Here is a 57671-nt window from a genome sequence, read left to right on the forward strand (position 1 = left end):
TGTGCCGTTGTGCCGTTGTGCCGTTGTGCCGTTGTGCCGTTGTGCCGTTGTGCCGTTGTGCCGTTGTGCCGTTGTGCCGTTGTGCCGTTGTGCCGTTGTGCCGTTGTGCCGTTGTGCCGTTGTGCCGCTGCCTGCCGCAGTGCGCTATGCCGCTGTGGCGCTGTGCGCAATGCCGCTGCGCCCCTGCTCCGCTGCGTTCTGCCGCGAACGTCGCGGCAGAGTTCCCAGGGCGCCCGAACGGGCCCCCACTGCGCGCACCCGCGCCGCTCTTCTCCCGCGCTTTGCGCGTCTCTCCCGCGCCACCAGGCCACGCATCCGTGGCGCTGTCACCAAAAATTCATTTAATTCATCCGATCATATGCCGTTAATTTCAACGTCTTCGCCCGTTCCGGCCTGTTCATGTCCGCTCCCGCGCCATTCCTGCAAGCCACACCCGGCGTCGGGGCACTGATCGCCCAGCGCCAGTTGCGCGCCGTTTTCCAACCCATCGTCGACTTCGGGGGTGGCGCGATCCTCGGCTATGAAGGGCTCATCCGTGGGCCAGCCGGCTCGCCGCTCGAAACGCCCGCCGCCCTCTTCGCACGCGCCGGCGAAGAGCAATGCACCGCCGCACTCGAACGCGCGGCCGCCAGCATCTGCATCGAGACGTTCGCCGGGCTCGACTGCCCCGGCAAGCTGTTCCTCAATTTCAGCGCCGACGCGCTGCGCCAGCTCACCGCCGCAGACGACGCCGCGGGCGCGCTCTTCGACGGCCCGATCGACCCCACGCGCGTGGTGATCGAGCTCACCGAGCAAAGCGCCATCCATGACCTGCGCAACTTCGCCCCCGTCGTCGAGGCCTTGCGCGCCTCGGGGGCCCAGTTCGCGCTCGACGACTACGGCACGGCCAACGCGAGCCTCGGTCTTTGGGTCCAGCTGCAGCCCGATGTCGTGAAGATCGACCGCTTCTTCGTTCACGACATCGCCAACGACGCCCTCAAGTTCGAGGCCGTGCGCGCCATGCAGCATTTCGCGCAGGCGAGCGGCACGCGCCTCGTGGCCGAAGGCATCGAGAACGCCGCAGACCTCATCGTGCTGCGGGACATGGGCATCGACTGCGGCCAGGGCTTTTTCTTCGGCCGCCCGAATGTGGAGCCGCTGCGCGTGCTAGCGCCCGAGGCGCGCGAGGCGATCCGCGCGGACCACATCGCCGTGTTCCCCGAAGCCACGCGCAGCGCGGGCGCCGCGCAACCCGCGGGCGGCGGCGCGCCCGCAGGCAAGATGCTGGTGCGCGCCCCCGCGCTGCCGCGCCACGCGACCAACAACGACGTCCTCGAACTGTTCAACGGCCTGCCCGACCTGCACGCCGTGGCCGTGGTGGAAAACGAAGCGCCCATCGCGCTCATCAACCGCCGTGCGTTCATGGACCGCTATGCGCTGCCGTATCACCGCGAACTGTTCGGCAAGAAGCCCTGCCTGCACTTCGCCAACGCCCAGCCGGTGCTCATCGAGCAGTCGATGACCGTCGAGCAGATGGCGACGCTCCTCGCGAGCGACGACCAGCGCTACCTCGCCGACGGCTTCGTCATCACCGACAACGGCCGTTACGCCGGGCTCGGCACGGGCGAAAGCCTCGTGCGCGCCGTGACGGAAGTGCGCATCCAGGCTGCGCGCTACGCGAATCCGCTCACGTTCCTGCCGGGCAACATCCCCATCAGCTCGCACATCGAGCGTCTGCTCTCGAACGATGCGGGCTTTCATGCGTGCTACGTCGACCTGAACCAGTTCAAGCCCTTCAACGATCAGTACGGCTACTGGCAAGGCGACGAAGTGCTGAAGTTCGCGGCGACGGTGCTCGCCGACACGTGCGACCCCACGCGCGACTTCCTCGGCCACGTGGGCGGCGACGACTTCCTGATCCTGTTCCAGAGCGAGAACTGGCACGCGCGCGCGTGCCGGGCCATCGAAACGTTCAACCAAGGCGCGCAGCGCTTCTATGCGCCGGAGGACCGGCTCGGGGGCGGCATCCACGGCGAGGATCGCCACGGCAACGCGACCTTCTTCAGCTTCGTGACGATGGCGATAGGTTGTGTGCACATCGCGGCGGGCGAAGGCGCGCGGCACAGCAGCGACGCGATCGCCTCGCTCGCGGCCCTTGCCAAGCGCCGCGCGAAACAGGAGGCGACGGGGCTCGTCGTGATCGACGGCAGCACGAGCGCCGATCTGCTCCCCACGCCCGGCCTCGCCGGCGAAGCCGCCCGCGCGTCGTAGCGACTGACCTCCCGCCCTCCCCCGGCAGCCCGGCAAAAACATGGGCCAGCCGCACGGCCCGTGCCGCGCGGCCGGCCCGTCGCGCTTTCGCGTTCGCGTTGCTTTCGGGATGCTGCTGCGACGAAAGCGTGTCGTCGCTAGATCGTGCCCATCAACACCAGGACGAGGACGATGATCAGGACGATGCCGATCGTTCCCGACGGCGCGTAGCCCCACGAGCGGCTGTACGGCCAGGCGGGGAACGCGCCAACGAGCACCAGGATGAGAATGACCAGAAGCAGGGTGCCGAGCATGATGCCTCCGTAAGTCGAATGTCAGTGTTCTCGTTTCCGCAACCACCGTGCCCGCACGTGTTTAGTAACATTTACTAAACAAAGAAAATTGCGTTTATCTCCACATTTACGGGTATTTACCGGGGGAATACAGCGTTGACTTCGGTTTTGTTCGCGGATTTTTACTATACAATCGCCGCACACCCGGCCACTCCGGGAAAACGCTTCGCGCCATCGCAAGCCAGGAATCATGGGGACAACCATTCGTGACGTCGCGCAGGCGGCCAACGTGTCGATCGGCACGGTGTCGCGCGCGCTGAAAAACCAGCCGGGCCTTTCCGAAGCCACGCGCGAGCGCATCGTCGAAGTCGCGCGCACGCTCGGCTACGACTGCGCGCAGCTGCGCCCGCGCATCCGCCGGCTCACGTTCCTGCTGCACCGCCAGCACAACAATTTCGCCGCGAGCCCGTTCTTCTCGCACGTGCTGCACGGCGTGGAAGACGCCTGCCGCGAGCACGGCATCGTGCCCGCGCTCCTCACCGCCGGTCCCGCCGACGACACCGTCCAGCAGTTGCGCCTGCACGCGCCCGACGCCATCGCCGTGGCGGGCTTCGTCGAGCCGGAAATGCTCGCTGCGCTCGTCGCGCTGCAACGGCCGCTCGTGCTGATCGACCTGTGGGCGCCGGGCCTGCGCTCGGTGAACATCGACAACGCGGCGGGCGCGGCGCTCGCCATGCAGCATCTGTTCGAGCTGGGGCGGCGGCGCATCGCGTTCATCGGCGGCTCGCTCGCGCACTACAGCATCGCGCAGCGTGCGCTCGGCTATCGCCGCGCGTTCTTCGAGGCGGGGCTCCTGTTCGACCCGTCGCTCGAAACGACGATAGACGGCGGGCTCGATCCCGACACGGGCGCGTCGCTAGCCATGCAGCGCCTGATCGACACCGCGCGCGCGGCGTCGCGCCCGCTGCCCGACGCGCTCTTTGCCTACAACGACGCCGCCGCGCTCGCGGCCATGCGCGTGTGCTTTGCCAATGGCCTGCGCGTGCCGGAGGACATCGCCATCATCGGTTTCGACGATATCGCGGGCGCGACGCACGCCTCGCCGCCGCTCTCGACGATCGCCGTCGACAAGGAAGCGCTCGGGCGGCGCGGCGTCGAACTGCTGCTCGAAGAGACGCCCGCCGCCAGCGAGATCCGTTTGCCCGTGCAGCTCGTCGCACGTGCAAGCACATTGGGTGCGGCGTCACCGGATTTCGTCGCCGCGTACGCGATCCGCCCCACTGCAGGCACGCCGCAGAGCGCCTGAAGCGCCCCGCGAATTTGCGGTGGAGTTGCGTTTGAAATTGCGTTGGAGTTGCGCTGACAACAGACTGAAAACGCGTTGAAACCTCGCTGAAGCCACGTCCAAGCCAGAAGAGAAAGCCATGACGATGACCGCCGACACCGCCTCCCCCGCCTCTCCCGCCTTCGCACAAGCCGGCTCCGTGCCGGGCGTCGCGAGCTTTCGCGACCGCGGCTTCCTGCTCGGCCACGTGCAGGACACGCTGCGCTTCTACGCGCCGAATGTGCTCGACGCCTCGGGCGGCTTCTTCCACTACTTCCGCGACGACGGCTCGATCTACAACGCCCACTCGCGGCACCTCGTGAGCAGCTGCCGCTTCGTCTTCAACTATGCGATGGCGTATCGCGAGTTCGGCGATCCGCAGCATCTGGAATACGCGCGCCACGGCCTGCAGTTTCTGCGCGACGGCCACTGGGACCCGCAATTGCAGGGCTACGACTGGGAGATCGACTGGCGCGACGGCAAGAAGCGCGTGCTCGACGCCACGCGCCACTGCTATGGCCTCGCGTTCGTGCTGCTCGCTTACGCGCATGCGGCGATGGCCGGCATCGAAGAAGCGCGGCCGATGATCGGCGCGACCTTCGAGCTCATGGAGCACCGTTTCTGGGACGGCGCGGCGGGCCTCTACGCCGACGAGGCGAGCGCGGACTGGATCGTCACCGGATATCGCGGCCAGAACGCCAACATGCACACGACCGAGGCGCTGCTAGCGGCCTACGAGGCGACGGGCCATCTCGTCTATCTCGACCGTGCGGAGCGCGTCGCGTCGAACATCACGCTGCGCCAGGCCAAGCTCTCGCAGGGCCTCGTGTGGGAGCACTTTCACGCGGACTGGTCCGTCGACTGGCATTACAACGAGGAAGACAGCTCGAACATCTTCCGCCCGTGGGGCTTCCAGCCGGGCCATCAAACCGAGTGGGCGAAGCTCCTCTTGCTGCTCGAACGGCACCGGCCGCTGCCCTGGCTGCTGCCGCGCGCGATCGAACTCTTCGACGCCGCCATGGCGCACGCGTGGGACAACGATCACGGCGGCCTCTACTACGGCTTCGGCCCCGACGGCACCGTATGCGATCACGACAAGTACTTCTGGGTGCAGGCCGAAACCTTCGCCACGGCGGCGCTGCTCGGCAAGCGCACCGGCAACGAGCGCTTCTGGGACTGGTACGACGAGATCTGGCGCTACAGCTGGGCGCATTTCGTCGATCATCGCTATGGTGCGTGGTATCGCATCCTGACCTGCGACAACCGCAAGTACAGCGACGAAAAGAGCCCAGCCGGCAAGACCGACTATCACACCATGGGCGCGTGCTACGAAGCGTTGAACGCGCTGCCCGGACGCGGCATGGCGCCGGTCGTGGGTCGCGAGGAAGTCGCGACCTCCGGCGTCACGACCAGCCAGACCCCAGCCGAGGACTAAGACGATGAGCACCTGCAGCACTGGCCCGGACTTCTCGTCCGGCTTCCCGGCCTTCATCTCGGCCGGCGACATCCTCACCGATCTCGTGCGCGTGCCCGCGCCCGAAGGCGCGCCGCACGGCACCCAGCCTGGCGCCGATTCGCACTGGCGCGCCCACCCCGGCGGCGCGGGATGGAACGTCGCGCGCGCGGTCGCGCGTCTCGGGCTGCCCACGGCGTGCGTGGGGTCGCTCGGCGTCGACAACTTCTCGGACGAACTGTGGAACGCGAGCGTGGCCGCGGGCCTCGACATGCGCTTCATGCAACGCGTGGAGCGCCCGCCGCTGCTCGCGATCGTGCATCAGACGCATCCGCCCGCGTACTACTTCATCGGCGAGAACAGCGCCGATCTCGCCTTCGATCCCGCGAAGCTGCCCGAAGGCTGGCGCGCGCACGCGAAGTGGGCGCACTTCGGCTGCATCAGCCTCGTGCGCCAGCCGCTCGGCGAAACGCTCGCCACGCTCGCCGCCGAACTGCGCGCGGCCGGCGTGAAGATCAGCTTCGATCCGAACTACCGCAACCTGATGGCGCACGGCTACGAGCCGATCCTGCGCCGCATGGCCGCGCTCGCCGACCTCATCAAGGTCTCCGACGAAGACCTGCGCATGCTGTTTCCCGGCACGAGCGAGGCCGAGGCCATCGAAGCCGTGCGCGCGCTCAATCCGGCCGCCACGCTGCTGGTCACGCGCGGTGCACAGGCGGCCGCGCTCTACGTCGGCGACGAAATGATCGAGGCGGCGCCGCCGCGCGTCGAGGTGGCCGACACCGTGGGCGCGGGCGATGCTTCCATCGGCGGGCTGCTGTTCAGCCTGATGAGCGCACCGCAACGCGACTGGCGTCAGCATCTCGCTTTTGCGCTCGCCGCGGGCGCGGCCGCGTGCCGCCGGCCCGGCGCGCATTCGCCGACGCTCGACGAAGTCGTCGCGCTGCTCGCCGATTAAGGAAGGCGGCGGCCCGCGGCACATCGCCTCTTCGGGCGACGCGGCGCTGACACGAAAGCGCCGCGCCGCCGTCATATGCGTGCCCCGCAGCCGCGCGGGCAACGTGCTAGCATGGAATTTCCCTCCTGTTGCGGGTGATGCGCGCAGCGCGCGGCCCGAGCTGCGCGGCCGTCACGCACGGCCCACGTCGAGGGTTTTCCTTCGCGAGGAGCACGTTATGGAAGACGTCACCTACACCAAGGGGATCTACACGGCCGTCGCCTCGGTGCGGCCCATGAACGCCGGCCAATATCAAGGCCTCGTCTCCCTGGCGCGCGACGACGGCGAGGAACTCGAAAACGCCGTGTATGAAGTCGAGGCCGCGTCGGGCACGCCGGAAGAGGCGCTCGAAGAAGCCAAGGCGTTGGCGCATCGTATTCTTGGCGAGCTCGAACTGTAGGTCGCCAACGCCCTTTCAGGGCATGTTGACAGCGCTGCATGGGACCGGGTGCTCTGCACGGAACCAAGCCCGTGCGGTCGACAGGAGGTGAAGCATGGCCGAACAGCTCTTCCTTTACGGCGTCTACGCCATCCACGTGCATCCGCTCGAACTCCAGGGCGCTCGCTGGGACGCCGAATATCAGATCACGCATCGCGACAAGGCCGTACAGCCGTGGGTCACGGTAGGCGGCAACGCGGGCTACGAAGCGCCCACACAAGCCGTCGATGCCGCACGCCGCCAGGCGATCGCCGATATCGAGCACGGCGCGGGCATACCGAAGCCGCACGGGTTTCCGTAAGCCCGCCGTGCAGTGCAGCCGCGAATCTCTTGCACTTGCGCTCGCGTTCGCCGCAGCGCCAGCGGCGCGGCGGCGCGTCCTGCCGCTAGCGTCCGCTGGCGGCCTTCCCGCTTTGGCCTGCACTTTGGCTCGCGTGTTACCGGACTGCCGCGCACGGTTTCGGTGTCCTTTTCAACCTCCGGCTTGTCCCGTCCCTCCGGCGTTGCTACGCTTTCCCTTCTCGATTCAGACCCGCAGGGACCATCATGACGCCCGAAACGCCGGAGCGCGTCGCAAACCAGGAAGCCGCCCAGCAGGCCGAGTCCGCGCCCAATGATTCGCCGGGCGTGGACATGGACGCCTGCAAGGCCGAAACCCCGAGCGGAGCAAAGCGAGGCGCGCGGCGCGGCACGCCGCGCAAGCTGCATATCGGCGGGCGCGACGTGCTCGTCTACGGCATGCCCCAAACCTGGGGCGACTTCTATCATTCGGCGCTCACCATGCGCTGGCCCGCGTTCTTCGCCTTGCTCGCGGGACTCTTCCTGCTCCTCAACGGCGTGTTCGCCTGCCTTTACCAGCTTGGCGCCAGGCCCATCGCCAACCAGTACCCCGACGGCTTTCTCGGCGCTTTCTTCTTCAGCGTGGAGACCCTCGCGACGGTCGGCTACGGCGACATGCATCCGCAAACGCTCTACGCGCACATCGTCGCGACGCTCGAAATCTTCGTCGGCATGTCGGGCATCGCGTTGGCCACCGGGCTCGTCTTCGCACGCTTCTCGCGCCCCCGCGCGAAGATCATGTTCGCCCGCCAGGTCGTGGTGCATCCCATCGAAGGCCGCATGACGCTCATGGCGCGCGCGGCCAATGCCCGCCAGAACGTCATTACCGAAGCGCAGGCGAAGCTGCGGCTCATCCGCGTCGAGACCTCGTCGGACGGCTATCGCCTGCGGCGCATCCACGACCTCAAGCTCGTGCGCGAACAGCATCCGCTCTTCACGCTGGGCTGGAATCTCATGCACGTGATCGACGAGGCGAGCCCGCTCCATGGCATGACGCCCGAGATGCTCGCCGACCAGCAAGCCACGCTGCACGTCGTGATCGAGGGCTCCGACGAGTCGACCGCGCAGACCATGCAGGCGCGCTACAGCTGGTCGGACGAGCAGATCCGCTGGCACTACCGCTACGTGGACCTCATGAGCGACGTGGGGGAGGTGAGCACGATGGACTACGCCCACTTTCACGATGTCGTCCCGTTCGATGGCGCGAAGCCTTATGCGCCTCGTACGATCTGACGGGCGCACGAAAGCCGATGCGCAGGGGCGCGCGACGGCACAGGGAAGATCTCTCTCCAAATCCCGCTGACGTGGGCAGGCTCTCGCGCAATTGACCGGCGGCACCGGAGAGTTAGCAAAAAATTTCCGGCATCGGCGAGAAAAAATAGAGTCTCTTTTGCCGCTCTCCACGGAGGGCGTACGACAGCAAGCCCGGCATGGGATCGCAGTAGGCGCTACTGCATTCGACAGCCCTGCATGGGATCGCACCAGGTGCTCTGCACTGAGTGCGTTCGATAAACACGGAGACTCCCCACATGACCGCGCGCCCCGCGTTCGGCGACACGCCCTCGCCGCTTGATACGCCGCCCCTCGCCGACTACAAGCTCACCGACAACCTCACCGCCACGCGCGGCCGCATCTTCCTGACCGGCACCCAGGCGCTGATCCGCCTCGCGCTGATGCAGCGCGCACTCGACCGCGCGCACGGCCTGAACACCGCGGGCTTCATCAGCGGCTATCGCGGCTCGCCGCTCGGCATGGTCGACCAGCAGGCGTGGAAGGCGAAGAAGCTGCTCGAAGCCGCCGACGTGCGCTTTTTGCCCGCCATCAACGAGGAACTGGGCGGCACGGCCGTGCTCGGCACGCAGCGCGTGGAAGCGGACGCCGAGCGCACCGTCGAAGGCGTCTTCGCCATGTGGTACGGCAAAGGCCCGGGCGTGGACCGCGCCGGCGACGCGCTCAAGCACGGCAACGCCTACGGCTCGTCGCCTCACGGCGGCGTGCTCGTGGTGGCCGGCGACGATCACGGCTGTGTGTCGTCGTCGATGCCGCATCAGAGCGACTTCGCGATGATGGCGTGGCACATGCCCATCGTGAATCCGTCGAACGTGGCCGACATGCTCGAATTCGGCCTGTATGGCTGGGCGCTCTCGCGCTACTCGGGCGCGTGGGTGGGCTTCAAGGCAATTTCGGAAACGGTGGAGTCGGGCTCGACCGTCGATCTCGATGCGTTGAAAACGGACTGGCAAGCGCCCGAAGGATTTACGCCGCCGCCTGGCGGCCTGCACAACCGCTGGCCCGATCTGCCGAGTCTCGCGATCGAGCAGCGTCTCGCCGCCAAGCTCGATGCCGTGCGCCACTTCGCGCGCATGAACAGCATCGACAAGTGGATCGCGCCGAGCCCGCACGCGAACGTGGGCATCGTGACTTGCGGCAAGGCGCACCTCGACCTGATGGAGGCGCTGCGCCGTCTCGATCTCTCGGTGGAAGACCTCGACCGCGCAGGCGTGCGCATCTACAAGGTGGGCCTGTCGTTCCCGCTGGAGATGTCGCGCATCGACGCCTTCGTCGCGGGCCTCACCGACGTGCTCGTGATCGAGGAAAAGGGCCCCGTGATCGAGCAGCAGATCAAGGACTATCTCTACAACCGCAAGGAAGGCGCGCGCCCGACCGTGATCGGCAAGCACGCCGAAGACGGCACGCTGCTGCTCTCCGAGCTTGGCGAGCTGCGCCCCTCGCGCATCCTGCCGGTGTTCGCCGCGTGGCTCGCGAAGCACCGGCCCGCGCTCGACCGCCGCGAGCGCGTGGTCGATCTCGTCGCGCCGCAAATCCTCTCGAACGCCGCCGACGCCGTGCGCCGCACGCCCTACTTCTGCTCGGGCTGCCCGCACAACACGTCGACGAAGGTGCCCGAGGGCTCGATCGCGCAGGCCGGCATTGGCTGCCACTTCATGGCCTCGTGGATGGAGCGCGACACCACCGGTCTCATCCAGATGGGCGGCGAAGGCGTGGACTGGGCCGCGCACTCGATGTTCACGAAGATGCCGCACGTGTTCCAGAACCTCGGCGACGGTACGTACTTTCATTCAGGCATCCTTGCGATTCGCCAGGCCGTGGCGGCGAAGACCAACATCACGTACAAGATCCTCTACAACGACGCCGTGGCGATGACAGGCGGCCAGCCCGTGGACGGCAGCATCTCGGTGCCGCAGATCGCGCGCCAGGTGGAGGCCGAGGGCGTCTCGCGCTTCGTCGTGGTGAGCGACGAGCCCGAGAAGTACGACGGCCATCACGGCCTCTTTCCGAAGGGCACGACGTTCCATCACCGCAGCGAGCTCGACACCGTGCAGCGCGAGCTGCGCGAAACGCCGGGCGTGACCGTGCTGATCTACGACCAGACCTGCGCCGCCGAAAAGCGCCGCCGCCGCAAGAAGGGCGAGTTCCCCGATCCCGACAAACGCCTCTTCATCAACGAGGAAGTGTGCGAAGGCTGCGGCGATTGCGGCGTGCAGTCGAATTGCCTATCGGTCGAGCCCGTGGAAACGGAGCTGGGCCGCAAGCGCCGCATCGATCAATCTTCGTGCAACAAGGACTATTCGTGCGTGAACGGCTTTTGCCCGAGCTTCGTGACCATCGAAGGCGGCAAGCTCAAGAAGGCCGCGGGCGCCGCATTCGATCCACAGGCGCTCGCTGCCCGCGTGAAGGCGTTGCCCGTTCCGGCCACGCATCTCGACAACGCGCCTTATGACATCCTCGTTACCGGCGTGGGCGGCACCGGCGTGGTGACCGTGGGCGCGCTCATCAGCATGGCTGCGCACCTGGAAGGCAAGAGCGCTTCGGTGCTCGACTTCATGGGCTTCGCGCAAAAGGGCGGCTCGGTGCTGTCGTTCGTGCGCTTCGCCGCGACGGACGCGCTGCTCAACCAGGTGCGCATCGACACGCAGCAGGCCGATCTGCTGCTCGCCTGCGACATGGTGGTGGGCGCGAGCGCCGACGCGCTGCAGACCGTGCGCCATGACCGCACGCGCATCGTCGTGAATACGCATGAGATTCCGAATGCGTCGTTCGTGCAGAACCCCGATGCGAACCTGCACGCCGATGCGCTGCTCGCGAAGATGCGTCACGCGGCGACCAACGGGGCAACGCCGGCGCAAGATCCGCTCGCCGCTTGCGATGCCCAGGCACTCGCGCAGCGTTACCTTGGCGACACCATCGGCGCGAACATCGTGATGCTCGGTTTCGCGTGGCAGCTAGGCCTCGTGCCGGTTTCGCTCGCGGCGCTCACGCGCGCGATCGAACTGAACAACGTGGCCGTGCAGGCGAATCTGTTCGCGTTCTCGATCGGCCGCATGGCCGCCGCCGATCCCGCTGCGCTCGAAGCGCTCGACACCCGCCAGGCAGCAGCGGCCAAGGCCACGGCGCGCAAGCTCACGCAAACGCTCGACGAACTGATTGCCGATCGCGAAGCGCGTCTGCTCGCGTATGGCGGCGCGAGCTACGTGAAGCGGTATCGCGCCCTGGTTGATGCGGCTCGCAGTGCGGACAGGAGTGCGGAACAAACGCTCGCGCGCGCCGTTGCCACGACGTTCTATCGTCTGCTTGCCGTGAAGGACGAGTACGAAGTCGCACGACTGCACACCGACCCGGCATTCCGCGCCGCGCTCGAAGCGCAGTTCGAAGGCACGGCGGGCAGCGACTTCACCGTGAAGTTCAATCTCGCGCCGCCGCTCATCGCACGCGGGAAGGACGGCCAGCATCCGCGCAAGATGCAGTTCGGCCAGTGGCTCTGGAGCGCCTTCGGGTTGCTGAAGAAGGGCCGCAGCGTGCGCGGCACGTGGCTCGATCCGTTCGGCAAGACGCTGGAGCGCCGCATGGAGCGCGCGCTCGCCGGCGACTACGAGGCGACGCTGCGCGGCGCGTTCGCGCGCCTCACCGCCGACAACGCCGACGACGTCGCGAAGCTCGCCAGTCTGCATCAGCGCGTGCGCGGCTACGGCCACGTGAAGCTCGCGAACGTCGCGGCGGTCAAGCGCAGCGAACGCGAACTGGCGGCGCGCCTTGGCATCGACGTGAAGACGAGCGCTGCTGTGGAAGAGGCACTCGCCTCGTTCAAGGGCGCGGGCGCGCTGCGCGGCATTCCGGTGGTGGTCGCGAAGTGACGCCGGTCTGACGGATGTAATGCGATGTGATGGGAAGCGCGAAGCGCGCGCCGTTCGTCTGGACGGCGCGCGCTTTTTTCATGGTTCACGCATCGAGCAAGGCTTCGCAGACGCGCGGCTACTCGAACCAGTCGATATCGCCGCACAGCACGCAAAGGCGCCCACCCACCTGCACCGCGATCGAAAGCGTCACGCACGGCAACGCCTCGTTGATCGACAGATACGGCCCGGTCACGTGCACGCGCCCCGGCGTGACGAGCGCCGCGCGGAAGTACGGCCTGCGCAGCCAGCTCGCGCCTTGCGCGTCTTCCAGCGGCAAAAAGCGCGCGTCGCGCTCCGCTCGGTCGACGCGCAACACCACGTTGCGGCCCGCCTGCCTGCCGTCCGCATCGAGCAGATAGCAGCGCACCGCGTGATCGAGCGCGAGGAAGTTCCAGCACACTTCCTCCATCGGCTCGCCGTCCGAGAGCCGTTCGGCGGCGCGCTCGAACGCGCGCTGGTACGGTGCGAGCCGGCTCGTCTCGCCTCGCTCGCGTGTTTCGGTCTGCTGACGAAAACGCTCCGTCGCCTCGGCGATTACGCCTTGCACATGCGCGGCATCGGTGAGCCCGGGAGCGGGCCGCGCGAAGAAGAAGCCCTGCACGAAGTCCGCGTTGCAGGCGAGCGCGAGCTGCGCCTCGTGCTCCGTTTCCACGCCTTCGATCAGCACGAGCTTGCCCGCGTCGTGCAGGAGCGCGACGAGCGCGGGCAGCGTCGCGGCCATGTCGGCGCGGTGCTGGGCGTGCATGAGCATGATGCGGTCGAGCTTCACGATGTCGGGATTGAGCTGCCACACGCGGCCGATGTCGACGTTGCCCGCGCCGAAGTCATCCAGCGCCACGAGAAAGCCGCGCTCGCGAAACGACGCCACGGCCTGCGCGAGCGCCTCCAGATCGGTGCCCTCGTCTTCGAGCACCTCGAGCACGACGCGCCGCGGCGCGATGTTCAGGCGCCGCAGGTTCGCCAGCAGCGCCGCGGTGTGATACGACTCGATCAGCGTGCCGGGATGCACGTTCAGAAAGAGCCATTCGCGCTCCGCGCCGAGCAGCGCGAAGTTTTCCAGGTGCAGCCCCTGGGCGAGCCGGTCCACCAGCAGCGCATCGCCGACGCGCGCGGCGTCGCCGAACACGTCGAGCGGAGACACCGGGCGATCGAGCGCATCGTGCGCGCGCAGCAACCCTTCATAGCCCACCGCACGCATGTGCGAGAGGCTGAACACCGGCTGGAACACGCTCGTGAGCGTGAGGTCGCCGTGATGGGCGCTGTAGCGCTGCAGCCCCGAAGTGACGCTGAGATCGAAACCGTGGGGGGCCACGGCCGTTTTGTCCTGCTGCTCTGTGATCATGCCATCCTCTAGCGCTTAGGAAGACGCTGCGTTCCGCACGGCCCTCGCAGGGCCCGCGCGGTCGCCCATAGCCTTGGTTCCGTTGCGTCACGGTGAGATCAAGCAAGGTCCGTGCTCGCTCGCACCGCGATCTGGCACGCATCGAATCGTGCGCTGGCCCCGATCGCGTGCGCCGCGAAAGGGCGCGCCGTGCACCGCGCGAGATCTCACGTGGTGCACCGATATCGTGCGCCTTTCTCCGCGCGTTTGCTTTGGTGATTGCGCGCCCAAGGCGATCGATTGTCGCCAGCCCGGCGGCCGCCGTCGACCAATGGGGGCCGGGTCCGCAGCGCTTCCTGCGCGAAGCCTTGCGCGCTTCGGCGCGGCATGCGGGCTCATCGGGCTAAACTGTCCCGCGATCGGCGACACCCAAATACGCGCCAGAACGCAGTGCCGCAACACGCGCGAAGCGCATCCCGGCATCGCTCTCCCGTGCTTCCTCGCTTCGCCCCTGCCACGTCGCTTTCCGCTTCTCCGCTTTCGGCTTCCCGATGGACATCCTTTTCACCGTTCTCATTCTGCTGCTTGCCGTCGCCGTGTCGGGCATCGTCACGCGCATCATGCCCGTCAAGCTGCCGTTGCCGCTCGTGCAGATCGGCATTGGTGCGCTGCTCACCTTTCCGCTGGTGAACCCGCACGTCACGTTCGATCCCGATATCTTCATGGCGTTGTTCATTCCGCCGCTGCTGTTCGCGGACGGCTGGCGCATGCCCAAGCGCGAGTTCTTCATGCAGCGCCGCGCGATCCTCATGCTCGCGCTGGGCCTCGTGCTGCTGACCGTGGTCGCCGTGGGCTACTTCGTGCACTGGCTCGTGCCGCAGATCTCGCTGCCCGTGGCCTTCGCGCTCGCAGCCGTGCTCTCGCCCACCGACGCCGTGGCGCTCTCGGCCATCGCCGGCAAGGACAGGATTCCCGCGCAACTCATGCACATCCTCGAAGGCGAAGCGCTGATGAACGACGCCTCCGGCCTCGTCGCGCTGAAGTTCGCCGTGGCCGCGGCGCTCACCGGCTACTTCTCGCTGCGCGAGGCGGCGATCAGCTTCGTGCTCATCGCGGCGGGCGGACTCGCCCTGGGGGCGGCGATCGGGTGGATCTTCAGCTTCGTCTCCGAGCGCTTTCTCAACGTCACCGACGACGGCGACCCCGCGCCCGGCGTCGTGCTCACCTTGCTGATTCCGTTCGCGGCGTATCTCTTTGCGGAGCACCTCGAAGTCTCCGGCGTGCTTGCAGCCGTGTCGGCCGGCATGACGATGAACTACACGAGCGTCGCGCACAAAGGGCCGGTGTCGACGCGGGTGCGCGCGTCGAGCACCTGGTCGATGATCGAGTTCGTCTTCAACGGCATGGTGTTCACGCTGCTCGGCCTGCAATTCCCCGGCATTCTCGGCAAGGCGCTGCTCGACGCCCACCACACCAGCAACGCGCAGATGCTGCGGCTGCTCGGCTATATCGCCGCGGTGCTGGCCGCGCTCTATGCGATGCGCTTCGGCTGGGTGTGGCTGCTGCGCTGGATCGCGAGCCGCAATGCGGCGCGCCACGGCGTGGCGAACGCGGTGCCGGGCCTGCGCACGGTGGCGATCACGACCGTGGCGGGCGTGCGCGGCGCGGTGACGCTCGCGGGCGTGCTCTCGCTGCCGATCGCGCTGGCCAACGGCACGCCGCTGCCGGGACGTGACAGCGCCATCTTCATCGCGACGGGCGTGATCCTCGCCTCGCTGCTGGTGGCGATCGTGGGCCTGCCGCTGTTGCTGCGCGGCGTGCGCCGCGCCGCACAGGGGCCGCACGCCGCCGAGGAGCGCGCCGCGCGCATCCAGGCGGCGCAGGCGGCGATCCGCGCCGTGGACGCGGTGCACGAGAAGGTGAGCCAGGAACTCGAGGAAGCGCAGGCCGCCCATGCCGCCGACACGACCGCGCGCGTGATGGACATCTACCGCCGGCGCCTCGCCTCGCTCGACGCCGACCGCGACCGCAGCGCGAACGCGCGACGCTCCGACGCGCTGGAGCTGGAGATGCGGCTCGCCGCGATGCGCGCCGAACGCGCGACGCTGCTCGCCCTGCGCAACGGCATGCAGATCAACGACGAAACGTTGGCGAAGCTGATGCGCGAAGTCGATCTCTCGGAAACGGCGCTGACGACGCGCGGACGCAATCGCGGATGAGCGTTGGCCTCACGCACGCGCCCGGATCGGGAATCGGAAGAGAAAGCGCGGCGCCGGAACCGGCGCCGCGCGAGCGGAAAGCCTAGACCGCCGCTTCCTGCGCCGGCTTGCGGCGCAGCAGGGCATAGAGAATGATCGCGCCGAACGTGGCGGTGCCGATGCCGCCCAGACCGAATCCGCCGAGCTTGAGCGAGAAGTCGCCCGCGCCGAGCACGAGCGTGACGGCGGCGACGATGAGATTGCGGTTGTCCGAGAAGTCGACTTTGTTGACGACCCAGATGCGTGCGCCCGTCACGGCGATGAGACCGAACACGACGATCGAGACGCCGCCCAGCACCGGGCCCGGAATGGTCTGGATCACGGCGCCGAACTTCGGCGAGAAGCCGAGCACGATGGCAATGAGCGCGGCGATCACGAACACGAGCGTCGAATAGATCTTCGTCACCGCCATCACGCCGATGTTTTCCGCGTAGGTGGTGACGCCGGTGCCGCCCGCGAAGCCCGAGACGACCGTGGCGAGGCCGTCGCCGATGAACGCGCGGCCCACATAGCGATCGAGGTTGTAGCCCGTCATCGCCGAGACGGCCTTGATGTGGCCGAGATTCTCCGCCACGAGGATCACGGCGACGGGCACGAGCAGCGTCATGGCGTGCGGATCGAACACGGGCGCGGTGAACTTCGGCATGCCGAACCAGGCGGCGTTCGCGACAATCGAGAAGTCGATGGGCTTGCCCATACCCATGCCGTTCGTGACGATCGCGTAGATCACGTAAGCGATCAGCAGGCCGACGAGAATCAGCAGGCGCTGGAGCATGCCGCGCGTGAACACGGCCACGGCGCCCACGCAGAGCACGGTGACGATGGCCATCCACGAGTCGAAGGTCGAACCGCTCACGCCCCTCACGGCGATGGGCGCGAGATTCAGGCCGATCACGCAGACGATCGCGCCGGTCACGACCGGCGGCATGAGCGTCTCGATCCACCGGGTGCCGATGGCCGAGACGAGCACGCCGATCAGCGTGTAGGCCACGCCGCACGCGATGATGCCGCCGAGCGCGATGGGGATGTTGGGATTGACGCCATGCCCGTCATAGCCCGTCACGGCGATCACGAGACCGATGAACGAGAAGCTCGAACCGAGATAGCTGGGCACGCGCCCGCCGACCACCACGAAGAACAGCAACGTGCCGACACCCGACATGAAGATGCACAGGTTCGGGTCGAAGCCCATCAGCAGCGGCGCGAGCACCGTCGAGCCGAACATGGCGACGACGTGCTGCACGCCCATGGCGAACATCTGCGGCCAGGGCAGGCGCTCGTCGGGGGCCACGACGCCACGGGCGCCACCCGTCTGCGCGCGCCAGCGGGGGAAATAGGAGTCGGACATGGGTTCCTCTTGTCGGCGTGATGTTGCGGTTTGGTTCTGGTTGTTTTCTGGTTGTTGGCGCGCGCACAACGATGCATTGGCCGCCCTTGATGCAGATCAGGCGGGAGTGTACGGAGCCGCAATCCGCGTGGCAAGCCGCAGGTAAGGCGTCCGAAAACCTGTGCGTTTCAGGGTTGGAATCGCCGTCCGGCCGCAGCCAGTGCTGAGTCTCGAGCAAAGGCCGAACCGAGTTTAAGACTTCTCCTATGTTGGGCGCGGGAAGCCAGCCCTACACTGGTGTTGCTGCGTGACTCATGACATCTCATGCAGAGGTTGTAAGTTGTAAGTTTTAAACTCTCCGATTTCTCCGCTCGTGCCCCCTGCTCGAGCGGTTTTTTTTTGCCCGCATGATCGGCTTGCTGACATTGCCCGTCACTCGAATGCAGCGTCCGCCAGTTCTCGCGCATAGTCGCGCACGTCCTGAGGCCACGCGGCGTTCGCGGCTTCGAAGCGCCCGCGCTCGCTCGCGTAAAGCGCGCGCAACGCCTCCTCGTAATTGGGCAGATTCCCGGCCAGCGCGGTCATGAAGCGATACGCGGCTTCCTGAGCCGCACGCACGCGTTCACGCGCCTCGCCTGCGTGGCGCGCCGCGTCCACGAGGCGGCGCAGCACCACCGAGGCGCCGCCTTGCTGCGCGCCGAGCCAATCCCAGTGGCGCGGCAGCAGCGTCACTTCGCGCGCCACCACGCCGAGCTTCGGGCGGCCGCGGCCGCGCGGAGCGTCATCCGGCGTCGCTTCGGGCGCGTCGTCCGACGCCGCTGCGCTCCGCTCGCGGCTCGCCTGCGCCGCGAGGCGCGCCTCGATGTCGCTTTCCGTGCCGCGCAGGTCGAATTCCACCGGACGCGCGTCGCGATCGTCGAAAACCAGCACCGCGCCGGCGCTTTCATTCGCTTCTCGCGCAAGCTCCGCCTTGACCGCCAGCGCTACCTCGAGCGGCGCACCTCGCGCGATCAAGCGCATGCCCGCAAATGCCGTGCAACCGTTCGCCGCCACCATGGCCTGCTCCTGTGTTCTATCCAATGATGGCTCGAATATTACCCGGGTAAATTAATTCGTGCAATATCATCCGGGTAATATTAAAGGGCTGTCAGCCCGAGCGACGTTCGACCTTTGCGCCGGGGACGTCATCGTTGGCGGTGGGCAGCCATGCCGCCACGCGGTTACCGCCTGAGCGCTTGGCGGTGTAGAGCGCCGCGTCGGCGGCGTCGGTCAGCGCGCGCCAGCCGCCAAATGCCCGCTGTGTCGTGCAGGCTACGCCCACGCTCACGGTCACCACGCCGTTCGGGCTCCCGGCGTGCGGCCGCGCCAGCGCCTCGATGGCCGCGCGCACCTTTTCTCCCAGCGCGAGCGCCTGCGCTTCGCCCGTGTCCGGCAACAGCAACACGAACTCCTCGCCGCCGTAGCGCGCCGCGCAGTCCGCCGCCCGGCGGGCGTGCGCGCCGAGCGCTTGAGCCACGGCGGCGAGCGCGTCGTCGCCGGCCAGGTGGCCGTAGTGGTCGTTGTAGAGCTTGAAGCGGTCGACGTCGATCAGCGCGAGCGAGAGCGGGCTGCCCGAGCGGCGCGCGCGTGCCCATTCGTGGTCAGCGCGCGATTCGAAGGCGCGCCGGTTCGCGAGCGACGTGAGCGCATCGGTGCCCGCCTGCATCCGCAGCTCGGCCTCGATCGCGCGGCGCCGGCGCAGCTGGCGCATGAACATGACGGCGAGCAGGATCAGCGAGGCGTCGAGCAACGCCGTGAGCGTGCCGATGATCCAGGCGCGCACGCGCCATTCGCGGTAGATGTCCTCCGCCGCGACGGCCACGCTGAACACGAGCGGATAGCCGCGCACGCGCCGCAGCGCGTACCAGCGCCGCACGCCATCCACGGGGCCGACATTGAAGAAGCCGTCCGCCTGCGCGTGCGCGAAGTTTCGGAAGAGCGAGGATCCGGCGATGTTCCTGCCGATCAGCGCCGGGTCGTAGGGACGCCGCATGAGCAGCGTGCCGTCGGCAAGCGCGAGCAGCACCGCGCCGTTCGTGCCGATGTCGACGCCGCTGAAGAGTTGCTGGAAATAATCGAGGCGCATCGTGCCGACCACGACGCCCGCGAACGAGCCATCGGGGTTCGAGAGGCGGCGGCTCAGGCCGATGGTCGCGTTCTGTGGACCGTCGCGCGGGATAAACGGCCGGCCCAGAAAGAGGCCCGCGTTCGGCGAGTCGCGCTGTGCGATGAAGAAATCGCGGTCGGCAAGATTGAGCGCGCGCGGCGGCACGGAGCGCGAATCGAACACCACGTCGCCCGCCGCGTTCGTCACGAAGATCGCGCCGAGATGCTTCGCCGTGGCCGAGCGGTCGAACAGCACGTTCTCTCGGATGTCGGCGGGCAGCGACGCGATGCGCGGGTCGTCGAAGGCATCGACGATCGCCTGCAGCGAGAGCGCGTAGACGTCGAAATTGCGGGCCGTGTCGCGCTCGAAGAGCAGCGCCATGTTGGACGCGGAAGCGCGGGCGCTCGCGAGCGCGTCATGCCGCATCTGCGCCATGACCCACGCGGCGACGAGCGTCAGCACTGCGGCGAGCGCAATGCCGATCGCAAGCACGGTGTTGGGTCGGCGGGTCGTCATGTCGGGCCTTCGGGAGCTGGCCTTGCGCTGGCGCCGGAGCGGAGTTCCTCGGCGGACGCTTGCCGCGCACGGCCGCGCACGATGTCCGGCGCTGCGCGCGCCGCGATGCATCGAGCGCAAATCGGCAAGCGGGCGCACGCTGTGCCTGGGCATTCATCGTCGCATGACGCGGGGAGCGTGGCTATGCGGGCAAGTCCGGTCACCAGCAGCGAGGGGACTATTTTTGCGGGCTATTCTCCTGAATAAATCGCTATCAGATTGGCCCGGCTTTCCGGTTAGTTTGGATTCCTCTGCTTTATCACGAGTACTCAGTCACTGCGCACGCCGACGATTGTGCCCGCCTCGATCCACGTGCGCCACTGGCCGGCGAAGTCGAAGGCCGGGTCGATGTCGAACGCTTGCGTGAGCGCGGCGTCGAGTGTTGCGCCATCGTTCAGCGCGACGAAGGCTGCGTGCGCGGCGCACGTCTGTGCGAGGACCGTGGGACGCCATTGCGGACGCACCACGAGCGCCCACGACGGCACCTCCACACGGGCCGGCCACGCGCCGCCCGCTTGATGCGCCCGCCAGATCGCGCCGGCGTCGAAGCGCAAGGAGAGCGCCACGCACGCGGGATGCACGGCCAGACGCGCCTGCGCAAGGCGCTCGGCGCCGAGCGCCTGCCATTGCTGCGCGTCGAGGGGCGCGACGTCGACGGGATGATCGGCCGCGTACGCAGCGCGATGCAATGCCCATTCGAGCCGCGCGACGTCGCCGAAATACGCGTAGCGCACGTCGGTTTCATAGCGCTCGATGAATTCGGGCAGTTGCGCGCCGAAGCGGTTCAGATCCGCATCGCGCGAGAGATGCGCACGCGAGTAGGCGAGCGCCATCGCATCGAAGTACGCCTCGCCTGTCAGCGCGGCGAGCACCGGATAGGCGTTCGCAAGCGCAAGGCGACGCGTGGCGCGCACGTTGCCGCGGTAGAGACCAAGGCGCTCGTGCAGCAACGCGGCCTCGTCCGGGAACAGCTGGCCGGCTAGCGCCGCATCGACGGTGGGATCTTCGAGTGCGGCGGCGAAGGCTTGTTGCCTCGTCTCCAGTGTGTGGCGCGCGGTCATGAGCGTAGCCCCGCCGCGTCTTGCATCTGCGTGTGGCTGGCCAGGCATTCGCGCGCAAGGACGGCTTCGTCGAGCAGCACGTCGAGCGTGGGCAGCGCGGTGTCCCATTCGATGAGCGTGGGGATCGTGCCGAATCGCGCGAGCGCAGCCTCATACAACGACCAGACCGCCGGTGCGACGCGTGAGCCGTGATCGTCGATCACGGCGACTGGCGTAGCCCGATGCCCCGCGAGATGGATCTCGCCCACGATCCCCGGCGGCAATGCGGCCAACGCTGCTAGCGCGTCCTCGCCGTGGTTGCACTGGTTCACGTACAGATTGTTCACGTCGAGCAACACCCCGCAGCCCGTGCACTGCGCGAGCGCCGCGAGGAATTCGGCCTCACTGTACGCATCGCCGCGAAACCGTACGTAGGCCGAAACATTTTCGATCAGCACGGCGCGGCCCAGTGCATCCTGCATCTGCGAGACGCGCGCGCTCAAATGATCGAGCGAGGCGTGCGTGAGCGGCATCGGCAGCAGATCATGCAGCGCACCGTGCGCACTCGCGCCCCAGCATAGATGCTCGGAAACCACGGCCGGCTCGATACGCGCCACGAGCCGCGCGAGACTCGCGAGATGCGCCGCATCGAGCGGCGCGGCGGAGCCGAGGCCAAGCCCCACGCCGTGCAGGCTCACCGGCAAATCACGGCGCACGGTTTCGAGCACGTGCAGGTCGTAGCCGCCGTCGCCGAAGTAGTTCTCGCTGTGGACCTCGACCCAGTCGACATCAGGCGGTCCAGCCATGAAGGCCTCGTAATGCGCGTGACGCAGGCCAATGCCCACGCCACGCGGCGCGGCCGGCGCGCTCATCTCGCGCGATCCGTTACGCCTGGCACCTCAACCACGAAGCTCATCATTCGGGCGTGCCGCCCAGCTTCTCGCAGGTGCCCTTCGGCATGGTCTTGAAGTCGCCCTTGTCGTGATCGACCTTCGCCTGGCCCGCGCAGTCGTGCACGCCGGTCTTGCTCGCGCAGTCGTTCTGCCCGGCCTTGGCGACGCCATAGCAATTCACGGCGTCGTCTGCCTGGGCGACGCCCGCGCCGGCCGTCGCAAGCCCCGCCAGCGCAGCCGCAATCAGCGCCTGACGGCCCAGTGAATTCTTCATGGCGTTTCTCCTTGACCGTCGAAATGGGATTTGAAATGAACGATAGGACAGCGCGGCCGGCGCGCGGCCTTACGCGGGCTATTTTGCCTCACGGTGCTGGAGGGCGACCGGAGAGACTGGCCGCAGTAGTCGGCAATTATTGCAGTTCTGGTAAGGATGTTTGCTCGTTTGCCGTGTTTTTCTTTGGGGCGCGGTGCAATAAAGTCTCATCAACGGTTCGGACAACGAGATTGTTACCGACCGACAACATAATCTTTGGAGGTTGTTACCATGAAGAATCTGATCGCTGCTGCGCTCGCCGCTACTGTCCTCGCCGCTCCGGCCCTTTCGTTCGCGCAAGCGAGCCAGGCGCCCGTGACCCGCGCTCAAGTGCGTGCCGAGCTGGTTCAGCTGGAGAAGGCGGGCTACCGTCCGAGCCTCTCGAGCCCGTACTACCCCGAAGACCTGCAAGCTGCCCAGGCACGCGTCGCCCAGCAGAACGACACGGCTCAAGCCGCGGCCTACGGCGCATCGACGAACGGCAGCACGCAGGCCGGCGACCGCGCACCGAACATCAAGCCGACCTACTTCGGCCAGTAATATTGCGGCTCACGCGTAGTGCCTAAGCACTGCGTCGTTTCGCCCAGCGGGCCCGCTCTCCTCATTGAGAGAGAGCGGGCCCGCCGTTTTTTTGGCGCCGTGCGTGCAACGCGCACCGCAGCAAAGGTGGGCAACCCCACGAAAAGCCACCTCCGCCACCGGAAATCCGGTGGCTTTGCCCGGACTGCGGTCCGGGCCTTTTTCCCCTTTCTCCTTGCGTTGCGTGTGGCCCGCTTTTTTCAGCGCGTGCTACCCGCTCGCTGCGCTCAGAACCCGTGGGTCACGAGTGAAAGCACGGAAAGATCGGGGTGCGTGCCATCGATGATGCTGCGGCCCACGTGCACCGCTTCGTCGATGGCGTCCTGTTCGCTGCGCCATGTCTCGTCGCCGTCTGCGTGGTAGGCGACCGTGTGCCCCGGCTTCGCGGGATTCGCGCCGGGATGGCAGACATAGGCGGTGTAGGTGTAGCGGTTCGCTGCGTCGTCGGTTGGCGTCGCGCTGACGTGGATCTCGAAGCCTTCGTAGTCGACCTGATGCATCGCAAGCGGTTGAGCGCTCATGGTGACCTCCGGGTGCCGCGGATAGGCGGCTGCGGGCTGTGCCAGGCCGGGGATGAGCGGCCGGGCGTTCGGTATTGGGAAGTTTAGGCGATCGGTTTGAGCGGGTGGCCTACTATTGCATGGCGACACAAACCCGACCCACGTCTCTGGGAGCTTCGATATGACTTCGAACACCGTTCGCCTGCATCGCGTGCTGCGCGCGCCGCCCGAGCGCATCTATCGCGCCTTTCTCGACGCCAGCGCGGTCGCGAAATGGCTGCCGCCCAACGGCTTCACCTGCACGGTTCATGAACTCGACGCGAAAGTGGGCGGCCATTACCGGATGTCGTTCACGAATTTCACGACCGGTCACGGTCATTCGTTTGGCGGCGAATATCTCGAGCTCGTGCCGAACGAGCGGCTGCGTTATACCGGCGTGTTCGAGGATCAGCATCTGACTGGGACCATGCAGACGACTGTGGACCTGCGGGCCGTGTTTTTTGGCGCGGAAATGACTGTCGTGCAGGAAGGGATATCGGAGGTCATTCCGGTTGAGGCGTGTTATTTGGGGTGGCAGGAGTCGCTGGCGTTGCTTGCGAAGCTGGTGGAGGCGGAGGTGAGGCAGTGAGGGGGGAAGGCGTGAAGGCCACGAACCCTGTGAGTTCGTGGCCTTCTTCAAGTGGTGCGCGGTCTGGCCCGACGTGCGGATCAGTCTGGTGTGATCACTAGCCTTTTGTCTTCCACCGTGACTCTGACGCGCTGGCCTGCTTCAAAGCCTGCGAGTTCGAGCCACCGACCGGCTAGCTTGAGCCAAGGGTAAAGCGGCGGGTCAGTTTTTGTCCGCGAGCTGAGGCTGCGGTACCGCCAAGACTGCTGGATGGTTACGCGGCGCTCGGGATGAGCGTTCGATGCATTAAGATTGGCGTCAGCCATGGTCAACTCCTGCAATGAGTTGGTTATGGTCAGCGGGCTGTGAGTGCTGGTAACACTCATGGCCCGCGCTTCGTTTACTGCGTCAAAACTCCCTCTACTGCCGCGCCCTTATGAGCACGGTATCCAATATTCGCGAGAGAAACTGCTGTTTGGCCTTGGGTCAGCACCGTGTCGACTCCGCACCTAGCTTGCCAGGCACCTCTCATTCGGTACGAACCGGTTACCGTATAATGTACATTACTTCGTACAGAAGTGCAGCCTAAGGAGGCGACTATGGCAATCTCTTCGGGTGACGTGATTCCGCTGTCTCAAGCCAGGGCGAACCTCTCTGAGCTAGCCGACCAGGTGAAGGCCGGTGCCGAGAAAATCGTCACCAAAAACGGCGAGAGCTACGTTGCCATCATCGATGCCCAGCGACTCGATTATTACCACCAACTGGAACGCGAGCATATTCATTTATTGCTGATTGATGACGCAAGCAAGGGGTTGGCCGACGTAGCTGCCGGCAAGGTGAAAGACGCTCGCAACACCCTGGCTGCCATCAAGCGCCGCCGCACGCCGAAGGCTACGGGTTGACCGCCCCGCTCTTGCCGTGACAGCCCACCACACAGTCAAGCTCACGGCCAACTTCGAGCGCAACCTCGAGGAAGTTGACGTGTTCCTGTCGGAAGCCGAGACCCCTCAGACATTCGATGCGCTGCTGGGCGAGTTGGCCGAGACTGTCATCCCGAATCTGGAACGCTATCCAGGTATGGGACGTCTATTCCTCGAACGGCCCGCCCGGTCCGTGGAGGTTGCTAACGGCATTGACCGATTGACCAGGCAACTCTATTCCATCGACCAGGACGGCGAGGTGCGCGAGTACGTGATGACGCACTATCTGCTGCTGTACGCCAATATCGGGGGAACGGTGTATCTGCTCTCGATTCGGCACCAGCGACAACTGTCGTTTGACCTGGCAAGTCACTGGCCAGCCTGAGCGGAAAGCCCGGTGGTCAGAAAGGCCGTCAGTTCCCGGTCCTCGCCGACGTCGTCACCGAACACGGCAGGCCGAGTAACGGGGTGGGCTTGCTTCATCAGAACTGTGCGGTGACCTGAAAACCAACCGTCACGCGTGCCGTAGGAAACCCGGACGGCTTGTAGATCGGCGTTCCGGCAAACAGGTCGTAACCATAGGCGCCCAATCGAGTCGCGACACTGCCCTTCACGCCTATCACGGCGCCCGCTAGCTGCGTGCCGACGAGGGTGACGGGCTGCGGGCCCCACACGCGGCCGTAGTCGATGCCCGCGTATACCGCCTGCCCGGTTTGGCCGATCGGCGCCTGCAGTTCGTTGCTCCAATAGAAGCCGCGGGAGGCGGCCAGCATCGTCTCCCCGTCGAATCCACGTACGGTGTAACGACTGCCGATCGTCAGGTCGTCGATGTAGTACAGCGTGTTGCCCGTGTATTGTCCGTGGAACGTCGTCACATAGCGGAACGGCTGCTGCGCGATTGCGAACGGCACCGACAGATTCACATCGAGCACGGCCATCTTGTAGCGGTAGGTCGGGCCGCCGTCTGCCGCGAGGCTGTCGTCCTGCGCGCCGAACGCGCCGATACCCTGCCGGTAAGCGAGCGTCCCGTCGAACTGCGCATTGCCGAAATAATGGCGATCGGTCAGGCCGAACTCGACGAACGTGTTGTTGCGACGCTGCTGCGGAATTTCCGTGTCCTCGATGAAGCTTTGCCCGAACCGGCGCGACAAGCGAAACTGCGCACCGAACACGTCGTTCTGGCTACGCGACAGCACGCGGTTCAGCTTGAAATCTACTGTCTTCGAATTGCCGCTCGCGATGAACGTCTGGTTCACGCCAGCAATTTGCTGGTAGTACGTGTTGGTGTACGCCGATAGCGTGGCGGTCCAATAGCCCCACGGGATCGAGTAGAAGCCGTTCCAGCCATGCGAGCCGAGTTGCTTGTCGCCGAATTCCAGATCCTGGCTCACGCCAATGTTGAAGATATCGTTCAGGCCAAGGGGATTGTCGATACCGAGCGACAAATTGCCCTGAAGGCGGCCCGTCGCGCGCGTGCCCGAGTTGTCGATCGAAGCGACGACCGTCCAGGGTTTAGTGCGCTTTACGTCGAGCACCACGTCGCTTTCGCCGGGAACGTCGGCTGGGACGATCTGCATCGATACGTCCTGGCTCGTCACGCGCTTCATCTGTTCGAGGCCTTGTTCGAGGTCGCGCAGGTTCAGTAGTTCGCCGTCGCGAGTCGGAAAGGCGGTTTTCCACGTGCCGCGGAGCTTCTCGTCGGCAAAATGCACATGGCGGATTACGCCGGGGATCAGTGAAAACTTGAGGGTGCCAGTCGACAGATCCTGTTCGGGCAGCAGCACGCGCGTCGTCACATAACCGCGCGCCAGGATCGCTTGCGACAAGCCTTTGACGAGCAAATCGAGACCCTGTTTGCCAACGCACTCGCTCGTGTAGCGCCCAAGCCATTCACGCGCGAATGCGAAGCGATCCATCGGTAATGCCGATGCGCCTTGCAATTTCAGGGAAGCCGGCAGCGCATCGGGTACTTCGAGTACGAAACGCGCGATCCGAAAGCAAGGCGTTTCAGAAGGCAGCGTTGGATACTCAGCACTTCCCACCACTTCCGATCGCACCCCGGGCGCGGAGACGGTTCGTTCGCGCTCACGTGCCTCTTCCTGCTGTCGGGTTTGCTGGTCGTTGCCCGGAATGATGAGACGGGGGGCCTCTTGCGCCGACACTGCCATTGGTATCAGCCATGCGGCCGACGGCAGGACGGCCGGGGTACGGATTGTCATAGATGTGGTGTTGTTAGTTCGATCTTATGGCTTAGGTGCAAGGTGTCCCGGAATCCAAACCCATTCGGTGCCGCTCCATTTCCAAAAACCCATAACCCAGATCGTGCTCGACCAAGAGGGCAACACTGGTTCCATTTCAGGCTTTGGTGGAGGACGCGGGGGTGCGTCTGGTGGCACAGACTCACAAGCAGCAAGAAGCGCTAATATTACGAAGGGCAGGACTGTCAGCGCCGACCTACATCTCATTGTGACTCGCTCCTTGAATGTGACCACACATATTCACTGACCCATTTTCTATGGGTAACAATTGGGCGCATCGTTTCAACCAGGCCCGTTACGCTTCCCATTGCCGGCCTCCGTGGATTCGAGATCAATATCCGGCCTTCATCTTCGCCAGCGTCTTTTTCTTCGCCTTTCCATCCTCATGCAACTGCCGGTTGTAAAGAAAAACACTCTCCGGCGCGGCAACCGTTTGAGGCGCCTACTTGTCATGGTGCGGTGCCCCCCTTTGAATCGCCCTCCTCCCATTTCAAGGCGCGTAGCTCCTTGATGAGCTGGTAGGTAATCGCGGCAAAGAAGGTCAGGTAAGCGGGAAGACCTATAAGGGACGGCCGCCAACCAGCCCTCTTCCCCAGAGAGATGGAAAGAATAAAAAGCGGTAGTGCGCAAGCAGCCGCATAAGCGATTACGGCGCGCCGATATATGCTGCGCCGCCGAGACATTTGGTTCATCTCCGCGCCCCCTTATCGCCAATGTCCGTGATCGCATTTTGTGTAGGCCCAGACAGACTAGGGATCGTCGCTCAACATGCCAGCTTTGCGTAGCCGGGCAGGCAGTCTTCTGACCCAATACGCAACCAATGCTATGCAAACCGGGCAAAAAATAAGCAACATCGCCGGCTTTTCATCGATCTTGAATGCGAATCGACATAGACCTGTCACGACCAATGCCCAAAAGATTCCCGCACCGATAGCAGCGCCCCAAACGACGCAGATTGACTGCACAAGTGCGTAGAGTCGTTTCCAGTTCATTTCTTCTCCGCACCATCACCCACAGTCAACTGTTTTTCGAACGTCCCCGATTGTCTCCCAGATCATGCCTACATTCGCTCGCTACCCCCGCGCTATTTTCGCCAACGTCATTGAATGCAGTTTTGGTCGTGCGTCCTAAAAAAGCAACGAGCGTAGCGCCCCCAGATATCCCGGCAAAGATCAACAAAGCGCGGGCTTGAACGAACTGCCGCAGTTCAAAGAACGCCTGCTTAGGCCCAACGTAAAGTGCACCAATCAGGAAAATCGTCAGATAGATCGAAAAAAAACACACCACAAATACCTTCCAAAGCCTGAATCGCCCGAGTATTTTTCCGATCACGGAACCGAGTACGCTACCGATTAGACCATTCAGAAGTTCGCCGGACATGGATGCTCCTCAATCCTTCTTAAATTCGCTGGACTTCACCGCGGCCTGCGCTGCTTTTCCAGCCGTCTTCCCAATTGCAAGTTTGGTGTTAGCGAGTTGTCCTTGTTCCCATACATGAACGGATTGTTGTACTCGGCAGACGTTGCCTGGAACTGCCACCCGCGTTCGAGACAAGGCGTGGCAACCGGTTTTTTTCTGATGCTTAGGAATTTCTCACATTTATCCAAGTTATGAGTGTGAACCCTGTTGCTATTACAAGCGTAATGCGGACGATTGCAATGACGTCACTCCTTCCAACGGAGTAGTGCAAACCATTAAAGATAGCGTATGCATAGCTGCCTCCGACCCATGCAATTGAGGACGCAACAAACCAAATGATTGCAGTACATACGAACACGGCAACCAATCGACCGATCATTTTCTGTTTCCTGCCTTCTGAGCTTTATTAATCGCATCTTGCACAATCTCCTGCAAGGCTCCCCCGGTGAATCCACCACTGATGACGGGTCATGTACGCCACCGGACGCCTCTGCCGTCTGCTTGTCCGAATTGCGCAGAATCTCCGCCACAATCCGTCCTTCTGCTTCCTCCACGCTGATCCCGAGCTGGTCCGCAACAACCTTCGCGTCCTTCTTCGCCAGCGCATATTCGTCGGGGTGGAGTTGTCTGTTGTAAAGGTCCAAATTCATCCACAGATTCTGGTCGCACTGCCCCCGTATTGCATTGAGAACCCATAGACTTTCCGGGGGAATCCACGGGAGCTATCTACATCCGCAACTAAGTTTATCGTCGCAAGAACACCGTTCTTGCAAAGAACAATCATATTTGCATCAACTCTCCTCTTCTGCCATCCGCGATTTAGCAATGCCAATTTATACCTGTTCGCAAGTTCCGGGGTCCACGAGCTTTCCAAAATATTAACGTAGAGCAAAGCACCGCCAAACTTGGAATTCGAATTCCTTGAATCGACCTCCCCGCCCTCGAGTAAGGCATAGTTCATGTCCGCACTCATTGCAGTAAGTCGACGCTGGGACTCCTGTCTTGAAGGATTGCCAACTCCAAATGTGAAGGCTGCGATTGCACAAGATAGAACCCACACCGCGATCACAATACCTTTCCAGGTTAGACGTCTAGCGCTTCGCATTCCCAACTTCCGGGATAGTGAACATCTGATTGCTATAGCCCCAGCTTCCATTTCCACCCACATTGGGCGCTTTAGTAACGCCACCCACACCGAATCCCACTTCAATGGCCGTGCTCCCTCCCACAGCATGATTCAGGCCTGCGCAAACACCAAACAAACACCCGTTACCGTTCGACATGGCACTGGCAGCATCCTTGATCCCGCCACGGTTCTGGTATGCCTGTTCGGCTGCCGCCACGGCTTGTACCGCCGCGAGACGCGAATCGCCCGACTGCTGACCCTGGCGGACCGCGCTCGCCATCGACTGCCCGAGTCCGACAAGGCCGCCGCCCAATCCGACGCTCAAACCGGGCCAGCGCATGCGCATCGCTTTCGATTACCGCAATCAATGCCTCACCATCGCGCCGGATCTCGGGTAGAACCTCCACAAACGACAAACCTGGCTCGCGCCGGGGTTGTCACTTCACGCCTTCGAATCCCGTTTGAACCACGGGCCGAACGTCTCGGGGTCGTCGCTCAACATCCCAGCCTTGCGCAGGTGCTTCGGCAGATGCTTCGCAAATACGATGAACATAACAATAAATGCCGGAATTCCAGCTCCAAAGACGGAAACGCCATCACTCCAGCCAAGCAGCTTTCTGCATATTCCGATCACCACCACCGTATTGCAACCAGCTCCAAATCCAGACGCCAAACAAACCACGAACCAGATCTGGAATGTCGCATACAACCTGCGCCAATTCACTTCTTATCTCCTGCGGCCTGCCGCACGTCATTTCTTATCTCCTGCGGCCTGCCGCACGTCATTGACGACTGCTGCCCCCTTCGAACCAACCCCGAGGAGCAACGCACCCTGCGCTGTGCCATAGGGCCAAGGCTGCTTAATAAACGGCCACAGATTCACATTGTCGATGCGTGGAACCGTGACGCCAAACATTGAAACGGGGCGGTTCAGGCCATCAGCCACTCCCATATTGAGAGGAACCTGAACTTTCAAAGCTGCAACAGAGAATGCAAAATTAATGCCGTCGTACATAGCATTCCCCCATGTAGGGTTCAGCTGATTGAAACCCCAACGCAGTGGATTATCGCCAGAAGTATTGACGCCGTTATAGCGGTTGTACAAGCCACTTCCACCTTCAACGACCTCGCTCATACCGAAGGTCGCCATCTATCCTCCAGCAACACAACCAATACCTGTCGTGCAAAGCCCAGCCCCCGTCTTTGCCGTCACACCACCGACAACAACCTTGGTTCGGTTTTAAGACTACCGACCTGATCGCTTCTTTTCCGCGAACCACGTCACCGTGCCCGCGAACAAGCTGAACACGACTACAAACACTGCCATCCTGCCCGCACGGTTCCACGTCGGCAGTCGATATGGAATGTCGTTAAACAACCATTGCAACGCAGGACCGGCAGCAAGTTCAGAAATAATGACGCAAATCCCCATCCCTATAAACCAGAACAGAAAGTAATACGTTCAACGAAATAACTCAAAGCTAACCTTCGGCTTCATTTCTTCCCTGTTCCATCGAGCTTGTTCTGAACCGCCGCTCCCGCCTTCTCCTGCACCAATCCCCCAACAGAGCCGCCCAACCATGACGGAAGCATGCTCGGCGGAACATACTTCGATATACCCAAACCAATATCCGTCCACTCCTGTCGATACCACGGATTCAGCAAATCATTGAGCTTACCTTCAAGCTTGGCGCCTACCGGATACCCAATAGCGGTTCCAAGCGCTGCGCCTCCCATCGCCGAATTCGGGTTCTGACCTTGTAGTGCCGAGCCAGCCAACGCTCCGCCAACTCCAGTCATGAACACCGGAATGAACTTCATCCCCGTAGCAGCCGCGCCCGTCGCGCCCGCCAACGCAAAGCTCGTCCAGTCAAACGGCTGATCGCCCATCAGTTGGACACCTCCATTAGCGCCCAGCCCGAGAAGTCCGCCCGCGCCCATCATTCCCGCCGACGCGAGCGGACCACCCGTCACCAAACCTAGGCGTTCTTCCTGATTTGGATGTACCGAATCAACCCGAGTACACAGAAGGCAAACGCCATAAGTGAGCCACGAATCAAGATAAAGCGGACATCGTCATAGCTCCACTGGTACTTGCCGCCGTAAAACATCTCGGCTGCGTACACGCTCGCAACCTTAATGAGAGAGACACAGAGTAGCGATGCTACGAAGGCAAGTGCAAAGAACAATAGCAGACGAATCACTTCTGACGCTCCATATAGCTCCTTGTCCCGTTTATAGCCGCTCCCGCTGCTTCCCCTCCAATGCTTCCGCCAATGGACGCACCGGCAGTAGCCCAGTTGTTCGGTCCGAATATATTCAATCCTGACGGACCAGCCCATTGTCCGACGCTCGACCACGCCGAATTGTTATTGATTGTCGGTCGCAAGAGATTGTTAAATCCGGCATCAGCAATCTTGCCTGCTCCGAAACCAAGGGCAGAAGCGGTCGCACCACTGAATGCTCCAAATGCAATGCTGTCACTCGTTCCATTCATGGCGTTCTTGATCGCAGTCGTCCCGCCCCCGTTGACCGTATTCACGAGAACGTTCCATGCGAGATTCTTATATACACCTCCAAGATCATACGAGCCTATAAAGCCAGTTGCATACGCCCCCCCTACATCCACCCAATTGATATTTCCGTTCTGGGCGTATTGGGAACCTGCATTGATCGCCGCGCTAAGCGCACCTGTTCCAGCTTTCGAGGCCAGTGCAGCCGACCCCAATGCTCCATCCACACTGAAGATCGGTGCCCCTGGTATCGAGGCGAGCCCGGCAATGATCTCCGGCGCAAGCCCAGCGGTTGCAAGTCCAGCCGCGATTGTCAGACCAGCCTTCGGATTCGGTACTGCCCCGGGCAACGCGTTTTGTTCCGGCGTGCGCGAACCATCCCTGTTGCCGTACATGAACGGACTGTTGTACTCGGCAGACGTGGCCCGGAACATATTGCCCCCGGCATTCTGGCTGATGAACGCCGTCGCGTATCTGTTTCCGTCCGGCGCCGGGCCCGCGCTCCCTGACGCATCAACCAGCCTGTAGCCGCTGGCCAGCAGCATCTGCTGCGCCTGATCCGCCGTGATCGTTTGCCCGGTCTGGTCGTGGTAGAACTGCGCAAACTTGCCAGCGTTGTCGTTCGCCCACTTGCGCTCGTCAGGATGAAGCTGCCGATTGTAAAGCTCGTTGTTGATGGCCGATCCTGCACCGGCGAGCGCACCGGATGACCCACCACCTGCGACAGCGCCAGCCGCCGCACCGCCCGCCGTCGCAACGATCTCGTTCAGCGCATTCCGCGCGGCTGCTTGCGCGCTCAACGGCAACTGGCTCACGGTCTGATCGATGATCGGCTGCACCAGGGACTGCAGCACATCACCGGCCAGTGAACCCGCGACCGCTCCGCCAATGTTGCCACCCGACAACGCCGTCCCGATTGCTGCCACTGCGGCGTGCAGCGCGTCGCGACCCGCGCCCCCTTCGCCGAACAGCGCCTTCATCTGCGGGCTGCTATTCTCCAATTGCGTCGCGGCTTCAGCCACAGCGAAAGTCGCGGCCTTGCCGAACGCCTGCGCAAAAGCCAGGTTGTTCTGAACCTTCTGTAGGTTGAACGTATTCTCCACCGTCTGGTTCGCGTTCGCCGTGTCGCGCGACAGGCCGGCGGTGCTGTCCGTACCGCTCTGTTCATCCGATTTCACGACGATCTTCGCCGGACTGACCGCAGCGTGCGTGACACCGCTTGCGCTATCACCCGTCTGCGCGAAGCTCGGCCCACCCGACGTCGAAAAACCCTCCGATGATCCCGAATACGACATCGTGTTCTGGATGTCGGTAAATCCGAGACTGCCGGTCGTCAGCGTATTGCTGTCTGCCGGTGCGGCGCTCGCGATCTGTGCACCGTTGAGCTGCGTATGGCCCGCCACGTTGACATCAAACCCTTCCTTGCCTGCCACGATGCCGGTTTGCTGGTTCACCGACGCATAATTCGCGTCGATGCTGGTGTGGCCGATCGATGCGTCGACGCCACCACCGTAGCCGAACGTAAAGCTACCGCTCACCCCCATGTTGTGCTGGTTGCTGCTGTAGTTCGACGTATCCTGAAGGCTCGTCATCGTCAGGTCACCGCCGACATCCACCTTGACCTTGTCACCCGATACTCGCGCGCCGGTAAGCGTGGTATCACCGCCGGACTTCATGGTCAGGTTGTTGCCAGCCGCCACCGTCGTGTTGGTTTGCGTGACACTGTCCCCGTTGCCTTGGCCATGTGCATTCGAGCCATTCGCGAAAACGCTGATGCCCGTATTTTTTCCCACGCCGATCGCGACGCCCGCGTTCCAGCCGGACGAACTATTCGAACTCGTGTTCTGCTCCGTACTCTGCGCGCTTTTTAGCGTAATCGCGTTGTTGGCATCGAGCGCAACGTTCTTGCCGAGCACCGATGCGCCCGTCATCGCGATATTGCCAGTACCCGCCTGGGCATCTCCGTTCGCGTCCGGGGTGCCGGTCGCGATAATGGATACGTTGCCATTGCCGATGATCGACGAGCCTTTCGCATCCGAGATCGATGTCGTCGAATTGTTGCTGCTATGGCTCGACCCAATGCTGAGCTGCACCTGAACACCCTTGGCGGCCTCGCTGACGTTACCGTTCGACATGGCACTGGCAGCATCCTTGATCCCGCCGCGGTTCTGGTATGCCTGTTCGGCTGCCGCCACGGCTTGTACCGCCGCGAGACGCGAATCGCCCGACTGCTGACCCTGGCGGACCGCGCTCGCCATCGACTGCCCGAGTCCGACAAGGCCGCCGCCCAATCCGACGCTCAAACCGGATTGGCTGAACTGTTGCGATTGCGCATCCTTGTACGTGTCGTACGCGGCATTCACGGTCACGTTCTGAGCAGCGATTCCGACATCCTGTCCCGCAACAATCGTGCTACCCGTAATCGTCGCGTCCTTCCCTGCCCGGATCGTGACATTGCCCTGCGATGACCCGATCACACTCCCGTTATTCGTTACCGAGCTGGTTTGGTCTTGCTGTGCGGTCGAGCGCGAACCCACCGTGACCGACAGACCGCCATTCGTGAGCAGGCCCGATTCCTTCTTCTCGTAGTAGCTGGACGATTGAGTCGTATCTTGTGATGTCTTGATATTGACGTCGCGCCTGGCCTGCAACGTGACGTCGTTCGTACCCACGACGTTGCTGCCGGTCACGTTGATGTCTCGATTGCTGACGATGTTGACGCCGTCGGCCGACACCGTGCTGCCCTGACTATAGGTCGCCGTCTGGTCGATCCCGCTCGCGATCTTTGTGCCGCTCACGACATTGCTATGGCTATGCGTCTCGTGTGAATTCAGTTCATGCGTTTCGGTCGCCGCGCCGATATTCACGTCGCCGGCGGCCATCAGGTTCGTATTCCCCTTTTCGAGGCTAACCGTGCTGCCGCTGATCGTGAGATCCTTGCCCGATGCAACCGTGACGGTGTCTCCGCCCTTGAGCGTTGTTCCGGTCAGCACCTGATCCGACGTATGCAGCGTATCTGCGTAACTGCCGTGACTGTCACTGCCCGAACTGTTGCTGTTCACCGTCGAGGTCGCGCTCGCCGCGCCCAGCGTGACGTTGCCTTTGGCCGCGATCGTCCCACCCTGGCCGAGCTCGATCTGCGCGCCGCGCGCGGTCAAATCGCCGCCGATGCCGATGCTCGATTGTCCGCCGACGCTAACCGAGCTCCCGACCACCTTGTTGATGTCCGTATTCGACACGCCATTGGCGCGTTGCACGATCTTGTGCTCGCCCGTCTGTACCGCGCCGAGATCCCAGTTGCCGCCGACGTTCATCCCGAGATTGCCGCCAACCGACAGGTTGCCCGCGTTCTGCTGGAAGTTGCCGCCGGTGACGATCGACGCGTCGCCTGTAACGTCCAGTTTGGCCGTCGGCCCGAGCGTCGTTACCACGCTCGTCGCACCGTCGCGGCTCACCCGCGTATTCGTCTTCGTCGCCGTGTCGAGAATCAGGTCTTTCCCGGCATCCAGCTGCAAACTGCCGGCCTTCACATTGGCCGACGTCAGGTCGATGTTGTTCCCGGTCTTCAGCGACATCAGCCCGCCGCTTTGCAGCGCACCGAACGCGTTGTCGATCTGCTTGCCCTGGATCGCCAACGTGTTGTCGGCCTTGATCGTGCCACTGTTGGTGAACGATTGCGCGTTCTGGAAGTCGATGTTCGTCGCGCTGATCAACGGGCCGTCGATATTCTGCTGGCTCGCCTTCGCGAGATAGACGACCGGCACGAGCACCGACTGACCGTCGACCACCCGCGTTTCCATCATGACCACGTTGCTTGTCAGCTTCGATACCTGTTCGGCCGACAGGCTCACGCCGATCGGCAGATCGAGCGACTTCGACAGATCCGCTCCGGCCGACATCAGCGACTGATACATGGTCTGCAGATCTGCGTACGGCCCGAGCACGGCTTTGCCCGTCAACGCCGTGACTTCATTGCGTACCAGCTGCTGCTCATAGAAGCCGTCGCCGAGACGCTTCGGAATATGCGTGAGATCGACGCCGAGCTGGCCGAAGAAGTAGTCGCTCGAAATGAAGTTCTTCTGGTTCGTGAACGCCGGGTTCGTCTCGATCACGTAGTTCGCATTCGGCGCGGTAGTCGACCGGTACAGCCCGCCCTGCGGAATCGTGAGGTTGTTCAGCACGTTCAGCGCCGTCGCGCTGGCGATGATCGGATCGACCAGCGCCGGTGGACCGCCGTGCACCGACGATGCGCCAGATTTCGCCCCGCTCGCGTTGCCGCTCAGGTTGGTGGGCGTGAGACCCGGCACCGACTGCCCCGGCAGCAAGCCGAGCGACGGAATCGACGCATTGGCCGCCGTGTTGCTGACGCTGACGCCCGTGCCCGAAATCGTGCCATTCGAGCTCATCGTCGAAAAATAGCCGGGCAGCGTGTAATCCTTGATCGATGCCGGCGCAGCCTGCGTGTAGCCGCCCGGGCGAGAGCCGACGAACGGTGCGTTGCCGAACGGCAGTTGCCAGTCGTGTTCGGTGTTGTCGTAGTTGTTGTAGTGATACTGCCCCGAGTAGGAAACCGTCACGCCCGGCAGGTTCTGCCCGGACGCCGCCCAGCCGTCGGCGTCGTAGTGCCCCGGCATCTTGATGTCGCCGACCGCCGCGATATTGCTCCAGTAGTTTTGCAGGGTGCCGACCGACGACGCATCGATCTTGCCGCCCGACACGATCTGGGCGGCCGGGCTGATGCCCGTCACGGTCGTTGCCGTCGCGCTGTCCGCATAGTAGGTCGTGAACTGATACTTGCTGTTCCACTGACCGCTGTGGGGCGGCTCGGTGTAGACGCCGCCAATGCTGTCCGGATCCTTCACGCCGACCTGACCTGTGCGGCCGCTGATCGGAATCCCGAACTGCGCGAGCGATGCCGGATTGATCTGGCTGGTGGACGTCTTCATTACGCGGCGCGTGCTCGTCACCTTGTCCGCGTGCAGCTCCATGTCGCCGCCCGACTGGATCAGGGCCGACACGTTGTTGACGAGCGCCGCGTTCGTGTAGTTGCCGCTTGCGTCCTTGCCGCCAGCCAGCACCACCCTGCCCATGCCGAAGATGGACGTCGTCGCCATCGAGTCGGTGGCCGTCGTGTCGTCGCGGTTCTCGATGTCGCGCGCGAGGATTTCGAGCGTGCCGTTGCTGTCCGATGCTCCGATCAACGCGGTCGGCCCGAGGTTCGAGATCGTATTCGTCGCGTTGAGCGAAGCGCTGGCGCCCACGAGCGCGCCCGTGTTCGTCAGATTGGTCGATTGCGTGTGCAGCAGGCCGCCGGCAGTCAGGGCGCCCACGTTGACGATGTTGCCCGCATTGACGCTCAGGTTGTTGACCGATTGCAGGTTCGCATTGTTCGTGAAGGTGCCGGGCAACGTGAAGGCGAGATCGTGGCCAACGTTGAACTGCGTGTCGGATGCCGCCGTATAGTCGCCCTGCAGATTCACGTTCGCGTCGTGCGTTGCACTATATGTGCCGCCGCCCAGCAGCGTGGCCGCCGCGACCGACAGATCGTGCGTCGAGCTGATCCGGCCGTTGGTGTTCGTGATCGCGCCGGTCGTCGTAACGTTCACCTCGCCGCTCGAATTCGTGACGTTGCCGATCGTGCCGCCGCTGTTGTCCAGGGTGCCGCCTTGAACATGCAGCGTCGCGCCGCTGAGCTGACCGCCTTGCGTGTTGTTGATCGACGCTGCGCTGACCGTCACATCGCCGTTGCCTGTAATCGCGCCCATGCCCGCTACGCCGCCGGCGTGGCTGTTGGCGATCAGGCTGCCGCCTTGCGCCGTCATCTTGCCCGCGCCGAGGTCGACAATGGCGCCGTCTGCGTTGTCGATCGAGGCCGATTGAATGGCGAGCGTGCTGGTGTCGCCCGCAACCGATTGCCCCGCCTGGATGTGGCCGCTTCGGTTTGACAGAGCGCCGCCGTTCTTCAACGACAACGACGCGTCCGATCGCAGCAGGCCCTGCGCGTTGTTCACGTCACCCGTAATCGTGGCGTTGATGCCGCGTTGCGCGGCGAAGATGCCGCTCGCGTTGTTCCAGGCTGCCGCGCTGACGATGGCTTGTCCCTTCGTCACGATGGTGCCCGACGCGTTGTTCAGCGCGCTGGCTCCCTTGCCGGGAGCGATCGTCAGCGTGCCCGTACCGGCATGCGTAATGGTACCGCCCGCGTTGTTCAGCTCGGCCGGCTTGAGCGTCAGGTCCGTGCTGTTGGTCTGGATTACACCGGCGGCCGAGTTATCGAGCGTGCCGCTGACATTGATGCCCATTGCCGACGAGCCGAATTGCGTGATCGTGCCGCCGTGGTTGACGAGGTTGGCGGCCGTCAGCGCAAGCTGATTGGCTTCGAGCTTGCCGCCGCTGTTGTCGAGCGTCGAATCGGCGGTGACTGACAAGTTCGGTGCAACGATCGAGCCGCCCTGGTTCGTCATCGAGCCGGTGTGGATCGTCGCGTTCGTGCTGGCGCCGATCTGACCGCCATCGTTCGACAGTGTGCCGCTGGTGACGCTCAGGTCCGTGTTCGACAACAGCTTGCCGCTCGCGTTGTTCAGCGTACCGGCGACGGCTGCCGTCAGTCCGGTCTGCGCGTTGATCGAGCCCGACGTGTTGTTCAGCGCGCCGGTTTGCGCGACGACACGCCCGTTGGTCGCGATCGAACCGCCTACGTTCGACACGGAGCCCGAACCGCCTCCGAGCATCAGTGCGCCGTTGCCTGCATGCGTAATCCTGCCGCCGTCACTCACAAGCGCGGTGGGGGTGAGCGTAAGGTCGGTGCTGTTGGTTTGCAGCGTGCCGCCATTCGAGTTGTCGAGCGTACCCGACACGTTCACGCTCATCGCGCCGGCGCCCGTCTGCGTGATCGTGCCGCCATGATTCACGAGGTCGGTCGCATTCAACGACACCTGGTCGGCCTGCACGGTGCCTGCGCTGTTGTCGAGGGTTGTCGCGCCAACCGTGGCCGTATTGCCGACAATCGCGCCGCCGTTGTTCGCGAGGTGCGCGCTGGCATCCACCGCGACATTCTGCGCGGCCTGCAGCATGCCGCCGCTGTTGTCGACCGACTGGCCCGTCACCCGCAAATTCGAGCCGGAAGTAATCGCGCCGCGGTTGACAACGTTTGCGCCGCGGACCGAAACATCGCCGTTGCCACCGATAACGCCGCCATGTGCGCCGTTCGCCGTCGTGCCCGCGACGTTGGTCAATTGGCCGCTCGTTGTCACCGACAAACCATCGCCGTTGAGCGATATGATCCGTCCCGCAGTGTTGTCCAGTGACGCCCCGGCCACCGTCATGCCGGCCGCGCTTTGGACAGTGCCCTGGTTGTTTGCGATATCACCGCCACGCAGGTCGGCCGTGCTTTCGGATACCAGTTCCCCCGACTGGTTCGCAATCTGGCCGGCCACGTTGACCGACAGCGGACCCTGCGACGAAACCTTGCCGCTCTGGTTCGAGAGGGCCCCTCCGGTAAGCGTCGTGCTGCCGCTGCTCGACAGGCTGCCGTGGTCGTTGATCACCGTGCCCATCGCGTTCGCTTGAATAGCGCCTTGCGCGCTCGTCGTCGCGTTCGCCAGGTTCACGTCGCCGGCCGTCGCGTTTAGCGACAAATTGCCGTTCGCTGCCGTCTTGGAGCCGGCAAGATTCACGCTGGCGCCAGTCATCGACGCGTTGCCGCCTGCGACGTTCTGGCCAATCGCGGTCAGTTGGCCCGACGCTGTCAGGCTCAGGTCACCACTGTGCCCAACGGAGCCGTCGTTGCTTACGCCCGCGCCGAGGGTGCCGGTCGAATTGACGCTACCGGCATTCACTATCGTATTCTGCTGCGCCGCGAGCGTCCCGCTGTTCGTGAGGTCGGCGCTCGTGCTGGCCGACAGCGATTGCTGCGCGTAGGTCGTGCCGTTGTTCTGGATTCCGACAGCCGCCGACAGCGCGAGGTTGCCGCTCGCCGTGGTCTTACCCGTGAGCACAAGTCGGCCGTTCGACTGCAATGTGAGATCACCCGCCTGCGCCGCGATCGTACCGGCGTTGGCCACCCCCACGCCGAATTCGTTCGATGCGAGGAAGATCCGATCGCTATACATGCCACCCAACTGGCTGACATCGATCGCAACCGATGGGGCGGACCCGTCGCCGGCGATCGGCGTCGCGGCGAGCGTGTCGTGGTTGACCTGGGCCGCGCCGGCGATCACGTTCAGGTTCTTCGCATAGACCGCCGCGTTCACCTGCACGGCACGCGCGATCAGGTCGACCTGATCGATATTGGCTGCGTTGACGCCCGCGCCCGAGACGGTCACGAGGCCACGATTAACGTTGTAGCCGGCAAGCGTTCCATCGGCACCATAGAACGGCACGCCGGTAGTCAGGGTCGCTCGACTGGTATTGAGAAAGCCGCCGCCATCGACAAAAATCCCGGACGGGTTAGCCAGGACAAGCTCCGCACGGGCGCCTGCTATCTCGACTGTGCCGCGGAGCTGCGACGGGTTCGGGCTGTTGACCTGATTGACGATGATCCGCGCGGCCTGTCCAGCTCCGTAATTCGGGTTGCCGTTGATCCAGCCCGCCTGCTGCGTCTGAACCATCGTGGCCGAGTTGTTCAGGATCGCGCCGGCTTTTTGTACGTCGAACTGGTTGTAGGTGTTGACTGATACGCCCGCACTCGACGGACGCGCCACGTTGGCTTGCGGCAAACCGTTAGGTGTCTGGATCACCTGCGTGCTGGTGCCCGGCGTCGGGACGATCTGCGCACCGGACAAGACGGGTAGCATGCCGAGCACGGCGACGCCCGCCGCAACGGCGCGCGTGCCGGACGCCGATGAGCGCCATCGCGCGCGCGCCCCGCCTGTTGCCGGTTTCCCCTCGGCCGTCGCCGTCTCCGCGACGGCCACCACCATACCCCGACGCCTGGAATTCACCAGGCGGCGCGCATTCTTGTTCATTCTCGTCGACGCGGCCTGCGCCCGTTCATTGGCTATTGAACGCGAGCCTACCGAAACACAAAAAGAACGACTGCCAACAATTGCCAAGTCTTTGAGGGGAAACCTACAAATTTAGATTTCCGGACTTGTCTGATTGACATGCGCCCGCGACATCTCAGGTCGAGTTCCCGAAGTATATGGACGGTAAACCAGACAGACTTCTAACGCACCCGTCGCTCTCTTCTTCGCGAGTTGCGCGAGCCGGTTCGTGGAGCTGCCGTCAGCGAGCTGATCAATCTGGTGTGATCACTAGCCTTTTGTCTTCCACCGTGACTCTGACGCGCTGGCCTGCTTCAAAGCCTGCGAGTTCGAGCCAGCGGCCCGCTAGCTTGAGCCATGGGTAAAGCGGCGGGTCAGTTCTTGTCCGCGAGCTCAGGCTGCGGTACCGCCAAGACTGCTGGATGGTTACGCGGCGCTCGGGATGAGCGCGCGATGCATTAATATTGGCGTCAGCCATGGTCAACTCCTGAGTTGAGTTGGTTTTGGTCAGCGGGCTGTGAGTGCTGCTAACACTCATGGCCCGCGCTTCGTTTACTGCATTGAGGCTCCTCCTACCTCCGTGCCTGTGCGAGCACGGTGTCCAACGTTTGTGAGACTGAGTGCTCTTTGATCTTGAGCAGCTGCTCGATTGCAGCGATCTGCTGTTGTAAGCGGGACATCGAGCTGCGCTCGCCACCCCGCCGTGCGATCGGCGTCCCGAATAAATCTTCGAACGAGAGCGTCGACAGTTCGGCCAGTGTTAGAAACATGGACGCCGGCACGCGAGCGCCCACCTTCGTAGTGAGCTGGCGTTTGCTGTGTGATGCCGAGCACCTCGTCCAACTGTTGCTGGGTCATACCTCGCGATTTGCGCGCACTGGATAGGCGCTCTCCGACCTGCCTCAATAACTGTTCATCTTTCACAATCCCGCTTCGAGGGAGAACAAATAAATCAATCCAACACATCGAAGAATTTCTTAATTAACTCATTCTACGCCGTTTTGAAATACAGGATCCTTGACCGCACTTATTGGTATTTGTTTTTTGACGATCGTTTGACACAAGACAGACTGGCAATGTGTGGCGTGCCTTAATTCTTCCGCCACAGCGAGTTCACTTCACCTGCTCAACATGGGCATCCAATACCGTCGGAAACCGAACCATCGGGAGAGCTTCGTTAGATAGCACAAGAAGACGTCACCCGGTTTGATCTTCTCGGCTACATTAAGCTGCCGGCTCCAAAAAACGGAAATATTGCGCGCACAATGAGTGAATGCGTCGTAAGTCTCCGGGGAGAGCAGGTCAATGTAGTATACGGCGACTGCACCGCCTTGATCGTGCGATCGTTGGCGGTCGACACCGGAGTGTTTGGGCCGCCGGCCGGGACGTGAGCACGCGATGAAAGAACTTCTCCACGACTGAGTCGCTAACGTGCGTTCGGCAACTGCTTTCATTCGAGCCATGAAGCCGTTCCATAACGAGATGGCGATGCCGGCCTGGTGCTTGACGGCATGCGCGTCGAACTGTGAGCGGTGCGGCACATTCACGGTACCTGCCGAGTCGCCGAGCGCAATCGCCAGTGTGTTGTTGCAGACGACGCACACACTCGTGAATTGCGCGGTCGTTGCGAGCGTGCCGTCATAAGCGGTGGCGACCCATCGATGGGATCGCCAATTGAGTATTGCGTTAAGGAGTTAGTTTGTGACGACGGCCACAGTAGAGAAAAAGAATCGCTTCACGAAATACTTCCCGCTGTTGCTGGATGCGTTGCGGTCCGTTGCCCCTGATCCAATGCGCCCAGCAGAAGCCCTTGCCTGGATCCGGGCCAACGCTTCGGTTGCTGATGGCGATCTGGTTCGTCATATCCAGGGCGGTAGCCAGTCGATCTTCGAAAACGATGTGCATTGGACCCGGTTCTACCTCATGAAGGCTGGGCTCATCAGCAACGCAAGACGCGGTCTCTGGAGTCTGACGCCCGAAGGCCGTGGCACACAGTTGACGCCCGACGAGACCTGGGATCTATACGTTCGCATCCGCGATGCTAACCGCCCAGGAAATGCGGCGCCCGAAGATGAGGTTTCGGCTCCTGATCTTGAGGAAGAATCAGACGACAGCAAGGCTTACTGGTTTGTCGGAGCGCTATGGGAGGATGATCAACTCCATCGTTTCCTGAGCGAGGGAGTCTGGCAGAACGGCTACACAGACCAATTCCTCGATCAGGTTCGCAAGATCCGACCGGGAGACAAGATCGCCATCAAGGCGGCTTTTGTCCAAAAGCGGCGCTTACCATTTGATGTTGGAGGCAAGTCCGTATCGGCGATGCGGATCAAGGCCACCGGCACCGTTCTGGAGAATATGGGCGACGGCCGCACTGTCCGTGTCGCCTGGGACCCAGTGAAGGCGCCGCGTGACTGGTACTTTTACACGTACCGCAACACGATTGCCCAGGTCGATCCTGAAGCCGAGGATGGGCGTCGCCTCATTGAATTCGCGTTCAAAGGTGCCTCGCAGGATTACACATGGTTCCTGACCCAGCCATACTGGAAAGAGAAGTACGGTGATCGGGTCGGCCTTGTTGCTGAGCATAGCCACAACGACGTCGCTGCCATGGAGGATGCGGAAGAGGTCACGGAGGAAGCATCCCCGTCCTATACAGTCGATCAGATCATTGCCGATGGCTGCTTTCTGTCGGTCGAAGAACTGACTGCGATACTGGCTCGGTGGCGCGCAAAGAAAAACCTGATCCTGCAGGGACCACCTGGATCGGGCAAGACCTGGCTCGCCAAGCGTCTGGGTTTCGCGCTTGTGGGATCGGATGACCGCGATGCAACGCGCTCGCGCTTACGGATCGTGCAATTTCACCCGTCATTGGCGTATGAAGATTTCGTACGCGGTTGGCGTCCTGCCGGAAACGGCCAGCTCGCATTGGTGGACGGCATCCTGATGCAGGCCATCCAGGCAGCAGAGAGCGAACCGGACCTGCCGTTCGTCCTCGTGATCGAGGAAGTCAACCGGGGAAACCCGGCGCAGATTTTTGGTGAAATGCTGACGTTGCTGGAAGCTTCGAAACGCCATCGTTCCGAGGCAATGGAGCTGGCGTACCGCAAGGAGCCGGGCGAGCGGATTCATGTGCCGGACAATCTGTACATTATCGGCACCATGAACGTTGCAGACCGCTCGCTCGCCATCGTTGATCTTGCACTTCGGCGCCGTTTTGCCTTTATCGACCTTGAGCCACGTTTTGACGCGCCGTGGCGCGCGTGGTGTGCTGCGCGCGGTCTTGAGGGCGGGTTGATTGCGGAAATCGAACGCCGGATTGTTGATCTGAATGCCAAGATTGAAACGACCGTTTCGCTGGGCCCGCAGTTTCGGATCGGTCATTCATATTTGACGCCGGATGGCACGGTTGACGACGGTGCAGCCTGGTTCTTCGCTAAGGTCGAAACGGAAATTGGCCCGTTACTGGATGAGTACTGGTACGACTCGCCAGCAACGGCTCGCGATGCCAAGCAAAAGCTACTCGCGGTGCTGGATTGAGCGCGCTCGCCGAAAATTACGTCGCTATCGGGAGTCGGAAGATCGGTCGCATTCCGGTGCGTAACGTCTGGCTCTTGATGCTGTATGCCTCGGATCTAACGCGCATCAAGGAAGCATTCAATGCGTTGGTCGAGGACGATCTTGACGATATTCCCGATTTGGTTGCAAAGCTGCTGGCTCATGCCGTAGAGCAGCGTTTGCGCCGGAACGTTTCGCGCGGATATCAGCATCGGGCGCGGAACCTTACCCGTGTTCGCGGCCGAATCGATATCCTGAGAACCGAAACGCAGCAGCTGATATCCCGAGGCGAGGTGTATTGCCGTTTCGAAGAGCTAACGACCAATACGCCGCGAAACCGCCTTGTTCGAGCAGCATTGGACGTGCTGGCGAGCCTCGTGCGGGCCCGTGACCTGAGCCAGCGATGCCGATCCCTTGCGACGACACTCGGTCGTTCCGGCGTAGCCGGTGTCCGCCCGTCTCGTGCCGAACTGGCGCTAGACCAGATCGGCCGAAATGACCATGAAGACCGGCTCATGGTTGAACTGGCGAAATTGGCATTTGATATGGCTCTTCCGACTGAGCAGGCTGGCCCGACGACGCTCGTTTCTCCCGAGCGGGGCGACGTATGGGTACGCCACCTGTTTGAAAAGGCAGTGCTCGGATTCGCGCGTGTTGAACTTGGGCCCATCGGGTGGCGTGTCCGTGGTGGCACGCGGATGGATTGGCAAATTTCGGCGGCGTCCGATGGCATTGAAGGGATCTTGCCGGGCATGATCACGGACATCATTATCGATGATGTCGCCGCTGGTCGCAGGCGTGTGATTGACACCAAGTTCACATCGGTTCTCGGTGCGAGCCGTTTTGGCGGTGCTAGCCTGAAAAGCCCTTACCTCTACCAGATGTACACGTATTTGCGATCACAAGAGGGGCTCGACTTGCTATGGGGTCAGGCGTCAGGGCTTTTCCTGCATCCAGCTGTCGATGTAAGCATTCGCGAATCAGTCACAATTCAGGGGCATGCCATCGCGTTCGCCACTTTGGACCTTGCGCAAGACGCGCAAACGGTCCGAGCTGAGCTTCGGAACATACTTGCAGGGTAGCTTTCGTCGCATTTCGGCGACAATGGAGCGGAGAGTTCGAGCCGAGCGCAAGGCAAAAGGTCGGTGCCGCGCAAGGGAACATGATTGGGTGCACATTTGGGGGCATGTTCCAACAGTCCTGCCGCGCGAGTGCCATTACTGGTGGGTGCTCCACGGATTAGTTGTCCTTACTGGGACCAAGTTAGCAGGCGAACTGTCGCCTTGAGCAAAGTAGATTGATGTGGACCAAATCCGGTTAACGGCGGCTACACGGACCAACAAAAATAGAAAAGGGTTACGGGCAAATCACCTGCAACCCTCCGGTTTTATTGGGCGGAGGAGGATCGAACTCCCGACCTTCGCATTGCGAATGTAAAAATCTCACTAGTAAATTCGGGGCTTCTGGCGTTTATTCCGATTATTTGCCACAATCTTGCCACACTTCGTTCGAGCGAGCACCGAGAAATGCCGACTATCCGAAAGCGAGCGCAGTACCAATGGGAGGCGCAGGTGCGCCGGCGCGGCTACCCAGCGCAGAGCAAGACCTTCACTACCAAGGCAGAGGCGGAAGCCTGGGCCAACATGATCGAATCGGAAATGTCGCGCGGGGTATGGGTCAGCCGCAGTGAAGCCGAGGCGACCACGCTCTATGAGGCGCTGAAACGGTACGAGAACGAAGTCTCGCTGTTAAAGAAGGGAGCGGCGCAGGAGTTTTCCGTCATCAAGACCTGCAAGGCGGTTGACCTAGCAAAGCGGCCGCTTGCCACGATCCGCAGCGCAGACGTAGCGAAGCTCCGCGACGAATGGCTCAAGGATTACAAGCCCGCGACAGTCCTGCGCCGCTTGGCAGTCTTGTCCCATGTGTTCAATATCGCACGCAAAGAATGGGGCATGGAAAGCCTTTCGAATCCGGTCGAGCTGGTGCGCAAACCGCAGCCGAATAACGCTCGCACCCGTCGCATTGCGACTAGCGACGCACCTGCCGGTACGCCAAGCGGGGACGAGCCAGAGTCAGAGCGCGGCGCAAAGGACGGCGAGCTTGAACGTGTAGTAAAGGCTAGCGGCTCGGCGCTACTCCCGCCCATCATCTGGCTGGCCGTCGAAACTGCGATGCGCCGGGGCGAGATTGTGTCCTTGTCGTGGGTACACGTGGACCTCAATCGCCGCGTCGTACATCTCCCGTCTACGAAGAACGGGGACGCCCGCGACGTGCCGCTGTCTTCGCGTGCCGTTGCAGTGCTCCAAGCGTTGAAAGACTCGCAGGACGCCACGGGCGATCCGATTGAAGGAGACGAAAGCAACACCGGTCGCGTGTTCGAGATTCGTAGCGATGCCGTTACCCGAGCCTTCGAGCGCTCGGTGGCACGCGCCCGCAAAATTTACGTCAATGAATGCAAGACCGCGAAGCTGAAGCCCGATGGCAGATTCCTGACGGATCTTCGCTTTCACGATTTGCGACACGAGGCGACTTCCCGCTTGGCGTCAATATTCCCAATGCATGAACTGACAAAGATCACGGGCCATAAAGACCCACGCATGCTGATGCGCTACTATCACCCCCGCGCCGAGGACCTAGCAAAAAGGCTAACGTAAATTGCCGCCGCGACTTGCTGAAAGTCATGCCCCCAAATGCCTCCGGAAGCGGCCGCCTTCAACGCATTTCGTGAGCAGTTGTTAGTCACAGCAACAAGCCCTTACCGCGCTGAGCCCAGCTTGGGACTGCCTTCCAAGCATCGCGCATCCGGCCGTGCAGCGAATCTGCTGCAGGCTCGAAATGCCGTAGATGCATCCAGAACCGCTCCGAGTGATTGGGTTCAAGCAAATGGCAAAGCTCATGCCAGATCACGTATCGCACTAGGTCACGCGGAAGAAACAATAGCTTGCAGTTGAGGCTAATGCGCCCTGTGGTCGAACAACTCCCCCAGCGCGTGCGCTGATTCTTGACTGCCAAATCTGTGTAGTGCAGACCTACTGGCTCCGCCAAGTTTTCCAACCAAGGCGACAAGCTGATGGTGGCATGACGGGCCAACCAGCGGCGCAAGGCGGAGTGGCAGGCTTCGACATCGCCAACCGCCCCCGCCACAACGATGCGCCCCGGTTGCTCAATGCGCGCCCCTACTGTACAGCCGCGGGTTAGCTTGTACTCCACCCGCCAAGATTCGGCCAGTGCCGGCAAGTCAAATGCCTGAGGTCGCGCGGGAGGCTCGGTAGGAATCAGATGACGTACTGCATCGAAGCCGGAAATTCGTTCGCCAATCCAGTCCGCTTTTTCGGCAACCAGTGCCATCAGCTTCTGGCGATCCAAATGAGGCGGTGCCACGACCACCAGGCCATCACGGGCACTGAGCTTCAGTCGTAGCGAACGCGCCTTGGGGGTAATCTGGATTACGTAATCGATGATCCGCCCATCGGGCAAGACCAATTCTACGTGGTCAGCATCTTTATGCACCATCGCCACCCGTCCCTGGTGGCGCGCTGGGTTTGTAGTGGCGCCGCTTCAAGACCTGAACCAAGCTACTGATAAAACCCATCGCGTCGTCTGCCAACAACCCTGCAGATGAGAATCGGGTAGCGATTACGAGCAACAATCCGCGCGACAGCTCGGGATCGACCGTACTACTGCCCCACCAACCGGGAAAACAATACTTGTCAGCTTCGGCCAGCGTGCCGGCGGCGATCTCGGCTGCCAGGTCGTCGGTGATGGCCGCGTTTCGCGCTTTGACCTTCAACGCCAATTGTTGAGCAACCGGGCGATTGACCTCATCAACGGCGGCGCGGACCGCATCGGTCAGCTTCTCCAGTTCCTCGATCAGTGCGACCCCGGCCAGCGTGCCCGCACGTTTTTCGTCGATCAGGCGCTGCAACTTTTCAGACAGTGGCCGAAAGGACTCTTCTTGATCCAGCCTAATCCGCAGCTCCGCAGACAGCATCGCCTCGATATCCAGCGCCTTGGCATCAGGCTTCTTGTCCTTCAGCTTGGTCAGGAAGTGCTCATCAAGCACGTAGGTCGGAAACTCGGTTTCCAGTTCGTCTACGTCTATGTGCTCACGGATTAGCTCACGCGTGCGTGCGGCATCTTCCTCGGTGACCTCAATGCTTTTGGCGGCGTCCGGGTAAAACTTCTTGCGGTACAGCATGTACAGCTTGGTAAGCCAAGCATAGGGCCGAATATAGTCCCGCAATTGCTCGTCGGGCTGAAGGGTTTCGTACAAGACGCGCAAATTACGATAACCGTTGTCGAACTGCTTTTCGGCACCGTCTACATCGCGCAAGATCTTCATCGCTGTGACGAATGCATCGTGCGCCCCATCGCGCGGTACGGTGTCTAGCGGGAAAAGATCCCAGACCTGTTGGAAGGTCCTGCGGAAGTGTTCACGAATCGTATCGAACGGGAACGCGACATCACCCAATTCGTCCGGGCGGAAGTTCAGCGCTTCGTTCAAGTGGTCGAAGATGCCGTAGTAATCCAGTACCAGGCCGTGGCCCTTCAACTCATTGTAGGGTCGATTCACGCGCGCAATGGTCTGCAGCAGAGTGTGGTTCAGCAACTTTTTGTCGAGGTATAGCGCCTGCAGGATCGGTGCGTCGAAACCAGTAAGCAGCATGTCGCAGACCACCAGGATCTCCACCTTGCGGAAAGCCTTGTCACGGTGCTCCTCGTTTTCCGACTGCGCGGGAATCAGGAACTCATTCAACAGCTTCTTGCGCTTGGCCTCGCTTAAATACAAGGCCTGGATATCCTCTGGGTCCTTCTGTGGCGCCTCGGAAATGACTGCCATCACGGCATCATCATTTAACCGTTCCCGTAAGGCAGTGGCGTAGAGCTTTACCGCCTGCTTGTCGCGGCACACCAGCATGCCCTTGAAACCGTTGGGGCGAACGTGCTCCATGAAATGCTGGACCACGTCATCTGCGATCTGGCTGATCCGCGTCGGCTGGAACAGCAGCGCATCCAACCGCGCGCCCTCGGTAGTAAGTTTTTTCTGCTCTTCTTCTGGCAAGTGGCCAAACTCGCGTTTGAAGGCAAGATCCAACTTGGTGCCATGCAACTGCCAGTCGGTCACGCGTGGCTGCCAGTGGATGGGCTTCACCACGCCATCGCGCAGGGCATCCGTCACCGTGTAGGGCCGGCCCATGTAGCGCTCGATCTTGCCGTCCTCTTTCATGTAGCCCCAGGCCTTTGGGGTGTTGTGGTCGTCGTTTTCGATGGGAGTGCCGGTGAAGCCAAACAAAGAGGCACCTTCCAGCGCTGAACGCATGTAAGTTCCCAGCTCGCGCTCCTGAGTCCGATGCGCCTCATCTGCCATCACGATCACGTTCGGCCGCTGTTTGGTGACGTGCTTGGGCATGCCCTCGAACAGGTGGACGGTAGTGAGGATCACCCCTCGGTAATCGCCACTGAGCTTTTCCTCCAAGTCACGCTTGTTGGCTGCCACGTGCACGTTGTCCGTACCAGTGGAATTGAGCTCGCGGTCCATCTGGTCGCCCAACTGTTCACGGTCCACCAGCAAAATGACCGTGGGCTGCTGCAGCTGCGGATCTTCCCACAGGCTACGAGCCGCGTAGATCATAGTCAGCGTCTTGCCCGAACCCTGGGTGTGCCAAATCAGGCCACGGCGCTTTTCGGCGGGCAGCGTCAGATTGGTGGCGCGGTTCAGAATGTCCTTCACCGCCAAGTATTGCTGGTAGCGCACCACCACCTTCTCTGTCTTGCCATCCTTGGTGACGAAAACGATGAAGTGGCGGATGAAGTCAAGCAAGTTGCTCCGGTCAAACAGGCCATAGAGCGACACCTTCATCTCGTCAAATTCGTCGATCTCGTGCGGCCACGGGTCGCGCCACTGAAGCCAGAACTGCAGCCGGCGACCTGGCACGCCGTACATCATCCGCGTCTCGTTTACGCCGACGCCGAAAGCATTGGTGTAAAAGAGCTGGTCAATCTCCTCGGCATACATGCCCAGTTGCTTCGCACCTTCGCGCCAATCGGGCTTGCTGCGGCTAGCCGTCTTGGCCTCGATCACCACAATGGGGATGCCGTTGATCAACAGCACGATGTCGGGCCGGCGTGTCGACCGGCCATCAATCGAGAACTGATTAGTCACCCACCAGTCATTGGCGTAGATATTCTCATAGTCGATGAGGCGAACGTCCTGCGCGTTTTCAGCCGCATCAAACTTGTAATTAACGCCCCCTTTCAGCCATGCCAGCCATTGCTGGTTGTCGCGGCAACCTCGCAGCTTCGTGACGATGGCGTCAACCCGCGCGTCGTTAGTCAGCACTGAAGGGTTCAGAGCCTTGAGCTTCTCGCGCAGCAGCGGCAGCAGCAACACTTCCCGCTCATCCGGCCGGTATGATTTCAGGAAATCTCGCGAGCGCCAGGTCCAGCCCAGCTGGCCAGCCTTCAGGTGCTCGATGATTTCACGCTCAACGGTGGTTTCCTCGTTGAACAGCGTGCGCACCGCATAGGGGGCCGCCCCCTGCGTAACCTCAAGCATAAATGGTCTCCCCTGGAACTCGTATTTTGCCGGTGAGCAGGTTCTGCAGCAGGGAGTGCTGAACTTCCCCAAGTGCCTGAAGCTTCTTTTCCTGTGCGCTGAGCTGTCCCTCTATGCTGTCTAGCACCGCGACAATTTCTTTCTGCTCCCCAGGTGGTGGGCACGCGAAAAGCTCACGACAAATGTCCCGTTTGCTCATCATCCAAAGCCCACTGCCGGATTCAGCCTTGGACTGCAGTCGCGTTAGAAACGCCCTAGATTGCCAGAGGTATGGCACGAACCGGTCAACAACTTGGGCAGCGTCGAAACGCAAACGAATCAGCTTGTCCGAATAGATTGTGTCTACGTCCGGGGTCTGACGAAGCAAGCCGCCGGTTCCCACATAGTCCCGATTCCCGTTGCCTCGCAATACGAAAAAGTCACCGACCTGAGTTCGATACCGATCAATCTCATCCTTCGAAACGTCAACGTAGGTGACATCTGCAGGACTACAGACACCGTCCTTGATACAGCTGACGTTGAGAATAGGGGTTCCAGGCGGGTCTGGACGGGAGAGCGGAGATGTTCCACTGTCTGGTTTTTCGGCAAGGACGGATCTGATCGTTCGAACCGTCCATCCGCGCGGAACCGGTCCGATCTTTGTATCCTGAAATTCACCATGCCTACTAGGCATGCCCGCAATGAACAATGAACTCATCAGCGACCGCTTCAGCTCCCGCGTTGCATCCAGTTCTATCCGTGCCTTTTGAATGGCATCATCGGCGAGCTTAAGGGTGGCGGCGATGCGCCGTTGCTCATCAACTTGAGGCCGAGGCAGCATTAAGCGCTGATAGTCCCGCCAGTTGAGATTGCGCATCTGCGTGGACTGCTGCTGCACGCGCTCCACAATGCCGGTGCGCTGCAACTCGAACAGCGCCCAGCCCAAAAAGTAAGGATCCACCTTCTCAGGGTCAGGCCTCAGGACTTGCACGAAATTCGAGACGGTCGCGCCAGGTATGTCGTTCTCGACGAAGCCAATACGACCAACTGGCTGGTCGGGGCCGCCGCCCGAGCGCTCAAGCAGCAGATCTCCCTGATGGAGCTCGAACTGCTCGGCTTTTTCCTTGGGAAAGTAGCGGGTAGCTACGTCGCTAAAATCAAGCTGACCGTTGTTGGTGAAGTTGGTCGAGCGCATCACAGCAACAGCCTGCTCCCCTTCATCATTCCCCCAGTCACCTGCGAAGTGTTCGGCAATCAAGGCTCTCAGGGGCGCCGCGCACCAATCAGCCGGGATATCGCCTAAGATGGTTCGGAAACGGTGTGTCAGCATTACGCAGCTCCCCCGATGCTAGCCAAGAGCGTCTTCAGTGCGCTTTGTGCCGCGTTCGCTGCGTCGGTCGACGACTTCAGTCGCTCAGCGGCGTTACTGAGCTGCAGCACCTTTTCTGGCTCGAAGGTGTCGACGTAACGAGGCAGGTTCAGATTGAACTCGTTGTCTTCGATTTCTTGTCGTTCGACCAACGAGAAATAGCGTCGAGCCTCATCTTCGCTCTTGCAGATGCGCAGAACGTCAGCAGCCGCCTCGCGCAAATGAGCGATTTCGCGCTCGGCGGCGAGCTTCACCTCCTGTTCACGGGCGTCGCGCTCTTCCTGCAGCTTGCTCAAATCCTTGACGGCACGGGCAATCTGCTTGTGGTGGGTTTTGATGGCGTCGATCAGCTTCTTGCGAGCGCTGTCGAATTTCGACTTCGAGGTGGCCAACTGGGTCTTCAGCGCTGCCTTGTCGCCACGCCCTGCGGCTGCAATTTCGCGCTCGACACGTTCCACCTCTTCCAATAGCGGCACCAATGGATGGAAGTAGGGATGTTCCGGCGTGATGGCTTCTTTGACCGCCTGTTGCTTCAGGTCTAGGCTATTCAGGGCGGCCAACTCGGTTTGAATAGTTGACAGCGGCTGCAGCACCGGGCCGTAAGCGTCCTCGATGTCAGCTAGCCGCGCGTCACGCTGCTCCTCGACTTCGCGGATCAGTTGCTCCTCGTGTTCTGGCACGATTCTCTGCGCGGTGGCCAGATTGCCGAACGCGCGCCAAGGAACCAAAATGCGCATCAGGTCCGAGGGGCGTAGCAAGTTTTGCGGATTGCCCTTCTGAAAGTGGCGCGAGGCCCAAATCATCAGGATCTTGTCCTTGCGATCGACAGGTTTGGCCTTATTGAGCAATATCAGGCACCCGGGTACGTTGTTGCCATAGAACAGTTTGCCCGGCAGTACGATGATGGCCTCGATCAGATCGGCTTCGATGAAGCCACGGCGGATGATGTATTCGGCATCGGCCCTCTGGTTTTGACCGTCCTCCTCTTCAGTCTGTTCGGGCTGCCCACGGAAAAGTACGCCCTGCGACATCACTACCATGCCCTGGCCGCCAATGCCAGTGTCTGGATCGGGATCCTTGAGGGACTTGACGATCTGCGCCATCCAGGCCCAATCGCCATTGCTGGCCGGCGGCATGCCGTACGACAGACGGCCGAATTTGTCGCCCGCCACTACGGTGTCGTAGCCCCAGTCCTCCAGCGAGAACGGTGGATTCATAATGACGCGGTCGAACTGCTTGAGGCGGTTGTCGGCCGTGAGGTGGCGCGGATCGCGCAGGCTGTCGCCCTGCTTGTGCTCCCACACCGGAACGCCGTGCAGGAGCATGTTGATGCGCGATATGTTGTAGGTGGCAACGTTGGATTCCTGCCCGTGCAATTGCAACTGGCGCACATCTCCACCATGTTTCTTGACGTAGCGGAGGCACTGCAAAAGTAGGCCACCGGAACCGCTAGCCCAATCGCAAACGGACATGCCAGCTCGCGGTCGTATTACTTCGGCCATCAGGAAGCCGACCTCGGCAGGGGTATAAAACTCGCCGCTGGACTTGCCGGCCTTGCTGGCGAAGTTGCGAATCAAATATTCGTACGCGTTGCCGAACAAATCGTCGGAGACGTGGGCGCGGTCGAAAGTTTGACTGCCAAAGTGATTTATGAGGTTGACCAGCTTGTCGCGCGGCAACTCGTCCTGCTTATTGAAATCGATTTTGCCAGTAAGAATGCCGTCGAAATTGTTCTGGCGATGTGCGTTGGCCCGCTCGATGGCCAACATGGCATCGTTCAATGCTTGGCCAAGGTGGGCCTTGGTGGTCCGAGCCACAGTTGCCCAAGCGGCCGCCTCGGGAACGATGAAGTGATGATTCTGCGGATCCCGCGCCAGCAGCAGAGCCTGATCCTGAGGCATACCCGCCTGAGTCAGGGTGACAACCTGAGTACGAACTTCCTCCTCGAAGCAATCGCTGATGCGTTTGTAGAACAGCAACGCGAACACGTATCCGCGAAATTCAGAGTGGTCGGCATTGCCACGCAGAATGTCAGCAGCCTTGTCGAGATAACTTTCAAGCTCGCCTTGAGTCATCCGACGTGTGGGACGGATGATGATAGGCAACTCGAGGGTGTTGAGGATTTCTTCAAGGTTCATTGTGGGTACGATCGCAGTGCAAGCTGGCATGCTCGGCCCAGAGCGCAGCTCCGTGCCAAGGAAAAATGTTTGATGAGGTCGCTTAGCGGGCTTCTTGGCGCGCCTTGCAAATAGTTGTTCGTGAGACGTTGTATCGCTCCACGATTTGGCTGACCGGGATAGTTGGGTCGGACATCAGCCGCTTGATCTCCCTAGTTCGTTCTGCATCCGACTTCGGCTTGCCCCCTCCCCCCGGACCGGCCCCGAGCGCATGCCGTCGCCAAACCCCAGCACGTTCCCGAATCAGGTTGTGCTCGAGCTCTGCCAACGCAGCAAAGACATGGAACGCGAGCTTGCCGGTAGCACTAGAAGTCTCGACCTTTTCGGCGATGCTCTCAAAGTCGATTCCCTTTTCTTCCAGTTTGGCGACGATGTGTACCATATTGGGCAAGCTGCGATCAAGCCGCCACACTACGAGGGTGTTTCCCGCGCGCAAGCACCTTTATTCGGTGATAAAGCTCACGGCAGCCAGTCGTATCACCGTTTGCCATTTCTTCGCAGACGGGCCGAACACCTGCGATTTGCAGCGCAACGCGCTGCAAATCCAAGCTCTGATCATCAGGCGAAAGGCGGACATATCCGATCCGATGATTCATACACGGTTTTTCGGACGCTGAAAAATTGACGAGAATTTTAACAGCCAGAGGGGCCTTTGGACTGCATTTAGCGTGTTCCACCCCGACGTCAGGAAAGTCACCGTTTTCTTGACTAGCACTCGACACCCGCGTTTTCGGGTTGCCGGTGACGACCGACGGGAAATAGACAAGCTCAAGGGCTTGCGGGCGTACGTGCGCTCGATCCGGCCGGACCTGCCGGCGTGCGCTCACTAGCTTGCTGCGCTTTGCGTATCTTGCGGTCCAGCCGCCGGGCCTCCTTCTCCAGCGCGTCAATCTGCCGGAGGAACGGGCGCATCTCATCCAGCAGCTGGGCCTCCCGCTCCTGAAGTTGCGGGACCACGTGCGTGTAATCCCACTCGTATTGTTTCAGGGCGAGCCGCGTATCGGACCACGCGCGATCAATCGGGCGCAGGTTGGACCGCAGCTCGCGCAGCTCCTGCCAGATGGCTTTCTGCCGCCGCTGGTCGGCCTTGATAAGGGCCATCCGCCGCAGTTCTTCAGCCAGTTCGGGGCTTATGGTCATGAACCGTGTCTGGTGGACGAAGGATGGTCGAACTCCCGATCTTGGCGTTGCGAACGCCGCGCTCTCCCATTTGAGCCATCCTCCCATCAGGCGCAGTGTGCGTTAATCGTAATCCATCCCATGCCCGTTTGGGGAATGACAGTTTTTTCCTACTGGGTAACGCCTCATATACTTACAAAAAGCAAAACCGGCCTCGCGATCACCGACAGGGACCGGCCGCCGTCAGGCGCAGTCCGGCCAGAAAGCGTCATTCGATCGGCTGAGCGCTCGGACGTTCGAGGGGCAGCTCTAACGTTGAGAACCAGCCATTCGACTTACTAACACGCTCATCGAGGCAGGGGCGAGTCCTAGCGGTCTATGGCATGATCATCGGCCACCATTCCGGCATCCTGTCGTGTTGAGCCAGCACCGAACCGTTCTTTACGATCGCGACGGGCCGGTGTGTACGCTCACCGTCGTCACGGTCCCGAGAGTTATCAAAGAACATGGCTAGCTGTACGATCTGTAGAGCTTTCTGCGCGTTGGCGAAGACTCTCGGGAAGCGCGTGTGCTGAACGTCGGAGGGTACATCATGCCCTCCCGTCGCGACTCGATGGTGAACGCGTTCTTGGGCAAGATCGACGTCATTGACACCAACAAACAACATCACAACGTAGTAGCCTGCGTCCACTCCACGTTGCAATTCGGCGAGCTTGTAACCGTACGTGTCTGAAAAGACAGTCTCGTAGACGAAATGACATTGCGCACCAGAGGGAGCAGATAACTTCAGCTCACGACGGCGCGTTGCTTCCGATTGCGCTAGACGGGCGGTTTCCGGCGTCTGCGGCGCATTCGGATCGTCCTGCGCCGCCTCGTTCAGTTCACGCTCAATCTCGTCGGCGTTGATGTACTCAGCCTCCAGCGCGTCCTCGAGCATCGGCTCGAGCAATTGACGCCATAGCGTGGTCTTGCCCGCCCCATTGGGACCGGCGATCATGACCATCACTGGTTTGGTTCCCGCGCCTGCCCCGAACTCGTCAAGGAACGCATTGAAAAGCTGCTCACCCGTCAATCCAGATCCATCCCAAATTTGTCCGCGTTCTTCCGCAGGTTTTCAATACCCTTCTTCAATGCGATGTGCTGCTCAACGCGATGCTGCTGAATACGGGTGGTTGGGTTGGTCGCGCGCGCCAGCAGTTCATACACCTGCGCGAATTCGCCAGAATCCAGCTGAGATGCAATGAGCATCTGTAACAGCGTCGTGTTTCGCCCTGGAATGGGCTCGACCAGGTATTTTCCAGCCAGCGGCGCATAACTGCCCCATTGCTTGGCCAGTTGATACAAGCGCCACAAGCGGGTGCGGTTGGACAGATTGAGCTTTTCCATCCGGTCTGTGCGCAACCATGCGTAGACCGTGATGCGCTCGATATGCAGGACTTGCGCGAGTTGCGTGACGTTGAGCCCGAAAGCCTTGCGCAATTCCTCCACCATCTCAGCCGGCGTTGTCAGCGCCGGTTCGGACTGACGCTGCAAGGAACCGAGCTTGAAAGGTAGTGGCACCGCAGCGTTGATGCTTGTCCCAAGGTATTGCCGGACGTCGCTAAGATCGATCACCACGGTCGGCACGGCCGTGCCACAGTCGACCAATACGGCCATCACCTGCCGAACACTGGTGGCCCCGGATTGATGCCACATCGCGTTGGATCCGATCGCCCTACCCAATTTCGCGTCACGCTCGGAAGCGTAAATCATGTGTTGTCTCCTCTCGCTGCTTCGGGATCCCATTCGCGCTGCGCCAGCGGCGTAATCATGGCGCGAAACGCCGACGATACGTCGGTGTGCATTTGGGTAAATAGCTGGCTCAGTGTTGCCCGATCGGCCCGGT

The 57671-nt window shown here is 62.2% G+C and carries 46 protein-coding genes and 1 pseudogene (1 of these 47 running past the window's edge); 17 read left to right on the forward strand and 30 right to left on the reverse strand.

Annotation, left to right across the window (positions count from 1 at the left end; translation table 11 throughout):
* Nucleotides 1–399 precede the first annotated feature (399 nt).
* On the forward strand, nt 400–2250 hold the full coding sequence (locus tag VSR34_RS30045) for a phosphodiesterase (protein WP_028229962.1): 1851 nt from the start codon (nt 400–402) through the stop codon (nt 2248–2250).
* A gap of 137 nt (nt 2251–2387) precedes the next feature.
* Here the strand turns inward: VSR34_RS30045 and VSR34_RS30050 are convergent, their stop codons facing one another.
* Complete coding sequence (locus VSR34_RS30050; RefSeq protein ID WP_036020952.1) at nt 2388–2543, reverse strand: DUF3309 family protein; 156 nt, start codon at nt 2541–2543, stop codon at nt 2388–2390.
* A gap of 229 nt (nt 2544–2772) precedes the next feature.
* On the opposite strand from VSR34_RS30050, the gene VSR34_RS30055 reads away from it, so the two are divergent.
* The 7 genes from VSR34_RS30055 to VSR34_RS30085 all read left to right on the forward strand — a co-directional run bounded on the left by VSR34_RS30055 (nt 2773) and on the right by VSR34_RS30085 (nt 12230).
* The gene (locus VSR34_RS30055) at nt 2773–3828 is read left to right on the forward strand and encodes a LacI family DNA-binding transcriptional regulator (RefSeq protein ID WP_042290667.1); all 1056 of its coding nucleotides are present in this window, start codon (nt 2773–2775) and stop codon (nt 3826–3828) included.
* A 124-nt stretch (nt 3829–3952) separates the two neighbouring features.
* The gene (locus VSR34_RS30060) at nt 3953–5281 is read left to right on the forward strand and encodes an AGE family epimerase/isomerase (RefSeq protein WP_238328105.1); all 1329 of its coding nucleotides are present in this window, start codon (nt 3953–3955) and stop codon (nt 5279–5281) included.
* 4 nt (nt 5282–5285) lie between these two features.
* A complete protein-coding gene (locus VSR34_RS30065; protein ID WP_342964309.1) occupies nt 5286–6260 on the forward strand; it encodes a carbohydrate kinase in 975 nt (324 codons plus the stop codon).
* A 217-nt stretch (nt 6261–6477) separates the two neighbouring features.
* On the forward strand, nt 6478–6699 hold the full coding sequence (locus VSR34_RS30070; RefSeq protein ID WP_028214627.1) for a hypothetical protein: 222 nt from the start codon (nt 6478–6480) through the stop codon (nt 6697–6699).
* A gap of 94 nt (nt 6700–6793) precedes the next feature.
* Nucleotides 6794–7039: a hypothetical protein gene (locus tag VSR34_RS30075; protein ID WP_028229961.1), complete on the forward strand. Its 246-nt coding sequence runs from the start codon at nt 6794–6796 to the stop codon at nt 7037–7039.
* 332 nt (nt 7040–7371) lie between these two features.
* The gene (locus tag VSR34_RS30080; protein WP_042290690.1) at nt 7372–8310 is read left to right on the forward strand and encodes an ion channel; all 939 of its coding nucleotides are present in this window, start codon (nt 7372–7374) and stop codon (nt 8308–8310) included.
* A 296-nt stretch (nt 8311–8606) separates the two neighbouring features.
* Nucleotides 8607–12230, forward strand: coding sequence for an indolepyruvate ferredoxin oxidoreductase family protein (locus tag VSR34_RS30085; protein ID WP_342964310.1), 3624 nt, complete (start codon nt 8607–8609; stop codon nt 12228–12230).
* Between the two features lie 118 nt (nt 12231–12348).
* Here VSR34_RS30085 and VSR34_RS30090 read toward each other — a convergent pair whose 3' ends face one another.
* Nucleotides 12349–13614 carry an EAL domain-containing protein gene (locus VSR34_RS30090; protein ID WP_028214625.1) on the reverse strand — a complete coding sequence of 422 codons (1266 nt, stop codon included), beginning with the start codon at nt 13612–13614 and terminating at the stop codon, nt 12349–12351.
* A gap of 530 nt (nt 13615–14144) precedes the next feature.
* Here VSR34_RS30090 and VSR34_RS30095 point away from each other — a divergent pair.
* Nucleotides 14145–15812 (forward strand): Na+/H+ antiporter, encoded by a 1668-nt coding sequence (locus VSR34_RS30095; protein WP_028214624.1) that lies wholly within the window; start codon nt 14145–14147, stop codon nt 15810–15812.
* 82 nt (nt 15813–15894) lie between these two features.
* On the opposite strand, the gene VSR34_RS30100 is transcribed toward VSR34_RS30095, so the two are convergent.
* The 6 genes from VSR34_RS30100 to VSR34_RS30125 form a co-directional block, all read right to left on the reverse strand.
* Nucleotides 15895–17199: a solute carrier family 23 protein gene (locus VSR34_RS30100; protein ID WP_028229959.1), complete on the reverse strand. Its 1305-nt coding sequence runs from the start codon at nt 17197–17199 to the stop codon at nt 15895–15897.
* Between the two features lie 411 nt (nt 17200–17610).
* Nucleotides 17611–18234, reverse strand: coding sequence for a DUF2239 family protein (locus VSR34_RS30105; RefSeq protein WP_342964349.1), 624 nt, complete (start codon nt 18232–18234; stop codon nt 17611–17613).
* A gap of 91 nt (nt 18235–18325) precedes the next feature.
* Complete coding sequence (locus tag VSR34_RS30110; RefSeq protein ID WP_342964311.1) at nt 18326–19840, reverse strand: diguanylate cyclase; 1515 nt, start codon at nt 19838–19840, stop codon at nt 18326–18328.
* Between the two features lie 308 nt (nt 19841–20148).
* Nucleotides 20149–20940: a DNA-binding domain-containing protein gene (locus VSR34_RS30115; protein ID WP_342964312.1), complete on the reverse strand. Its 792-nt coding sequence runs from the start codon at nt 20938–20940 to the stop codon at nt 20149–20151.
* Nucleotides 20937–21791: a DUF692 domain-containing protein gene (locus VSR34_RS30120; protein ID WP_028214621.1), complete on the reverse strand. Its 855-nt coding sequence runs from the start codon at nt 21789–21791 to the stop codon at nt 20937–20939. Before VSR34_RS30120 ends, VSR34_RS30115 begins: the two co-directional genes overlap by 4 nt.
* Before the next feature lie 43 nt (nt 21792–21834).
* Nucleotides 21835–22086, reverse strand: a complete 252-nt coding sequence (locus tag VSR34_RS30125) for a DUF2282 domain-containing protein (RefSeq protein WP_028214620.1) — start codon at nt 22084–22086, stop codon at nt 21835–21837.
* Between the two features lie 270 nt (nt 22087–22356).
* Here VSR34_RS30125 and VSR34_RS30130 point away from each other — a divergent pair, with 270 nt between their 5' ends.
* The gene (locus VSR34_RS30130) at nt 22357–22665 is read left to right on the forward strand and encodes a DUF4148 domain-containing protein (protein WP_028229957.1); all 309 of its coding nucleotides are present in this window, start codon (nt 22357–22359) and stop codon (nt 22663–22665) included.
* A gap of 266 nt (nt 22666–22931) precedes the next feature.
* On the opposite strand, the gene VSR34_RS30135 is transcribed toward VSR34_RS30130, so the two are convergent.
* Nucleotides 22932–23225 carry a hypothetical protein gene (locus tag VSR34_RS30135; RefSeq protein WP_028214618.1) on the reverse strand — a complete coding sequence of 98 codons (294 nt, stop codon included), beginning with the start codon at nt 23223–23225 and terminating at the stop codon, nt 22932–22934.
* Between the two features lie 160 nt (nt 23226–23385).
* Between VSR34_RS30135 and VSR34_RS30140 the strand changes: the two genes are divergently transcribed.
* A complete protein-coding gene (locus VSR34_RS30140; protein ID WP_342964313.1) occupies nt 23386–23832 on the forward strand; it encodes an SRPBCC family protein in 447 nt (148 codons plus the stop codon).
* An 80-nt stretch (nt 23833–23912) separates the two neighbouring features.
* On the opposite strand, the gene VSR34_RS30145 is transcribed toward VSR34_RS30140, so the two are convergent.
* Nucleotides 23913–24197: a SymE family type I addiction module toxin gene (locus VSR34_RS30145; protein WP_342964314.1), complete on the reverse strand. Its 285-nt coding sequence runs from the start codon at nt 24195–24197 to the stop codon at nt 23913–23915.
* A 213-nt stretch (nt 24198–24410) separates the two neighbouring features.
* On the opposite strand from VSR34_RS30145, the gene VSR34_RS30150 reads away from it, so the two are divergent.
* Entirely contained in the window at nt 24411–24713 is a 303-nt protein-coding gene (locus VSR34_RS30150) for a type II toxin-antitoxin system Phd/YefM family antitoxin (protein WP_342964315.1), read from the forward strand.
* 16 nt (nt 24714–24729) lie between these two features.
* Nucleotides 24730–25116: a type II toxin-antitoxin system RelE/ParE family toxin gene (locus VSR34_RS30155; RefSeq protein WP_342964316.1), complete on the forward strand. Its 387-nt coding sequence runs from the start codon at nt 24730–24732 to the stop codon at nt 25114–25116.
* 97 nt (nt 25117–25213) lie between these two features.
* Here the strand turns inward: VSR34_RS30155 and VSR34_RS30160 are convergent, their stop codons facing one another.
* From VSR34_RS30160 to VSR34_RS30210, 11 genes and pseudogenes are all read right to left on the reverse strand, one after another.
* On the reverse strand, nt 25214–26950 hold the full coding sequence (locus tag VSR34_RS30160) for a ShlB/FhaC/HecB family hemolysin secretion/activation protein (RefSeq protein WP_342964317.1): 1737 nt from the start codon (nt 26948–26950) through the stop codon (nt 25214–25216).
* A 24-nt stretch (nt 26951–26974) separates the two neighbouring features.
* The gene (gene bcpO, locus VSR34_RS30165; RefSeq protein WP_342964318.1) at nt 26975–27196 is read right to left on the reverse strand and encodes a CDI system lipoprotein BcpO; all 222 of its coding nucleotides are present in this window, start codon (nt 27194–27196) and stop codon (nt 26975–26977) included.
* An 810-nt stretch (nt 27197–28006) separates the two neighbouring features.
* On the reverse strand, nt 28007–28369 hold the full coding sequence (locus tag VSR34_RS30170; protein WP_342964319.1) for a hypothetical protein: 363 nt from the start codon (nt 28367–28369) through the stop codon (nt 28007–28009).
* Between the two features lie 1130 nt (nt 28370–29499).
* Entirely contained in the window at nt 29500–29874 is a 375-nt protein-coding gene (locus tag VSR34_RS30175) for a hypothetical protein (RefSeq protein ID WP_342964320.1), read from the reverse strand.
* 102 nt (nt 29875–29976) lie between these two features.
* On the reverse strand, nt 29977–30258 hold the full coding sequence (locus VSR34_RS30180; protein WP_342964321.1) for a hypothetical protein: 282 nt from the start codon (nt 30256–30258) through the stop codon (nt 29977–29979).
* Nucleotides 30259–30285: 27 nt separating this feature from the next.
* A complete protein-coding gene (locus VSR34_RS30185) occupies nt 30286–30684 on the reverse strand; it encodes a hypothetical protein (RefSeq protein WP_342964322.1) in 399 nt (132 codons plus the stop codon).
* A 344-nt stretch (nt 30685–31028) separates the two neighbouring features.
* Complete coding sequence (locus VSR34_RS30190; protein ID WP_342964323.1) at nt 31029–31424, reverse strand: hypothetical protein; 396 nt, start codon at nt 31422–31424, stop codon at nt 31029–31031.
* A 310-nt stretch (nt 31425–31734) separates the two neighbouring features.
* Nucleotides 31735–41013, reverse strand: a complete 9279-nt coding sequence (locus VSR34_RS30195) for a hemagglutinin repeat-containing protein (RefSeq protein ID WP_342964324.1) — start codon at nt 41011–41013, stop codon at nt 31735–31737.
* 271 nt (nt 41014–41284) lie between these two features.
* On the reverse strand, nt 41285–41569 hold the full coding sequence (locus tag VSR34_RS30200; protein ID WP_342964325.1) for a SymE family type I addiction module toxin: 285 nt from the start codon (nt 41567–41569) through the stop codon (nt 41285–41287).
* Between the two features lie 14 nt (nt 41570–41583).
* Nucleotides 41584–41997, reverse strand: coding sequence for a helix-turn-helix transcriptional regulator (locus tag VSR34_RS30205; RefSeq protein WP_342964326.1), 414 nt, complete (start codon nt 41995–41997; stop codon nt 41584–41586).
* Nucleotides 41998–42250: 253 nt separating this feature from the next.
* Nucleotides 42251–42686: pseudogene (locus tag VSR34_RS30210) on the reverse strand (DUF932 domain-containing protein); the annotation flags it as partial.
* Nucleotides 42687–42732: 46 nt separating this feature from the next.
* Here VSR34_RS30210 and VSR34_RS30215 point away from each other — a divergent pair.
* From VSR34_RS30215 to VSR34_RS30225, 3 genes are all read left to right on the forward strand, one after another.
* The gene (locus tag VSR34_RS30215) at nt 42733–44568 is read left to right on the forward strand and encodes an AAA family ATPase (RefSeq protein ID WP_342964327.1); all 1836 of its coding nucleotides are present in this window, start codon (nt 42733–42735) and stop codon (nt 44566–44568) included.
* Nucleotides 44565–45668 carry a 5-methylcytosine-specific restriction endonuclease system specificity protein McrC gene (gene mcrC / locus VSR34_RS30220; protein WP_342964328.1) on the forward strand — a complete coding sequence of 368 codons (1104 nt, stop codon included), beginning with the start codon at nt 44565–44567 and terminating at the stop codon, nt 45666–45668. The genes VSR34_RS30215 and mcrC overlap by 4 nt, the downstream gene beginning before the upstream one ends.
* Nucleotides 45669–46112: 444 nt before the next feature.
* Nucleotides 46113–47240, forward strand: a complete 1128-nt coding sequence (locus VSR34_RS30225) for a site-specific integrase (RefSeq protein WP_342964329.1) — start codon at nt 46113–46115, stop codon at nt 47238–47240.
* 85 nt (nt 47241–47325) lie between these two features.
* Here VSR34_RS30225 and VSR34_RS30230 read toward each other — a convergent pair whose 3' ends face one another.
* From VSR34_RS30230 to VSR34_RS30250, 5 genes are all read right to left on the reverse strand, one after another.
* Nucleotides 47326–48099 carry a SprT family zinc-dependent metalloprotease gene (locus VSR34_RS30230; protein WP_342964330.1) on the reverse strand — a complete coding sequence of 258 codons (774 nt, stop codon included), beginning with the start codon at nt 48097–48099 and terminating at the stop codon, nt 47326–47328.
* A complete protein-coding gene (locus VSR34_RS30235; protein ID WP_342964331.1) occupies nt 48089–51142 on the reverse strand; it encodes a type I restriction endonuclease subunit R in 3054 nt (1017 codons plus the stop codon). Before VSR34_RS30235 ends, VSR34_RS30230 begins: the two co-directional genes overlap by 11 nt.
* Nucleotides 51135–52451: a restriction endonuclease subunit S gene (locus VSR34_RS30240; protein WP_342964332.1), complete on the reverse strand. Its 1317-nt coding sequence runs from the start codon at nt 52449–52451 to the stop codon at nt 51135–51137. Before VSR34_RS30240 ends, VSR34_RS30235 begins: the two co-directional genes overlap by 8 nt.
* The gene (locus VSR34_RS30245) at nt 52451–54628 is read right to left on the reverse strand and encodes a class I SAM-dependent DNA methyltransferase (RefSeq protein WP_342964333.1); all 2178 of its coding nucleotides are present in this window, start codon (nt 54626–54628) and stop codon (nt 52451–52453) included. The genes VSR34_RS30240 and VSR34_RS30245 overlap by 1 nt, the downstream gene beginning before the upstream one ends.
* Before the next feature lie 82 nt (nt 54629–54710).
* On the reverse strand, nt 54711–55049 hold the full coding sequence (locus tag VSR34_RS30250; RefSeq protein WP_342964350.1) for a recombinase family protein: 339 nt from the start codon (nt 55047–55049) through the stop codon (nt 54711–54713).
* On the opposite strand from VSR34_RS30250, the gene VSR34_RS30255 reads away from it, so the two are divergent.
* On the forward strand, nt 54948–55292 hold the full coding sequence (locus VSR34_RS30255; protein ID WP_342964351.1) for a hypothetical protein: 345 nt from the start codon (nt 54948–54950) through the stop codon (nt 55290–55292). The genes VSR34_RS30250 and VSR34_RS30255 overlap by 102 nt on opposite strands.
* A gap of 143 nt (nt 55293–55435) precedes the next feature.
* Here the strand turns inward: VSR34_RS30255 and VSR34_RS30260 are convergent, their stop codons facing one another.
* The 4 genes from VSR34_RS30260 to VSR34_RS30275 all read right to left on the reverse strand — a co-directional run.
* The gene (locus VSR34_RS30260) at nt 55436–55807 is read right to left on the reverse strand and encodes a hypothetical protein (RefSeq protein WP_342964334.1); all 372 of its coding nucleotides are present in this window, start codon (nt 55805–55807) and stop codon (nt 55436–55438) included.
* A gap of 355 nt (nt 55808–56162) precedes the next feature.
* Nucleotides 56163–56858: a zeta toxin family protein gene (locus tag VSR34_RS30265; protein WP_028371437.1), complete on the reverse strand. Its 696-nt coding sequence runs from the start codon at nt 56856–56858 to the stop codon at nt 56163–56165.
* A complete protein-coding gene (locus VSR34_RS30270) occupies nt 56855–57538 on the reverse strand; it encodes a hypothetical protein (RefSeq protein WP_342964335.1) in 684 nt (227 codons plus the stop codon). The genes VSR34_RS30265 and VSR34_RS30270 overlap by 4 nt, the downstream gene beginning before the upstream one ends.
* A protein-coding gene (locus VSR34_RS30275) for a TIGR04255 family protein (RefSeq protein WP_342964336.1) crosses the window boundary here: on the reverse strand, nt 57535–57671 show its 3' portion. The gene runs 700 nt beyond the window's last position; 137 of the gene's 837 nt are visible here — the last part of the coding sequence; its start codon lies beyond the right edge, outside the window; its stop codon occupies nt 57535–57537. Before VSR34_RS30275 ends, VSR34_RS30270 begins: the two co-directional genes overlap by 4 nt.

The organism is Paraburkholderia sp. JHI2823 (assembly GCF_038900695.1).
In the GTDB taxonomy this organism is placed as follows: Bacteria; Pseudomonadota; Gammaproteobacteria; order Burkholderiales; family Burkholderiaceae; genus Paraburkholderia; species Paraburkholderia mimosarum.

Excerpts from the sequence above, each read along its gene's own strand:
- VSR34_RS30135 (WP_028214618.1), bottom strand. The coding sequence starts at position 23,225 with ATGAGCGCTCAACCGCTTGCGATGCATCAGGTCGACTACGAAGGCTTC.
- VSR34_RS30085 (WP_342964310.1), top strand. The coding sequence starts at position 8,607 with ATGACCGCGCGCCCCGCGTTCGGCGACACGCCCTCGCCGCTTGATACG.
- VSR34_RS30120 (WP_028214621.1), bottom strand. The coding sequence starts at position 21,791 with ATGAGCGCGCCGGCCGCGCCGCGTGGCGTGGGCATTGGCCTGCGTCAC.
- VSR34_RS30055 (WP_042290667.1), top strand. The coding sequence starts at position 2,773 with ATGGGGACAACCATTCGTGACGTCGCGCAGGCGGCCAACGTGTCGATC.
- VSR34_RS30115 (WP_342964312.1), bottom strand. The coding sequence starts at position 20,940 with ATGACCGCGCGCCACACACTGGAGACGAGGCAACAAGCCTTCGCCGCC.
- VSR34_RS30235 (WP_342964331.1), bottom strand. The coding sequence starts at position 51,142 with ATGCTTGAGGTTACGCAGGGGGCGGCCCCCTATGCGGTGCGCACGCTG.
- VSR34_RS30200 (WP_342964325.1), bottom strand. The coding sequence starts at position 41,569 with ATGAGTGTTAGCAGCACTCACAGCCCGCTGACCAAAACCAACTCAACT.
- VSR34_RS30240 (WP_342964332.1), bottom strand. The coding sequence starts at position 52,451 with ATGCTGACACACCGTTTCCGAACCATCTTAGGCGATATCCCGGCTGAT.
- VSR34_RS30140 (WP_342964313.1), top strand. The coding sequence starts at position 23,386 with ATGACTTCGAACACCGTTCGCCTGCATCGCGTGCTGCGCGCGCCGCCC.
- VSR34_RS30150 (WP_342964315.1), top strand. The coding sequence starts at position 24,411 with ATGGCAATCTCTTCGGGTGACGTGATTCCGCTGTCTCAAGCCAGGGCG.
- bcpO (WP_342964318.1), bottom strand. The coding sequence starts at position 27,196 with ATGAGATGTAGGTCGGCGCTGACAGTCCTGCCCTTCGTAATATTAGCG.
- VSR34_RS30205 (WP_342964326.1), bottom strand. The coding sequence starts at position 41,997 with ATGTGTTGGATTGATTTATTTGTTCTCCCTCGAAGCGGGATTGTGAAA.
- VSR34_RS30090 (WP_028214625.1), bottom strand. The coding sequence starts at position 13,614 with ATGATCACAGAGCAGCAGGACAAAACGGCCGTGGCCCCCCACGGTTTC.
- VSR34_RS30060 (WP_238328105.1), top strand. The coding sequence starts at position 3,953 with ATGACCGCCGACACCGCCTCCCCCGCCTCTCCCGCCTTCGCACAAGCC.
- VSR34_RS30160 (WP_342964317.1), bottom strand. The coding sequence starts at position 26,950 with ATGACAATCCGTACCCCGGCCGTCCTGCCGTCGGCCGCATGGCTGATA.
- VSR34_RS30225 (WP_342964329.1), top strand. The coding sequence starts at position 46,113 with ATGCCGACTATCCGAAAGCGAGCGCAGTACCAATGGGAGGCGCAGGTG.
- VSR34_RS30270 (WP_342964335.1), bottom strand. The coding sequence starts at position 57,538 with ATGATTTACGCTTCCGAGCGTGACGCGAAATTGGGTAGGGCGATCGGA.
- VSR34_RS30050 (WP_036020952.1), bottom strand. The coding sequence starts at position 2,543 with ATGCTCGGCACCCTGCTTCTGGTCATTCTCATCCTGGTGCTCGTTGGC.
- VSR34_RS30230 (WP_342964330.1), bottom strand. The coding sequence starts at position 48,099 with ATGGTGCATAAAGATGCTGACCACGTAGAATTGGTCTTGCCCGATGGG.
- VSR34_RS30105 (WP_342964349.1), bottom strand. The coding sequence starts at position 18,234 with ATGGTGGCGGCGAACGGTTGCACGGCATTTGCGGGCATGCGCTTGATC.
- VSR34_RS30100 (WP_028229959.1), bottom strand. The coding sequence starts at position 17,199 with ATGTCCGACTCCTATTTCCCCCGCTGGCGCGCGCAGACGGGTGGCGCC.
- VSR34_RS30130 (WP_028229957.1), top strand. The coding sequence starts at position 22,357 with ATGAAGAATCTGATCGCTGCTGCGCTCGCCGCTACTGTCCTCGCCGCT.
- VSR34_RS30110 (WP_342964311.1), bottom strand. The coding sequence starts at position 19,840 with ATGACGACCCGCCGACCCAACACCGTGCTTGCGATCGGCATTGCGCTC.
- VSR34_RS30170 (WP_342964319.1), bottom strand. The coding sequence starts at position 28,369 with ATGTCCGGCGAACTTCTGAATGGTCTAATCGGTAGCGTACTCGGTTCC.
- VSR34_RS30080 (WP_042290690.1), top strand. The coding sequence starts at position 7,372 with ATGGACGCCTGCAAGGCCGAAACCCCGAGCGGAGCAAAGCGAGGCGCG.
- VSR34_RS30250 (WP_342964350.1), bottom strand. The coding sequence starts at position 55,049 with ATGGTACACATCGTCGCCAAACTGGAAGAAAAGGGAATCGACTTTGAG.
- VSR34_RS30195 (WP_342964324.1), bottom strand. The coding sequence starts at position 41,013 with ATGAACAAGAATGCGCGCCGCCTGGTGAATTCCAGGCGTCGGGGTATG.
- VSR34_RS30125 (WP_028214620.1), bottom strand. The coding sequence starts at position 22,086 with ATGAAGAATTCACTGGGCCGTCAGGCGCTGATTGCGGCTGCGCTGGCG.
- VSR34_RS30260 (WP_342964334.1), bottom strand. The coding sequence starts at position 55,807 with ATGACCATAAGCCCCGAACTGGCTGAAGAACTGCGGCGGATGGCCCTT.
- VSR34_RS30070 (WP_028214627.1), top strand. The coding sequence starts at position 6,478 with ATGGAAGACGTCACCTACACCAAGGGGATCTACACGGCCGTCGCCTCG.
- VSR34_RS30255 (WP_342964351.1), top strand. The coding sequence starts at position 54,948 with ATGGAACGCGAGCTTGCCGGTAGCACTAGAAGTCTCGACCTTTTCGGC.
- VSR34_RS30190 (WP_342964323.1), bottom strand. The coding sequence starts at position 31,424 with ATGGGCGATCAGCCGTTTGACTGGACGAGCTTTGCGTTGGCGGGCGCG.
- VSR34_RS30045 (WP_028229962.1), top strand. The coding sequence starts at position 400 with ATGTCCGCTCCCGCGCCATTCCTGCAAGCCACACCCGGCGTCGGGGCA.
- VSR34_RS30075 (WP_028229961.1), top strand. The coding sequence starts at position 6,794 with ATGGCCGAACAGCTCTTCCTTTACGGCGTCTACGCCATCCACGTGCAT.
- VSR34_RS30145 (WP_342964314.1), bottom strand. The coding sequence starts at position 24,197 with ATGAGTGTTACCAGCACTCACAGCCCGCTGACCATAACCAACTCATTG.
- VSR34_RS30175 (WP_342964320.1), bottom strand. The coding sequence starts at position 29,874 with ATGCGCTGGCCCGGTTTGAGCGTCGGATTGGGCGGCGGCCTTGTCGGA.
- VSR34_RS30245 (WP_342964333.1), bottom strand. The coding sequence starts at position 54,628 with ATGAACCTTGAAGAAATCCTCAACACCCTCGAGTTGCCTATCATCATC.
- VSR34_RS30065 (WP_342964309.1), top strand. The coding sequence starts at position 5,286 with ATGAGCACCTGCAGCACTGGCCCGGACTTCTCGTCCGGCTTCCCGGCC.
- VSR34_RS30185 (WP_342964322.1), bottom strand. The coding sequence starts at position 30,684 with ATGGCGACCTTCGGTATGAGCGAGGTCGTTGAAGGTGGAAGTGGCTTG.
- VSR34_RS30095 (WP_028214624.1), top strand. The coding sequence starts at position 14,145 with ATGGACATCCTTTTCACCGTTCTCATTCTGCTGCTTGCCGTCGCCGTG.